General features: G+C 69.3%; 53 protein-coding genes (1 of these 53 running past the window's edge). 30 read left to right on the forward strand and 23 right to left on the reverse strand.

What is annotated here, in order from left to right; all coding sequences use genetic code 11:
• Together Vau01_RS37485 and Vau01_RS37490 are read left to right on the forward strand one after the other, a co-directional pair.
• Nucleotides 1-116: the end of a YciI family protein gene (locus tag Vau01_RS37485; RefSeq protein WP_204003620.1), read on the forward strand. Its footprint begins 226 nt before the window's first position; the window shows 116 of its 342 coding nt (coding positions 227-342); the start codon falls outside the window, past its left edge; its stop codon occupies nucleotides 114-116.
• The gene (locus Vau01_RS37490) at nucleotides 116-1,180 is read left to right on the forward strand and encodes a DUF4037 domain-containing protein (RefSeq protein WP_204003622.1); all 1,065 of its coding nucleotides are present in this window, start codon (nucleotides 116-118) and stop codon (nucleotides 1,178-1,180) included. The genes Vau01_RS37485 and Vau01_RS37490 overlap by 1 nt, the downstream gene beginning before the upstream one ends.
• Here Vau01_RS37490 and Vau01_RS37495 read toward each other — a convergent pair whose 3' ends face one another.
• The 3 genes from Vau01_RS37495 to Vau01_RS37505 all read right to left on the reverse strand — a co-directional run bounded on the left by Vau01_RS37495 (nucleotide 1,181) and on the right by Vau01_RS37505 (nucleotide 5,015).
• Nucleotides 1,181-2,428: an RNA polymerase sigma factor gene (locus Vau01_RS37495; RefSeq protein ID WP_204003625.1), complete on the reverse strand. Its 1,248-nt coding sequence runs from the start codon at nucleotides 2,426-2,428 to the stop codon at nucleotides 1,181-1,183. It abuts the gene before it with no gap.
• Nucleotides 2,429-2,493: 65 nt separating this feature from the next.
• Nucleotides 2,494-4,677, reverse strand: a complete 2,184-nt coding sequence (locus Vau01_RS37500) for an MMPL family transporter (protein WP_204003629.1) — start codon at nucleotides 4,675-4,677, stop codon at nucleotides 2,494-2,496.
• A gap of 137 nt (nucleotides 4,678-4,814) precedes the next feature.
• Nucleotides 4,815-5,015, reverse strand: coding sequence for a hypothetical protein (locus tag Vau01_RS37505; RefSeq protein ID WP_204003632.1), 201 nt, complete (start codon nucleotides 5,013-5,015; stop codon nucleotides 4,815-4,817).
• A 63-nt stretch (nucleotides 5,016-5,078) separates the two neighbouring features.
• Here Vau01_RS37505 and Vau01_RS37510 point away from each other — a divergent pair, with 63 nt between their 5' ends.
• On the forward strand, nucleotides 5,079-6,422 hold the full coding sequence (locus Vau01_RS37510; protein WP_204003635.1) for a tetratricopeptide repeat protein: 1,344 nt from the start codon (nucleotides 5,079-5,081) through the stop codon (nucleotides 6,420-6,422).
• Here the strand turns inward: Vau01_RS37510 and Vau01_RS37515 are convergent.
• Nucleotides 6,419-6,604 (reverse strand): hypothetical protein, encoded by a 186-nt coding sequence (locus Vau01_RS37515; RefSeq protein ID WP_204003643.1) that lies wholly within the window; start codon nucleotides 6,602-6,604, stop codon nucleotides 6,419-6,421. The genes Vau01_RS37510 and Vau01_RS37515 overlap by 4 nt on opposite strands.
• Before the next feature lie 170 nt (nucleotides 6,605-6,774).
• Between Vau01_RS37515 and Vau01_RS37520 the strand changes: the two genes are divergently transcribed.
• Nucleotides 6,775-7,170, forward strand: coding sequence for a hypothetical protein (locus tag Vau01_RS37520; RefSeq protein WP_204003647.1), 396 nt, complete (start codon nucleotides 6,775-6,777; stop codon nucleotides 7,168-7,170).
• Nucleotides 7,171-7,198: 28 nt separating this feature from the next.
• On the opposite strand, the gene Vau01_RS37525 is transcribed toward Vau01_RS37520, so the two are convergent.
• The 3 genes from Vau01_RS37525 to Vau01_RS37535 form a co-directional block, all read right to left on the reverse strand.
• The gene (locus tag Vau01_RS37525; protein ID WP_204003649.1) at nucleotides 7,199-7,888 is read right to left on the reverse strand and encodes a class I SAM-dependent methyltransferase; all 690 of its coding nucleotides are present in this window, start codon (nucleotides 7,886-7,888) and stop codon (nucleotides 7,199-7,201) included.
• A gap of 65 nt (nucleotides 7,889-7,953) precedes the next feature.
• Nucleotides 7,954-8,595, reverse strand: coding sequence for a response regulator (locus Vau01_RS37530; protein ID WP_204003651.1), 642 nt, complete (start codon nucleotides 8,593-8,595; stop codon nucleotides 7,954-7,956).
• Nucleotides 8,586-9,854: a sensor histidine kinase gene (locus Vau01_RS37535; RefSeq protein WP_239152167.1), complete on the reverse strand. Its 1,269-nt coding sequence runs from the start codon at nucleotides 9,852-9,854 to the stop codon at nucleotides 8,586-8,588. Before Vau01_RS37535 ends, Vau01_RS37530 begins: the two co-directional genes overlap by 10 nt.
• 192 nt (nucleotides 9,855-10,046) lie before the next feature.
• Here Vau01_RS37535 and Vau01_RS37540 point away from each other — a divergent pair, with 192 nt between their 5' ends.
• On the forward strand, nucleotides 10,047-10,970 hold the full coding sequence (locus tag Vau01_RS37540; protein ID WP_204003660.1) for an ABC transporter ATP-binding protein: 924 nt from the start codon (nucleotides 10,047-10,049) through the stop codon (nucleotides 10,968-10,970).
• Entirely contained in the window at nucleotides 10,967-11,773 is an 807-nt protein-coding gene (locus tag Vau01_RS37545) for an ABC transporter permease subunit (RefSeq protein WP_204003668.1), read from the forward strand. The genes Vau01_RS37540 and Vau01_RS37545 overlap by 4 nt, the downstream gene beginning before the upstream one ends.
• A gap of 32 nt (nucleotides 11,774-11,805) precedes the next feature.
• Here the strand turns inward: Vau01_RS37545 and Vau01_RS37550 are convergent, their stop codons facing one another.
• Nucleotides 11,806-12,186: a nuclear transport factor 2 family protein gene (locus tag Vau01_RS37550; RefSeq protein ID WP_204003671.1), complete on the reverse strand. Its 381-nt coding sequence runs from the start codon at nucleotides 12,184-12,186 to the stop codon at nucleotides 11,806-11,808.
• Nucleotides 12,187-12,431: 245 nt separating this feature from the next.
• On the opposite strand from Vau01_RS37550, the gene Vau01_RS37555 reads away from it, so the two are divergent.
• Nucleotides 12,432-15,218 carry a methyl-accepting chemotaxis protein gene (locus tag Vau01_RS37555; protein ID WP_239152168.1) on the forward strand — a complete coding sequence of 929 codons (2,787 nt, stop codon included), beginning with the start codon at nucleotides 12,432-12,434 and terminating at the stop codon, nucleotides 15,216-15,218.
• Nucleotides 15,219-15,225: 7 nt separating this feature from the next.
• Nucleotides 15,226-16,779, forward strand: a complete 1,554-nt coding sequence (locus Vau01_RS37560; protein WP_204003673.1) for a chemotaxis protein CheW — start codon at nucleotides 15,226-15,228, stop codon at nucleotides 16,777-16,779.
• On the opposite strand, the gene Vau01_RS37565 is transcribed toward Vau01_RS37560, so the two are convergent.
• Nucleotides 16,776-17,852, reverse strand: coding sequence for a winged helix DNA-binding domain-containing protein (locus Vau01_RS37565; RefSeq protein WP_204003675.1), 1,077 nt, complete (start codon nucleotides 17,850-17,852; stop codon nucleotides 16,776-16,778). The two genes, Vau01_RS37560 and Vau01_RS37565, sit on opposite strands and share 4 nt — an antisense overlap.
• A 204-nt stretch (nucleotides 17,853-18,056) precedes the next feature.
• Here Vau01_RS37565 and Vau01_RS37570 point away from each other — a divergent pair, with 204 nt between their 5' ends.
• Nucleotides 18,057-19,430 carry a coiled-coil domain-containing protein gene (locus tag Vau01_RS37570; RefSeq protein WP_204003677.1) on the forward strand — a complete coding sequence of 458 codons (1,374 nt, stop codon included), beginning with the start codon at nucleotides 18,057-18,059 and terminating at the stop codon, nucleotides 19,428-19,430.
• Nucleotides 19,431-19,466: 36 nt separating this feature from the next.
• On the opposite strand, the gene Vau01_RS37575 is transcribed toward Vau01_RS37570, so the two are convergent.
• Nucleotides 19,467-20,012, reverse strand: a complete 546-nt coding sequence (locus tag Vau01_RS37575; RefSeq protein ID WP_204003679.1) for a TetR/AcrR family transcriptional regulator — start codon at nucleotides 20,010-20,012, stop codon at nucleotides 19,467-19,469.
• A gap of 87 nt (nucleotides 20,013-20,099) precedes the next feature.
• On the opposite strand from Vau01_RS37575, the gene Vau01_RS37580 reads away from it, so the two are divergent.
• The 5 genes from Vau01_RS37580 to Vau01_RS37600 all read left to right on the forward strand — a co-directional run bounded on the left by Vau01_RS37580 (nucleotide 20,100) and on the right by Vau01_RS37600 (nucleotide 23,840).
• Nucleotides 20,100-20,501, forward strand: coding sequence for a nuclear transport factor 2 family protein (locus Vau01_RS37580; protein WP_204003681.1), 402 nt, complete (start codon nucleotides 20,100-20,102; stop codon nucleotides 20,499-20,501).
• An 80-nt stretch (nucleotides 20,502-20,581) separates the two neighbouring features.
• The gene (locus tag Vau01_RS37585; protein ID WP_204003684.1) at nucleotides 20,582-21,007 is read left to right on the forward strand and encodes a hypothetical protein; all 426 of its coding nucleotides are present in this window, start codon (nucleotides 20,582-20,584) and stop codon (nucleotides 21,005-21,007) included.
• Nucleotides 21,001-21,228: a helix-turn-helix transcriptional regulator gene (locus tag Vau01_RS37590; RefSeq protein ID WP_204003688.1), complete on the forward strand. Its 228-nt coding sequence runs from the start codon at nucleotides 21,001-21,003 to the stop codon at nucleotides 21,226-21,228. Before Vau01_RS37585 ends, Vau01_RS37590 begins: the two co-directional genes overlap by 7 nt.
• Nucleotides 21,225-22,202, forward strand: a complete 978-nt coding sequence (locus Vau01_RS37595; protein ID WP_204003691.1) for an NAD(P)-dependent alcohol dehydrogenase — start codon at nucleotides 21,225-21,227, stop codon at nucleotides 22,200-22,202. Before Vau01_RS37590 ends, Vau01_RS37595 begins: the two co-directional genes overlap by 4 nt.
• Nucleotides 22,203-22,271: 69 nt before the next feature.
• Nucleotides 22,272-23,840, forward strand: coding sequence for a tetratricopeptide repeat-containing protein (locus Vau01_RS37600; RefSeq protein ID WP_204003694.1), 1,569 nt, complete (start codon nucleotides 22,272-22,274; stop codon nucleotides 23,838-23,840).
• Nucleotides 23,841-23,842: 2 nt separating this feature from the next.
• Here Vau01_RS37600 and Vau01_RS37605 read toward each other — a convergent pair whose 3' ends face one another.
• Genes Vau01_RS37605 through Vau01_RS37620 form a run of 4 tightly spaced genes read right to left on the reverse strand, consistent with a single transcriptional unit; the run spans nucleotide 23,843 to nucleotide 26,416 of the window.
• Nucleotides 23,843-24,409, reverse strand: a complete 567-nt coding sequence (locus Vau01_RS37605) for a DUF1707 SHOCT-like domain-containing protein (protein ID WP_204003697.1) — start codon at nucleotides 24,407-24,409, stop codon at nucleotides 23,843-23,845.
• Between the two features lie 34 nt (nucleotides 24,410-24,443).
• The gene (locus tag Vau01_RS37610) at nucleotides 24,444-24,992 is read right to left on the reverse strand and encodes a DUF6939 family protein (RefSeq protein WP_204003699.1); all 549 of its coding nucleotides are present in this window, start codon (nucleotides 24,990-24,992) and stop codon (nucleotides 24,444-24,446) included.
• A 37-nt stretch (nucleotides 24,993-25,029) separates the two neighbouring features.
• Entirely contained in the window at nucleotides 25,030-25,695 is a 666-nt protein-coding gene (locus Vau01_RS37615; protein ID WP_204003701.1) for an alpha/beta fold hydrolase, read from the reverse strand.
• A gap of 1 nt (nucleotide 25,696) precedes the next feature.
• A complete protein-coding gene (locus Vau01_RS37620) occupies nucleotides 25,697-26,416 on the reverse strand; it encodes a DinB family protein (RefSeq protein ID WP_239152169.1) in 720 nt (239 codons plus the stop codon).
• Between the two features lie 59 nt (nucleotides 26,417-26,475).
• On the opposite strand from Vau01_RS37620, the gene Vau01_RS37625 reads away from it, so the two are divergent.
• On the forward strand, nucleotides 26,476-27,399 hold the full coding sequence (locus tag Vau01_RS37625) for a helix-turn-helix transcriptional regulator (protein WP_373320360.1): 924 nt from the start codon (nucleotides 26,476-26,478) through the stop codon (nucleotides 27,397-27,399).
• On the opposite strand, the gene Vau01_RS37630 is transcribed toward Vau01_RS37625, so the two are convergent.
• The 4 genes from Vau01_RS37630 to Vau01_RS37645 form a co-directional block, all read right to left on the reverse strand.
• Entirely contained in the window at nucleotides 27,380-28,621 is a 1,242-nt protein-coding gene (locus Vau01_RS37630; RefSeq protein ID WP_204003705.1) for an RICIN domain-containing protein, read from the reverse strand. The two genes, Vau01_RS37625 and Vau01_RS37630, sit on opposite strands and share 20 nt — an antisense overlap.
• 51 nt (nucleotides 28,622-28,672) lie before the next feature.
• Nucleotides 28,673-29,392, reverse strand: coding sequence for a polysaccharide deacetylase family protein (locus Vau01_RS37635; protein WP_239152170.1), 720 nt, complete (start codon nucleotides 29,390-29,392; stop codon nucleotides 28,673-28,675).
• 156 nt (nucleotides 29,393-29,548) lie between these two features.
• A complete protein-coding gene (locus tag Vau01_RS37640; RefSeq protein WP_204003712.1) occupies nucleotides 29,549-30,742 on the reverse strand; it encodes an acyltransferase family protein in 1,194 nt (397 codons plus the stop codon).
• A gap of 53 nt (nucleotides 30,743-30,795) precedes the next feature.
• Nucleotides 30,796-33,342 carry a hybrid sensor histidine kinase/response regulator gene (locus Vau01_RS37645; protein WP_204003713.1) on the reverse strand — a complete coding sequence of 849 codons (2,547 nt, stop codon included), beginning with the start codon at nucleotides 33,340-33,342 and terminating at the stop codon, nucleotides 30,796-30,798.
• Nucleotides 33,343-33,506: 164 nt separating this feature from the next.
• Between Vau01_RS37645 and Vau01_RS37650 the strand changes: the two genes are divergently transcribed.
• The 6 genes from Vau01_RS37650 to Vau01_RS37675 all read left to right on the forward strand — a co-directional run bounded on the left by Vau01_RS37650 (nucleotide 33,507) and on the right by Vau01_RS37675 (nucleotide 36,654).
• Nucleotides 33,507-34,106, forward strand: coding sequence for a TetR/AcrR family transcriptional regulator (locus Vau01_RS37650; protein ID WP_204003714.1), 600 nt, complete (start codon nucleotides 33,507-33,509; stop codon nucleotides 34,104-34,106).
• Between the two features lie 5 nt (nucleotides 34,107-34,111).
• Entirely contained in the window at nucleotides 34,112-35,113 is a 1,002-nt protein-coding gene (gap, locus tag Vau01_RS37655; protein ID WP_204003720.1) for a type I glyceraldehyde-3-phosphate dehydrogenase, read from the forward strand.
• A gap of 170 nt (nucleotides 35,114-35,283) precedes the next feature.
• On the forward strand, nucleotides 35,284-35,577 hold the full coding sequence (locus Vau01_RS37660; protein ID WP_373320361.1) for a type II toxin-antitoxin system RelE/ParE family toxin: 294 nt from the start codon (nucleotides 35,284-35,286) through the stop codon (nucleotides 35,575-35,577).
• A complete protein-coding gene (locus Vau01_RS37665; protein ID WP_204003723.1) occupies nucleotides 35,574-35,888 on the forward strand; it encodes a helix-turn-helix domain-containing protein in 315 nt (104 codons plus the stop codon). Before Vau01_RS37660 ends, Vau01_RS37665 begins: the two co-directional genes overlap by 4 nt.
• Before the next feature lie 47 nt (nucleotides 35,889-35,935).
• Nucleotides 35,936-36,256, forward strand: coding sequence for a hypothetical protein (locus Vau01_RS37670; RefSeq protein WP_204003726.1), 321 nt, complete (start codon nucleotides 35,936-35,938; stop codon nucleotides 36,254-36,256).
• Nucleotides 36,229-36,654: a hypothetical protein gene (locus tag Vau01_RS37675; protein WP_204003729.1), complete on the forward strand. Its 426-nt coding sequence runs from the start codon at nucleotides 36,229-36,231 to the stop codon at nucleotides 36,652-36,654. The genes Vau01_RS37670 and Vau01_RS37675 overlap by 28 nt, the downstream gene beginning before the upstream one ends.
• Here Vau01_RS37675 and Vau01_RS37680 read toward each other — a convergent pair.
• Nucleotides 36,626-37,960: a hypothetical protein gene (locus tag Vau01_RS37680; protein ID WP_204003732.1), complete on the reverse strand. Its 1,335-nt coding sequence runs from the start codon at nucleotides 37,958-37,960 to the stop codon at nucleotides 36,626-36,628. The two genes, Vau01_RS37675 and Vau01_RS37680, sit on opposite strands and share 29 nt — an antisense overlap.
• 141 nt (nucleotides 37,961-38,101) lie before the next feature.
• Between Vau01_RS37680 and Vau01_RS37685 the strand changes: the two genes are divergently transcribed.
• Both Vau01_RS37685 and Vau01_RS37690 read left to right on the forward strand, forming a co-directional pair.
• Complete coding sequence (locus Vau01_RS37685) at nucleotides 38,102-39,238, forward strand: endo-1,4-beta-xylanase (RefSeq protein ID WP_204003735.1); 1,137 nt, start codon at nucleotides 38,102-38,104, stop codon at nucleotides 39,236-39,238.
• Nucleotide 39,239: 1 nt separating this feature from the next.
• Complete coding sequence (locus Vau01_RS37690; RefSeq protein WP_204003737.1) at nucleotides 39,240-40,271, forward strand: glycosyltransferase family 4 protein; 1,032 nt, start codon at nucleotides 39,240-39,242, stop codon at nucleotides 40,269-40,271.
• On the opposite strand, the gene Vau01_RS37695 is transcribed toward Vau01_RS37690, so the two are convergent.
• On the reverse strand, nucleotides 40,255-43,188 hold the full coding sequence (locus Vau01_RS37695; protein ID WP_204003739.1) for a glycosyltransferase: 2,934 nt from the start codon (nucleotides 43,186-43,188) through the stop codon (nucleotides 40,255-40,257). The two genes, Vau01_RS37690 and Vau01_RS37695, sit on opposite strands and share 17 nt — an antisense overlap.
• A 5-nt stretch (nucleotides 43,189-43,193) precedes the next feature.
• Nucleotides 43,194-44,726: a lipopolysaccharide biosynthesis protein gene (locus tag Vau01_RS37700; protein WP_204003747.1), complete on the reverse strand. Its 1,533-nt coding sequence runs from the start codon at nucleotides 44,724-44,726 to the stop codon at nucleotides 43,194-43,196.
• 1,262 nt (nucleotides 44,727-45,988) lie between these two features.
• On the opposite strand from Vau01_RS37700, the gene Vau01_RS37705 reads away from it, so the two are divergent.
• The 3 genes from Vau01_RS37705 to Vau01_RS37715 all read left to right on the forward strand — a co-directional run bounded on the left by Vau01_RS37705 (nucleotide 45,989) and on the right by Vau01_RS37715 (nucleotide 51,123).
• Nucleotides 45,989-48,337, forward strand: a complete 2,349-nt coding sequence (locus Vau01_RS37705; RefSeq protein ID WP_204003750.1) for a hypothetical protein — start codon at nucleotides 45,989-45,991, stop codon at nucleotides 48,335-48,337.
• Between the two features lie 699 nt (nucleotides 48,338-49,036).
• Entirely contained in the window at nucleotides 49,037-49,633 is a 597-nt protein-coding gene (locus Vau01_RS37710) for a toll/interleukin-1 receptor domain-containing protein (RefSeq protein WP_204003753.1), read from the forward strand.
• Nucleotides 49,630-51,123, forward strand: a complete 1,494-nt coding sequence (locus tag Vau01_RS37715; RefSeq protein WP_204003755.1) for a tetratricopeptide repeat protein — start codon at nucleotides 49,630-49,632, stop codon at nucleotides 51,121-51,123. The genes Vau01_RS37710 and Vau01_RS37715 overlap by 4 nt, the downstream gene beginning before the upstream one ends.
• Before the next feature lie 185 nt (nucleotides 51,124-51,308).
• On the opposite strand, the gene Vau01_RS37720 is transcribed toward Vau01_RS37715, so the two are convergent.
• On the reverse strand, nucleotides 51,309-51,524 hold the full coding sequence (locus Vau01_RS37720; RefSeq protein WP_204003757.1) for a hypothetical protein: 216 nt from the start codon (nucleotides 51,522-51,524) through the stop codon (nucleotides 51,309-51,311).
• 1,061 nt (nucleotides 51,525-52,585) lie between these two features.
• Nucleotides 52,586-53,539 (reverse strand): hypothetical protein, encoded by a 954-nt coding sequence (locus Vau01_RS37725; protein WP_204003759.1) that lies wholly within the window; start codon nucleotides 53,537-53,539, stop codon nucleotides 52,586-52,588.
• Between the two features lie 555 nt (nucleotides 53,540-54,094).
• Between Vau01_RS37725 and Vau01_RS63840 the strand changes: the two genes are divergently transcribed.
• The 4 genes from Vau01_RS63840 (at nucleotide 54,095) to Vau01_RS37745 (ending at nucleotide 56,215) form a co-directional block, all read left to right on the forward strand.
• Nucleotides 54,095-54,481, forward strand: a complete 387-nt coding sequence (locus tag Vau01_RS63840; protein WP_239152171.1) for a hypothetical protein — start codon at nucleotides 54,095-54,097, stop codon at nucleotides 54,479-54,481.
• Nucleotides 54,482-54,523: 42 nt separating this feature from the next.
• Nucleotides 54,524-55,069 (forward strand): site-specific integrase, encoded by a 546-nt coding sequence (locus tag Vau01_RS37735; protein ID WP_204003761.1) that lies wholly within the window; start codon nucleotides 54,524-54,526, stop codon nucleotides 55,067-55,069.
• A gap of 142 nt (nucleotides 55,070-55,211) precedes the next feature.
• A complete protein-coding gene (locus Vau01_RS37740; protein ID WP_204003763.1) occupies nucleotides 55,212-55,409 on the forward strand; it encodes a hypothetical protein in 198 nt (65 codons plus the stop codon).
• Nucleotides 55,406-56,215: an RNA polymerase sigma factor gene (locus Vau01_RS37745; protein WP_204003765.1), complete on the forward strand. Its 810-nt coding sequence runs from the start codon at nucleotides 55,406-55,408 to the stop codon at nucleotides 56,213-56,215. The genes Vau01_RS37740 and Vau01_RS37745 overlap by 4 nt, the downstream gene beginning before the upstream one ends.
• Nucleotides 56,216-56,400 lie beyond the last annotated feature (185 nt).

Here is a 56,400-nt window from a genome sequence, read left to right on the forward strand (position 1 = left end):
ACATCGCCGGCTACTGCGTGGTGGACTGCGCGTCCGTCGAGCGGGCAACCGAGATCGCGGCCCGGTGGCCCGATGCCCGGCTCGGCGGCATGGAGGTCTGGCCGATGCTGGGCTGATGAACGGGCTGGAGCTCGCCGGGGCGTTCTACCGGGAGGCCGTCGCACCGCTGATCGCTGACCTGCCGCACGCGGCCGCGCTGCTGGGTCCCGGTTCGGAGGTGCTCGGGTACGACGACGTCGTGTCCACCGACCACGACTTCGGGCCGCGCGTCCAGGTCTTCGTGCCGTCGCCGGGCGACGTCGCGCCGGTGTCCGCCCGGCTGGCCGACCTGCCGGCCGAGTTCGGCGGGTTTCCCGTGCGGTATGCGCGGAGCGGGAGCGTCGAGGTGATCCATCACGTCGAGGTGTGGACCGTCGAGGGGTTCTTCGGCGCGCAGCTCGGTGTCGACCCGGCCGGCGGGATGGCGCTCGCCGACTGGCTGCTCGCGCCGACGCAGGTGCTCGCCACCCTCACCGCCGGCGCGGTGTTCCACGACCCGGCCGGTGAGCTGGACCGGCGGCGGAGCGCCCTGCGGTGGTATCCCGACGACGTCTGGCGGTACGCGCTGGCGGCCGGATGGTTGCGGGTCGGCCAGGAGGAGCCGTTCGTCGGGCGCACCGGTGCCGCCGGCGACGACCTCGGGTCGCGGATCCTCGCCGCCCGCCTGGTGCGCGACCTGATGCGGCTGGCGTTTCTCGTCGAGCGGCGGTGGGCGCCGTACGGGAAGTGGTTCGGGCGGGCGTTCGGTGAGCTCGGGTCGGCTGCGTCCGTCCACAGTGGATTGATGGCGGTGCTCACCGCGTCACATTGGCGCGACCGCGAGGGTGAGCTGGTTGCGGCCGCGAGCGTTCTCGCGGCCGCGACCAATGATCTGGGACTCTGTGAGCCCGTGCCGCCGGCGCCGCGGCGATTCTACGAGCGGGACGTGCGCGTGCTCGGCGCGGAGCGGTTGACCGTCGCGCTGACCGCGGCGGTGACCGATCCGGCGGTGCTCGCCCTCCTCGGGCGGCTCGGACACCGGGCGGGGACGGCGATCGGGCGGCTGCCCGGCACGGTCGACCAGGTGGCCGACTCCACCGACGTACTGTCCGCTGTGGACAGAGCCCGGGTCACCCCGCTGCTGGGGCTGCTCCTGAGTTGATCATGTAGTCGGGTTCTTCGCGCGGGCCTCCAGCAGGGCGCGCTCGCGGTCGTTGCGGGTCATGCCGGCGGCGCGGGTGAACTCGGCGCTGGCCTCGGTGCTCCGTCCGAGCCGGGCCAGCAGGTCGCCGCGCACGCTGGGCAGCAGGTGGTAGTCCTTCAGTTGCGGGTTGTCGGCCAGCGTGTCGACGATGTCGAGCCCCGCCTGCGGCCCGAACGCCATCGCCACCGCGACGGCCCGGTTGAGCTCCACGATCGGGCTGGGATCGATCTCGATCAGCTCGCGGTAGTGCACCGCGATCCGCACCCAGTCGGTCTCCTCGGCCGTGCGCGCGCGGCCGTGGCAGGCGGCGATCGAGGCCTGCAGCAGGTACGGCCCGCGCTTCTCCCCGGCGGCCTCCGCGCCCTTCGCGAGTGCGGCCAGGCCGTGCCGGATCAGCAGTTGGTTCCAGCGCGAGCGGTCCTGGTCGAGCAGCCGGATCGGCTCGCCGTTGGCGCCGGTGCGGGCGTTCGCGCGGGACGCCTGGATCTCCATCAGCGCCACGAGACCGTGCACCTCCGGTTCGGTGGGCATCAGTCCGGCGAGGATACGGCCGAGCCGCGTCGCTTCGTCACATAGTTCCGGCCGCATCCAGTCGCCGCCCGCGGTGGCCGCGTAGCCCTCGTTGAAGATCAGGTAGATCGCTTCGAGGACGGCCGCCAGCCGGTCGGCGCGCTCCGCTTTCCCCGGCACCTCGAAGGGGACCCTGGCGTCGGCGAGCGTCCGCTTGGCCCGGGTGATGCGCTGGGCGATCGTGGTCTCGGACACCAGGAACGCGCGTCCGATCTCATCGGTGCGCAATCCACCGATCACCTTGAGCGTCAACGCGACGCGCGAGTCCATCGTGAGGCTCGGGTGGCACGAGACGAACATCAGCCGCAGGATGTCGTCCTCGATCGAGTCCGCTTCCTGGATCTCGACCGGTTCCTCCTCTTCACTGAGGTCCCGGCCGATCTCGGTGAGCTTGCGCTGGTAGGTCTGCTGGCGCCGGATGTGGTCGATGGCCCGCCGCTTCGCGATGGTCACCAGCCAGGCACCGGGGTTGTCGGGCACGCCCGTCTTCGGCCACTGCTCCAGCGCGGCCACGAGCGCGTCCTGGGCGAACTCCTCCGCCTGGCCGACGTCGCCGACGATGCGGGCCACCCCGCCGACGACACGGGCGCATTCGATGCGCCAGACGGCTTCGACGGTGCGCCTCGGGTCAGTCATGACGTCTTTATATACGCCGGGAGGCCGGGACCCTCGGGTCGCCGGCCTCCCTTGCGGATGTGTCTTTACTGGTGGCCCGCCGGGTCGGGTTCCTTCTCGAGCGGGACCGGGCTTCCCTCGACCGCGGCCGGCACGGGCGCCGTCTCGCGGGCCCGGTCGCCGTGGCCGGGCCACCAGGCGGCGTGCCCGATGAGTGCGGTGAACGAGGGGACGAAGAAGTAGGACATGACGAACGCGGAGAGCACGATGCCGATGGCGACCGCGAAGCCCATCTGCTGCAGGAACGAGATCGGTGCCAGCATCAGGACGCCGAAGGTGCCGGCGAGGATGAGGCCTGCCGCGGCGACGGTGGGTCCGCCGTGTTCGACGCCGAGTGCGGCCGCTTCGCGTGGTTCGTGGCCTTCCCGGGCTTCTTCGCGTAGTCGGGCGATCATGAGGATGTTGTAGTCGGTGCCGATGGCGACGACGAACAGGTACAGGATGATCGGCAACTGGAACGTGACGCCCGGTTCGCCCTGGATTCCCTGGAACACGTAGACCGTGGCGCCGAGCGTGGCCGCGAAGTTGAGCAGCACCGCGATCACCAGGTAGATCGGTGCCACGAGGCTGCGCAGCAGCAGGGCCAGGATGATGGCGATCAGCACGGCGGCCACCGGCAGGATCACCGACAGGTCGCGGTTGTTGGCCGAGTTGATGTCGGCGAACACGGCGGTGATGCCGCCGACGAGCGCCTTGGTGCCGTCGGGCGCGTTGTCGTGTGCCCAGTCGCGCAGGTCGTCGCGGACCAGTTCGATCGCCTCGTTCGACGAGGCGTTGTACTTGAGCAGCAGGTCGACCCGGGCGACGCTCGGATCGGTGCTGGGCGGGGCCGGCTCCACCTGGGCCACGCCGGGCGCGCTCTTCGCCGCGTCCGAGAACTGCTTGACCTTGTCTTCGCTGATCGGTGAGCCGTCGGTGGTCTGCAGGTACACCTCGGTCGGCTGGCCGGCGCCGGCCGCGAACGACTTGCTCAGGTCTGCCTGCGCCTGAGCGGACTCGGTGTCCTGCGGGAAGCCGGAGCTGAAGTCGTAGTTGGCCTTGTAGATCAGTACCCCGCTGGCCAGCGCCACCAGGATCAGGCCGGACACCGCCGCGGTGAGGGCCGGCCGGTTGCCGACGAGCACGCCGAGTTTGCGGGAGAGGCTGGCCTTGGGCTGCTTCTGCCAGGCCTTGGAGGGCCAGAAGACGAACCGGCCGAGTTTGGAGACGATGGCGGGGATCAGCGTCAGTGAGGTGATGAGCATGACGCCGACGGCGATGGCGAGGCCGGGGCCGAGGGAGCCGAAGAAGCCGAGGGAGGCGAGGAGGAGGACGAGGAAGGCGACGACGACGGCGCCGGCGGCGGAGGCGATGACTTCGCCGACGCGTTCGACGGTGGTGACCATGGCGGTCTTTTTGTCGTCGCCGGCGCGTAGGCGTTCGCGGTAGCGGAAGAGGATGAACAGGATGTAGTCGGTGCCGATGCCGAACAGGACGATGAGGAGGATGGTTTGGAGGTCTTGTCCGACGTTCCAGTCGAGGGCTTTGCCGACGATGCCGATGACGCCGGTGGTGACCGATAGGACGATGCTGATGACGACGATGGGTAGCAGGGCCGCGATGGGGCTGCGGAAGATGACCAGGATCAGCCCGATGATGAGCACGATGGTGGCGACGCCGACGAGAGCGAACGCGCTGTTGAACGTGTCCTCGTTGTCGACGAACGACGCGACGTCACCGCCGACCTGGGCCTTGAGGCCGGTGCCGTTGAGCTCCTGACCGAGCGCGGTGCGCAGCTGGCGAATGGCTTCCAGCAGTTCCGGATCGTCGGGCGTGTCCGCCTTCATTCCGACGTTGATCAGCTGGATCGACTTGTCCGGCGCCATGAGCTGCGGGCCGGTCACATAGGTCTGGGTCCGCGGGATCCCCTTGGTCTCGAGCTTGCCGGCGACCTCCACGACCTTGGCCGTGTCGGCCTCGGTCAGCGGCGAACCGTCTGACCTCTTCACCACCACGAGCGCGCTCGACGTCGCTTGTTGCGGGAACGCCTTCTGCGCCAGCGTGATCGCCTTCACCGACTCGTACTTGCTCGGCAGGAAGTCGCTCTGCTCCGCCGAGGTGATATCACTTAATGACGGTGAGAGGCCGATGATCGCGGCGGAGGCGACGAGCCAACCGGCGATCACCCACCAGGCTCTACGCACGACGAATCTGCCCAGCCAGCCGAACATTGCTCCCCCTTGGTGCCGGTCTAGTCCAGGGGAGAGCGTATCGGTGCCCGTTGCGGCGTTGCGTCATACCTCGGACGCAGTGACCTCTACGCCGTTGGTCGTATTCGACAGGTGCGAATGCCCCTAGGGGATCACTCCTACCCGAACGTGCAGCAGGTGAGCGGGCCGCCGGGGCCGGGCTCCCACCTGCGCGGGGGTGTGATCGGCTCGAGCGACTCGACCGGCTCGGTGATCTCGCCGGCCAGCGTGTGTCCGCTGGCTACTCCGATGTGTGGCGCCGCGGGCAGCGTGACCGATGCCAGCGTGAGTACCAGAACAGCGAGCCTTCGCAACCTCATGTGCGCTCCAGCCATCGACGGAGGTGCCCAGCTATACTCCGGCAGTAGACCAGGGAGACAGGGTTGAGTCAACAGAGTCAACAAGCCGTGTTCGGCCGCCGCCTGCGGCAGCTCCGTACGGCCAAGGGCCTCACGCAGCGGGAACTCGCCGGTGACTCGCTGTCGGTCAGCTACGTCTCCCTGCTGGAGGCCGGTCGCCGCACGCCCACCGACGGCACGGTGCGCGTCCTCGCCTCGACGCTGGGATGCACCGAGGCCGAGTTGATGGGCGGCCAACCGCTGCCGGCCGAGCGGCCCGCGGTGCTCACCGTGCGGCTGGGCCAGCTGGCGCTGGCCGGCGACAACGCCACCGAGGCACACGGTCACTTCACCACCGCGCTGAGCACGCCCGACCTCGACCCGTTGCTGCGCACGGAGGCCACCATCGGCGCGGCGCAGTCGCTGGAGCGGCAGGGCCGGCTGCGCGAGGCGGCGCTCATCTACGAGAAGCTCGTCCAGGAGGCCGTGCACGATCCGTCGTATCACGCGTCCATCAAGGTGGTCATCGGCTGGTGCCGGTGCCTGTACGAGCTCGGCGAGCTCACGCGCGTCACCGAAATCGGCGCCGCCACGATGCAGGAACTCGACCGGCTTTCGGCCTGGCAGTCCGATTCCGCGGTGGAGCTCCTCGCGACGATCGCGGCCGCGCACTTCGAACTCGGCGACCTTCAGCAGGCCGAGCGCCTGTTGCGGGAAGGGCTGGAGCGGGCCGAGCGGATGAGTTCGCCACGGGCGCGGGCGGCGGTGCTGTGGAACGCCAGTCACCTGGCCAGCGAGCGCGGTCAGCACCGCGAGGCGCTCGAACTGGCCGAGGAGGCGCTGGCCTACTTCCGGCACGGCAGCGACCGGCGCAGCGCCGCCCGGTTGCTCAGCCAGTACGGGTACCTGCTGCTGCGGCAGGAGCCGCCGCGCGTCGACGAGGCACGGTCGACGCTGGAGGAGGCGCTGGCGATCCTGCGCGAGCACGGCGCCCGCTACGAACTGGGTTACGTGCTCACGGAGTTGTCCCGCGCGTACCTGCTCAAGGGCGAGGTCGCCGGCGCCGTCGACGCGGCCGAGCAGTCTCTCGACGAACTGGGCCCGGAGGCGGCGCTGGAACGTGCCCGCGCCGCGACGGCGCTGGCGGCGGCGCTTGCGGCCGACGGTGCCCGCGAGCGAGCCGCCGAGCTGTTCACCACGGCGGCCGAGACGCTGGGCCAGATGAAGACGTCGCGGCAGGCCGCCCGGGCGTGGGTGGAGCTGGGCGAGATGCTCGTCCAGGCGGGCGATCCGACCGCGGCGGTCGACGCGTTCCGCAAGGCAACGGCGGCGATGAATCTGGGTGCCGCGCCGTCCAAGCCCGCCGGCGGCGAGTTGCCGGTCGTCTAGGGCCGGCCGGGCCCGCGGCCCAGGCTCTCCACAGTGGACGGACGGCGCCGAGGCCCGGAACCGGCGGCGGTCAGGTAGTAGATCTTGGCGGCTGCCAGTGCGAGGTCCTCGAGCAGGCCGGGTACGGGCTCTTTGTCGACCTTGGCTGGCGGCGGGCCGCTCCGGCCGTACTGCGTTGTCATGATCGGAATTCTCACCCTGTTTACTCGCGTCAGTCAATAGGTTGACTGGCTGCTTTGCCCCGTGTCACATCTCCCGTTGCCGACGAGTGGCGGGCCGCTGGTCGGAGGTGCCCGACGGCCGGTCGGGTGATCCGTGGCCGACCGGTCAGTGGACGGACGGCTCGACATCGATGGACCTGCCGGTCAATCGCACGGCCGGATTGACGGTTGGCGGCGTTGTCAGGCTCCACTACGGTTCGGGTATGTCGTCGCCAGAGTCCCCGGGCGACCTGGCGCGCATCAATGAAGGCAACGAGGATTCGACAGCCGAGATTCCGGTCCTCGTCGTGGATGACGCGATGCCGGTCGCCGAGATCGTCACCGGGCGCGCCCGGGTCGGGTGGCCGAACAACCCCGCCCCGCGCCTGTCCCACGAGGCGACGGTGCCGATCGCGATCCCGGCCAACCTTCTCGGCGACGCGCCGGCCGAGCGCCCCAGTCTGCTGGTGATGGTCGCCGTGCACGGCACGTTCCTGGCGGCCGCGATCGCGCTGATGGCTGTGCTGATGGTGATCGCGGCGAAGTAGCGGTCCCGCTGCCTCTCCCGACCCCCTGTCACTCCTCCGGCCGCAGGTGCCCCTTGCGCGCCACCCAGCCGAGCATCACCGGCGACGGTGCCCCACCCTCGGTAAAGCGTTCGAACACCAACCCGGCGTCGATCACCATCGACAGCAGCGCGGGCAACGGCCAATGGGTTGCTCCGACCTTGTCGCGAATCCCCTGGTCGGTGTAGGACGCCTTGGTCCAGTGCCCGTCGAGGTAACCGGGGCGGATCACGACCGCGTCGAGATCGCCGCGATCGGCGAACCCGCCGCAGAAGCACGGGTGCGTTCCAATGTGGACGAACAACCCGCCCGGGCGCAGCACCCGCGCCACCTCCCGCACGATCGACGGGTACGCCGGCATGTCGGTGTGCACCCAGACCGCGCTCACGGCCGGCACGCTTCCGCTGGCGAACGGTAGCCGCTCGACGTCGGCACGCATCACCGGCATCCGGCCAGCGGCGTGCCGCAGCATGCCCGCGGAGATGTCCACCCCGACGGGCGACCAGCCCAGCTCCCGCACCGTGGCCGCATGTACTCCGGTGCCGCAGCCGATTTCCAGGCAGAGCTCGCCCGCTTCTCGCGGCCGATCCAGCAGCTCCCGCAATGCCCGGGTCGTACCCAGCGGATCGGCATCGCCCTGCCGCCGCAGAAAGTCGGTCTCGTACCAGTCGGCGATCTCGTCGTATGCCGCGGTTGCCATGCAGTTCATGAAGCCAGCTGACCCGGCACCGGGCCAACCCGGTTCGCTGACAGCGCAGGGCCGTTTCAGGTGCGCAGGTATTTGAGTACGGCCAGAACCCGTCGGTGATCTGTATCGGTGGGTGGCAGATCGAGCTTCATGAAGATGTTGGTGACGTATTTCTCGACCGCGCTGTGGCTGACCCTCAAAATCTCGGTGATCCCGTTGTTCGACCGCCCTTCCGCCATCAGCCGGAGCACGTCCTGTTCGCGCGGGGTCAGGCGCTCGAGCGGGTCGTCGCCCTGCCGTACCAGCAACTGCTCGACGACCTCGGGATCGAGTGCGGTGCCACCGTCGGCGACCCGATGCAGCGCGTCGAGAAAGTCGCTGACCTGTGCCACGCGATCCTTCAGCAGGTAACCGACCTTGGAGGTGCCGAGCGACATCAGGTCGCGGGCGTACCGCTCCTCGACGTACTGCGACAGGACGCACACCGCCATGTCCGGGTACTGCCGCCGGAGCACCAGAGCCGCCCGGATGCCCTCGTCGGTGTGGGTCGGTGGCATCCGGACGTCGAGCACCACGACGTCGGGCTTCTGCTCGGCGACGGCCGCGAGCAGCGTTTCGGCGTCGGACACCGCCGCGACGACCTCGAACCCGCCGTCGTTCAGGAGCTTCGTGAGGCCGGCGCGCAACAGCACCGAGTCTTCGGCAAGCACTACTCGCATGGGAGGTTCACCGTAACGGTCGTCGGGCCGTCCGGTGGGCTCACCATGCTGAATGTTCCGTCAACCGCCGCGGCCCGCTGCGCGAGCCCCAGCAGTCCGCCTCCCTCTTCGACGGACGCGCCGCCGCGCCCGTTGTCGGTCACGGTGATGACGAGCCGACCGGCGACCTGTTCGACGACCACCGCCGCCCGCGTGGCCTGTGCGTGCTTGACGACGTTGGCCAGCGCCTCCGACACCGTGAAGTACGCGACAGCCTCGATGCTGGGTGAGCATCGTGTCGCGACGTCGATCCGCAGCGTCACCGGCAGCGGAGTGCGCGCGACGACGCCCGACAACGCCGCGTCGAGTCCCCGGTCGTTGAGCACCGCGGGGTGCAGGCCGCGGACGAAGTTGCGCAGCTCGGCGAGAGCCTGCGTGGCCTCGTCGTGCGCGGCGCCGAGCACCTCACGGATCTCGGGCGGCGCGTCGGCGAACGCGTTCCTGGCCATGCCGAGGTTCATCGCCAGTGACACCAGTCGCTGCTGGACCCCGTCGTGCAGGTCACGCTCGATTCGCCGGCGTTCGGTGTCGGCCGCGGTCACGAGCTCGGCGCGGCTCCGGGACAGTCTCTCGACCCGCTGCCGTAGTTCCTCTGACGGCCCGGGACCGAGCAGACGCCGCGCCGCGAAAGCGTCGACGGCCGCGGTACCGCGCGCGATCCAGGGCGCCGCGAGCAACAACCCACCCGAGATGCCGAACCAGAGGACGCGCGTGGCGCCCGACAGTTCGCTGGCCCAGAGCGCGGCCAGTACCGGAGCTCCCCAACTGGCCACGACCAGCAGGCCGCCCGGCCCCGCGAGCGCCGACGCGAGGACGTGGTAGATGAGCTGCCGCCACGTCGACCCCGCCGCCCACGGATGCGTGAACCGTCGCCAACCGGGCCGTTCCATATCGGCCGGCGCCGCGATCTCGACCCCGAGCACGGAACGGAACCGCTCCCGCTGCAACCCGCTGGCGAACCGGACGCACAGCAGCAACGCGAACGGACCGGTGACCGTGGCGCCGACATAGACCCCGATGAGCGACGGGTGGCCGCTCGGCCCGGTGACGAGGCTGGCGACGGCCGAGCCCCACAGCACCGCCAGAAGCGCCAGTGCGCCGCCGATCGCGGTGCCGAGGAACATGCCGGTAACGGTGTGGAAGGTGGCCTGCCAGGACACGTGTGCCACCAGCGGCCGGAGCACCGAACGTGCCCGGCGCCTTGCCCGTTCGATCGTCATCGCTCCACCCACGGACGTTTCCGCACAGGTCATGACACCACGCTAGGAAGCCGATCCGGTCCGGACCATCGGGTGTGCCTGCTGTCGAGGGTGGGGAAAACCCCAAGAACGTCCCGCGGATCGCCCCACTTACAACGCGGCCGTCCGCTGGCAGCGTGAAGGCCAGCGAACGACCGAGGGGACGCAGAGACGATGATCGAGGCACGCGAGCTGACGAAGAGATACGGCGACAAGCTCGCCGTCGACGGACTGACCTTCACGGTGCGCCCGGGCGTGGTCACCGGCTTTCTCGGGCCCAACGGCGCCGGCAAGTCCACCACGATGCGGATGATTCTGGGGCTCGACGCGCCCACCGGCGGAACGGTCACCGTCAACGGTCGGCCGTACCGGGAACACACCGCTCCGCTGCACGAGGTCGGTGTCCTCCTGGAGGCGCGATCGGTGCATCCGGGCCGCAGCGCCTACAACCACCTGCTGGCGCTCGCCCGCAGCAACGGCATCAGCCGGGCGCGGGTCGACGATGTGGTGGAGGCGGTCGGCCTGGCCGGCGCGGCGCGGCGGCGGGCGGGCAGGTTCTCGCTCGGCATGGGCCAGCGGCTGGGTATCGCGACGGCGCTGCTCGGCGATCCGCGCACGGTGATCCTCGACGAGCCGCTGAACGGGCTCGACACCGAGGGAATCCGGTGGGTGCGGTCGCTGCTGCGGGGGCTGGCCGACGAGGGCCGTACGGTGTTCGTCTCCTCGCACCTGATGAACGAGATGGCGCTCACGGCGCAGCACCTCATCGTGATCGGCAAGGGACGGCTGATCGCCGACATGGGGATGGCCGACTTCATCGCCACCCGGGGCCGCAGCGTGGTGCGGGTACGCACCACCAACCCCGTTGACCTCACCGGGCGGCTACGGGCGTCCGACGTCGAGGTGTCCCATGACGGCGGCGAGACGCTCACCGTCAGCGGCCTCACCACCGACCAGGTGGGCCGTGCCGCCGCCGCGGCCGGCATCACGCTGCTCGAACTCACCGCACAGCAGGCCTCGCTGGAAGAGGCCTTCATCGACCTCACCCGCGACGCGGTCGAGTACCGCGCGCCGACTGCGGCTGGAGCCACCTCATGAGCACGATCTCCCTGCCCGCCTACACCGGCGAACAGCGCGTCACCCAGTTCCGGGTGGTGCGCTCCGAGTGGACCAAGTTACGGTCACTCCCGTCCACGATCTGGTCGCTGCTCACGGCGGTGACGCTCATCGTCGGGTTCGGCGTGGTGTACGCGATGGTGCGGGTCACCCGTCCACCCGCCGATCCCGCGGCGTTCGACGCGGCCGGGGTGAGCCTGGCCGGTGTGCAGTTGGCGCAACTGGCGGTGGGCGTACTGGGCGTCCTGCTGGTCACCGGCGAGTTCGCCACCGGGTCCATCCGGGTGACGCTCGCCGCGGTGCCGAACCGTCTGCCGGTGCTCTGGGGCAAGGCGGTGGTGTTCGGGCTGACCACGCTGGTGCTGTGCGTACCGGCCGTGGTGACGGCGTTCGTCGTCGGCCAGTCGATCCTCTCGGCCGAGAACCTCGACACCGATCTGGGGGAGCCGGGCGTGGCTCGCGCGGTTCTCGGCAGTGCGCTGTTCCTTGTCTTGGTGGGCCTGTTCGGGCTGGGGCTGGGCGCGCTGCTGCGTAACACGGCCGGTGGCATCGCGGCCCTGTTCGGGCTGTTCTTCGCCCCGCAGATGCTGGTGGACCTCCTGCCCGAGTCGGTGTCCGACCACCTCTACAAGTACCTGCCCGCACCTGCGGGTCAGGCCATCATGTTCGTCCAACCCGATCCGACGTCATCGCTGAGCCCGTGGGCCGGTCTCGGCGTGTTCGCGCTCTACACCGTGATCGCGCTGGGCCTCGCGGCCTGGCAACTGCGCCGGCGCGACGCGTGAGTTCTCGACCGCACGCCGCCCGCCCGGAGCACTCAACCGACACCGCTGACGTGGCCGGCGATCAGGCGCCAGCCGTGGGAATCGTCGTAGATCCAGGTGCGTGTGTACCGCACCCGCGCGGTGAACCCGGCGCCCGACAACACACCCGACACCGTCCCGAGGAAGCAGGTGACACCCGTGTTCCCGGCAACCAGCACCGTGAGGTCCTCCTCCTCGACGCCGGACATCTTCTGCTCGCCGCTCCCGTGCAGTCGCAGGTCGTCGGCCTTGCTGTACAGCCGGCCATCGGGGCCGGTGAAGACGAGGCGGTCGTCGATCAGCCGGTCGAGTTCGGCGACGTCCGACGCCAGTTGCGCGGCCTGCAGGGCCCGTTCGGCGGTGTGTAGCTCGGAGGTACGGCTGTCGTGCGGCATGGCAATACCTTATCCGATATATCTGGGCCGGCTACGGCGTCCGGTCGAAGTGGTTGCCGGGGCCGGCGAGCCGCACGGACGCAGCGGCGATGGCCAGGAGAGCAGCAACCGTTTCTCTCAGGTGTCCGGTTGCCCCGCCGATCGGGCCACCTGAGGTGTCCGGGCTGCGGGTCCATGGAGGCGTTGTGACCGAATCGTCCCACTTGATCGACTCGGATGCTGCCGAGACGATTCGTCAGGCGTGCATGAACCTGCTGGTTCGGGAGCGGTTGATGGCCGTGCTCAACGCCAAGAACGGCGTCATCACGAAGGTGAACGAGCGGTTCCTCGAGACCACGGACAAGCCGATGAACGAGATCATCGGCAAGCGGTTGGAGCAGTTGTGGCGGCTGCCGTCGCAGGTTGTCGACGGCATGCTCGACGAGGCTCGGGCCGGTCGGTTCGTCGAGCAGGTGAACTCGATCGTCGACAGCGGAGGGCGTCAGCGCTGGCTCCGGTTCAACTGCGGGCCGGTGCCCACTCCGGCCAAGGAGCCGGTGGAGTTCCTCCTCACGGCGTACGACATCACCGAAGACCGGCGGCAACTCGCCGAGTTGCGGGGCAGGGCCGCGGCTGTCGATCGTGGCCAGGCCGTCATCGAGTTCTCGCTGGACGGAACGATCCTCACCGCGAACGAGAACTTCCTGAAGCTCACCGGGTACTCGCTCAGTGAGCTCGCCGACCAGCATCACCGCATGTTCGTCGAGGAGACGTACGCCGAGTCGCCGGAGTACGCCCAGTTCTGGGCGCGCCTGGCCGAGGGCCAGTACGAGAGCGGCGAGTACAAGCGCCTCGGCCGTGGCGGCAAGGAGGTCTGGCTGCGGGCGACGTACAACCCGATCATCGACCTCGAGGGCCGGCCCTACAAGATCGTCAAGTACGCGATGGACGTCACCGCCGCGAAGCAGCGGACGGCGGAGTACGAGGGGAAGGCCGCCGCGATCAGTCGGTCGCAGGCGGTGATCGAGTTCGACCTTGACGGCACGATTCTGAGCGCCAACGAGAACTTCCTGAAGACCGTCGACTACTCGCTCGACCAGGTGCTCGGCCAGCAACACCGCATGTTCATCGACGACGAGGAGGCCCGCGGCAACGCCTACCGCGCGTTCTGGAAGCGGCTCGCGGGTGGCGAGTTCATCGCGGGCGAGTTCAAGCGGCTCGCCAAGGGCGGCAGGGAAATCTGGCTGCAGGCCAGTTACAACCCCATCTTCGATCTCAACGGACGACCGATGAAGGTGGTCAAGTACGCCACCGAGATCACCGCGCAGAAGATGAAGACGGTCGAAGACGAGGGCAAGGTCAAAGCGATCGACCGGTCGCAGGCGGTGATCGAGTTCGACCTTGATGGCACCATCGCCGACGCGAACCGCAACTTCCTCGAGACCATGGGCTACACCAGCGTCGAGGACGTCCGCGGCAAGCACCACCGCATGTTCGTCGAGCAGACCTACGCGGGCAGCGAGGAGTACAAGGCGTTCTGGGATCGGCTCGGCCGCGGCGAGTTCGAGTCGGGCGAGTACAAGCGGCTCGGCCGTGGCGGCAAGGAGGTCTGGCTGCAGGCGAGCTACAACCCGATCTTCGATCTCGAAGGTCGGCCGTTGAAGGTGGTCAAGTACGCCACCGACGTCACCGTGCAGCGGCGGCGGAATGCCGAGTACGAGGGCAAGGTCAACGCGATCAACCGGTCGCAGGCGGTCGTCGAGTTCGACCTCAACGGCGTGGTGATCGACGCCAACCGGCTCTTTCTCGATCTCATGGGTTACTCGCTCGACGAGGTCCGCGGCAAGCACCACCGCATGTTCGTCGACGAGGAGACGTCGAACAGCGACGGCTACAAGGCGTTCTGGGACCGGCTACGGCGTGGCGAGTTCGACAGCCGCGAGTACAAGCGGGTCGGCAAGGACGGACGGGAGGTCTGGATCCAGGCCAGCTACAACCCGATCCTCGACCTCGACGGGCATCCCATCAAGATCGTCAAGTACGCGATGGACGTCACCGCCGACAAGCAGCGCAACGCCGAGTTCGAGGGCAAGGTGAACGCGATCGACCGGGCGCAGGCGGTGATCGAGTTCGACCTCGACGGCAACATCCGCGCGGCCAACGACAACTTCCTGCGGACCATGGGCTACTCGCTCCGCGAGATCCTCGGCCAGCACCACAGCATGTTCTGCTCGCCCGACTACATCACCTCGGCGGAGTACCGGGACTTCTGGCTGCGGCTGGCCAGCGGCGAGTACATCTCCGGCCAGTTCCACCGGCTGGGCAAGTACGGTCGCGACGTCTACCTGAAAGCCACCTACAACCCGATCTTCGACCTGCGCGGACGCCCGATCAAGGTGGTCAAGTACGCGTACGACATCACCGAGCAGGTGGCGTTGCAGCGGCGTCTCAACAGCAAGTCCGGCGAGATGAACGATTCGATCGGACGCCTGGCCGCGTCGATCGACGACATCGTCGGCAACGCGCAGCAGGCCAGCACCCTGGCCGGCCAGACGCAGGCGAACGCGGAGCGGGGGTTCGAGGAGCTGCGCAAGTCCATCGAGGCCATCGACCTCATCGAGCGGTCGTCCGACCAGATCGCGTCGATCGTCCAGGTGATCGGTGAGATCGCCAGCCAGACCAACCTGCTGGCGTTCAACGCCTCGATCGAGGCGGCCCGGGCGGGCGAGCACGGGGTCGGCTTCTCGGTGGTGGCCGGTGAGGTCCGCAAGCTCGCCGAGCGGTCGTCCGACGCGGCGCGGGAGATCGGCAAGCTCATCACCGAGTCGAGTTCCCGGGTGAACCAGGGTTCCACGGTGTCCCGGCGCGCACAGGAGGCGTTCGGCGACATCCTGAAGAGCGTCGAGCAGACCGGCGAGTCGATCGGCCGGATCGCGGCCCGCACCCACGACCAGCAGACCGAATCGCTGTCGGTGAAGACGCTCATCCTGGAGCTCACCGACGGAGATGGGGCCGCCGACAATCGCGATGCAGTCACGACCCTGAAGCGGTGACGGGGAGATGGCGAGCACGGTGACGGAGGCGGAGCCCGACACCAGGGTGGCCGTCGGCCTGTACGGCGTCTTCACGGTCAACGAGGTGCAGGTCGCGCTTCCGCTGTCGGAGCTGCGTGAGGTGATTCCCTGCCCGTCGACCTTCGAGCCGCTGCTCGCCAGCGCGCCCGGTCTCGTCGGCGCCGTCAACCTGCGTCACCAGGTCATCCCCGTGATCGACCTGCGCCTGGTGCTCGGGATGGACACCGGTTCACCGACGGACGTCGTCGTCATCGTCGCCCATGAGGGGTACGTGTTCGGCCTGCTATCCACCGGCGTCCACGGGGTCGTGCGGGTGGAGCCGGACGAACTGTTCGAGTACGCGATCGGTGGCGTGCGCGGGCCACGAGGCGAGAACTCCACAGGGAACGGCGTGCGGCTGTTCTCGCTGGGCTTCGAACGGTCCGACACGGTCGTCTGCGTGCTCGACAGCGCGGCCGTGCAGGACCTTCCCGGGATGCCGGTGGTCAAGGACACCGGCAACGGGCACACCGGGCCGGGCCGGTCCGGCGCTATCGAGGCACCGGACCGCACCGTGATGCTGCTGCGGTGCGAGCCGTTCGGACTGTGCATCGACGTCACCTACGTGCACTCGGTCATCCCCGAACTGCTGGTGAAGTCGTCGCCCCTCGACGGAGCCTCCGTGCGCGGGGTGGTGCGGCTGGGCGACAACGAGGTGCCCGTCATCGATCCGTTGGCGTTCCTCGGCCTCGGCTCGCTGCCGGACGGCGGCGCGGAGCGCGGCGTGGCGCTGCACTTCGAACGCGGGTTGGTCGTCCTGTCGGTGACCGACGTCGTCCGCATCGTGCCGGCACCCACCGACCAGGTGCTGCCGCTGCCCGACTCCGGGTTGCCGGCGTCGGGATGCATCGAGGGAATCCTGTCGTCCCCAGGCAGCGATCCGTATCTGCTGCTCGACGGCGACGCGATCCGGGCCAGCGAGGAACTCGACACGCTCGCCGCACTGGGCCTCCCGGTAGGCGGCAGCGAGAAACCCGTGGGCAGCAGCGAAAGGCCGGCGGGCGGCGGCGAGAAGCCGCAACGAGGGGAACCGGACAACGGGAGCCCGGAAGGGGCGGGCACCGTCCGGAAGGTGGTGCGCAAATACCTGACCTACAACGCCGGCACCGACGTCGCCACACCGCTCGACGACATCACCGAGATCCTGCCGTACCCGGCCGACCTCATCCCGATGACCGCCGGTGGCGCGGTGCAGGGCGTGTTCATCCACCGCGGAACCGCGATCCCGCTGGTGTGCCTGCCGACGCTCGTCGGCCGTGGCCAGCTGGCCGACCGGGAGGGGTCCCGGGTGTTGCTGGTCGAGTCGAAGACCGGGTACGTCGGGTTCGCCGTGCCGGCCCTGCGGGCGATCGAGGAGTCGGTGTGGGAGCAGCCGCCGCAGGGCGAACTGCAGCTGCACGCCGTGCTCGGCACCAGCCCGCTGGTCGAGGTCGGTGACGGTGAGCAGAACCGCATGCTGCCGAACCTCGACCTGAGAGCCGTCGCGACGGCCGCCTACTAGCTGACCTCGAAGACGACCCGGCCGTCGGGCCCAAGGTCGAGAAAGGACAACAACCGGTCGGCCTCCGAGCGGACCGCGTCGGCCTCGTCGGATGCCAGCGGGACGAACGGGGTGACGCGCACTTCGGCGCCCTGAATCTGCCAGATCCCGGCGACGAACCCGTCGACCAGAAACGTCGCATGCACCATCGAGTAGCCCGGGAACACGCGCGGCCGGTGCTCATCGGAAATGATGCGGCTGCGGTCGTCGTGGCTGAGGACGAGGTTGTCGAACTCGGGCAGGAACCGCACCGGCGCCGGCTCGTCACCGCTCGCGATCGGCAGGCCGGGGACGTCGAACAGTTCGCGCCCACGCTCGTCCCGATAGACCGTGAGCTCCGGGCGCAGCGCCTCGACCTCGGCCCGGAGCCGCCGCAGGCCCGACCAGATCTGCAGGTCGGCGACCGACGCCGGCCCGCACGACGCAAGGTACCGCCACACCAGCGTCCGTACGGACGGCTCCTCGTGCAGCGAGCCGATCCAGTCCTCCGCGAGCACGCAGGCCACGTGCCCGCGCCGGCGCCACACGCCCGTGGGTGGCGGGTGCAGCAGCGGCAGTTCACGCTGCGCGGCCCAGGCCAACGGCATCTTCGCCCGGTCGGGGTACCGCTCGGCGAGGTGCCGGGCCAGCGCCGGCCGCGTCAGCACCTGGCCAGACAGGATCTCCCGCGCGGCGGCGGCCAGGTCGGCGAGGTCGATACCGGCCAGGTCACGGGCGAACGGCGACAGGCCGGCCTTCCCGATGCGCTGGGCGATCAGCGGACGCAGCCAGCGGTAGTCGTCGCCGGTCGTCATGTGTTGGGTGATGCGCAGCAGGCTGCCACGGACGACGTCGCGTCCGGCAAGCGCCGCGGTGAGGTCTTCGTGACGGAACATGGCCATCCGGGTCCACAGCCCGACGTACGGCGCGTCGGTCTCCTGCGCCTGGACGGCCACGAGCCGCGCGACAAGTTCCGGCACGGTGCCCGGGAACGGAGTCAGCAGCGACTGGCGCTGGAGGTACGTGCGGTTCAGCTGCCGCGTCGAGATGTCCACGGGAATGACGTTATCGACCGAAGCGGTCAGAACCTGTCCTCATTCCAGCCGACGTGGCGCCGAACTGGGTCCGTCCCGGGGGTGACGATCGGCGGGGTTCTGGCGGTAGCGTCTCTTCCGCCTATTGGTAGGAGGTTGGCGTCCATGTCCTCTGGCGGTAACGGGGTTCGCGAAGACGCTTCGCGACAGAGGTTCGACCTGGTTATGCGTGGTTACGACAAGCGCCAGGTCGACCAGTTCGCGTCCCGGGCCGACAGCGAGATCGCGATGCTGATGGCCGAGCGCGAGCGGGCCCGCGAGCAGTTCCACGCGATGGCGCAGCAGATCCAGCAGCTCCAGGGCGACCTGACCGAGGCGCGGAAGCGGCCGGCGCAGATCGACAAGGCCACGTTCAAGGACCTCGGCCCCATGGTCGAGCAGATCCTCCAGAACGCCGAGAAGCAGGCCGCCCAGATCACCTCGACGGCGTCGGAGCGCGTGGCGAACCACCGCGCCCAGGCCGACAAGGCGCTCGCCGACGCCCACGAACGGGCGAACCGGATCATCCGGGAGTACGAGGAAGAGGTCGCCAACCGGCGGGCCGAACTGCAGCAGACCGCCGAGCTGCGCCGGGCGGCCGCCCAGGCCGAGATCGACGACATGACGGAGCTGGCCCAGCGGTTGCGCACGGAGGCCGAGGCGATCCACCAGCGCGCCGAGGAGGAGGCCAGCCGGCTCGGCGAGCAGAGCAACCGCGAACTCGAGCACGCGCGGGCCCGGGCGAAGGCGATGGTCGAGGCCGCGCAGGCGCAGGCCGAGCGCGACACCCAGGCCGCACACGCCCGCGCCGAGGAGGAGATCAACCAGTACCGGGGTGAGGTCGAGCGGGAGATCGAAGACCGGCGCAACGCCGCCAGCCAGAAGATCGTCGCCATGCACACCGAGGCGCAGCACTACTCCGACGACGTGCGCCAGCGGGCCGACGAGCAGGCGACCATCCGGGCCCAGGAACTGGCCGCGGTGGAGCAGGAGATCGAGGCCCGTCGCCGTACCCGGGTGGCCATGCAGGCCGAGCTCGACTCGGCGCAGCAGCGCCTCGCCGAGTCGCGTCAGGAGCGGGACACCATCGACGGCGAGGTCGGCCGGCTCCGCGAGCACCTGGCCGCCGTCCGCCAGGACCTGGCGTCGGAGATGAAGCGGTTGGACGAGACGCGCCACGCGGCCGACAGCGCCGACCGGCACGCCAAGGACGTCCGCGCCCGGGTGCAGCGGGAGGCGAAGCGGGTCGCCGAAGCGGCGGCCGCGGCCGTGCTCGCGGCAGCGGCGGCCGGGTCGGAGACGGGCGAGTATCCGCAGGTCATGCCCCGGGAGAACGGGCACGATCCGCGGGAGAGGGGCCTGTCGCTGGAGAAGGCCGACGACGGCCCGGCGCGGGAGAACGCGCGGGAAACGCGGGAGAACGGGACGCCCGCGCGGGAGACGCGGGAGACGCGGGAGAGCGGCGTGCCGGCGCAACGGGAGCCGTTCCAGAACGGACCCACGCCGTTGCCGCAACGCCAGCCCGGGATACTGGAGCGCCAGCCGGCCGTCGCCGACTGAGAGCGGGCCCGATGGGGTGCCGGCCGGCGTCGGCGATTACGCGCCGGGCGGCTGGAAGCCGGTTCGCAGCAGGGACAACAGGCGGCGTGCGTGGTCGGGGTCGGAGCTGGCGATCGCCGCTGCGCTCGTCAGCGCGAGAAGGTCCGCTATCGCGAGATCCCCGCGGACCGCGCCCACCGACGCCGCGCGGCTGAGAAGCCGCGTGGCCACCTCCGTGATCGAGCGGTGCCACTCCGCGAAGAGGCGGGTCCGTCGCTGGTCGGCGCCCTCGGTCACCGCCAGCGCGAGCGGGCGTTTCGCCGCGATGTGGACGACGAACGCGTCCAGCCACTCGAACAGCGCCGCCCCCGCGTCCGGGGCGGTGGCCAGGTCGTCGCCGTGCCGGCACAGCGCGGCGACCTCGTCGCTGTAGACGGCGACGATCAGGTCGCCGCGCGTCGGGAAGTGCCGGTAGAGCGTCGCGTTGCCGACGCCCGCGCGGCGGGCGACGTCGTCGAGCGGGATGTCGGGTCCGCGCTCGGTGAACAGGTCACGGGCGGCCGCGAGCAGTAGTTCGAGGTTCCGTGCCGCGTCGGCCCGCATGGTGCTCCTTGATAAGTGGGGATTTCCCCGGTTAGCCTAGCGCCAACGCTAAACGGGGAGTTCCCCACATAACCGAGAGGGACAGGGATGACCATCTCCATCGAGGACCGGCTCGCGATCACCGAGGTCATCGCCCGGCACGGTCACCTGGTCGACGGCGGTCACCTGCACCGCAGCGACGAGGTGTTCGACGCCGACGCCGTCTTCGACCTGGCCGACTTCGGCGCCGGAACGGTGCACGGGCTCGCGGCCCTGTACGACCTGGCGCGGCAGCTCGGCGACAACAACCCGGTGGGTCACCACGTGACCAACACCGTCCTGGAGGAGGGCGACGGTGGCCAGGTGAAGGCGCTGTCCAAGGGGATCGGCGTCAACGCCGACGGCACGGCCAGCAGCGTGGTCTACGAGGACCTGCTGGCGCGGCGCGACGCCGGTTGGCGGATCGTCCGGCGCCGCGTCCAGGCGCGTCGCAAGCAAGGTGCCGTGTAAAACTTTCTAGACACGAAGTCAAAAATTCGCTACCTTCGTGATGTCAAAGATTTTGTACATCACGAAGGGATGCGCCGGGCATGGCCATCGAAGAGAAACGGGCGTGGATCCGGATGCTGGTCGGCGTCGCGGCCTACGTCGTGTACGCCGTCATCGTTCTGACCAGGGCGGACGGTCGCGCGCTCACCGACGTTCCGTACGCCGCCACGTTGATCTGGTCGATCGTGGCGGCGATCGTCGCATCGATTGTTGTCGAGATCGTGGTGAACACGGTGAACCGCGGGTCGATGGTCACCGACGAGCGCGACCGGGCGATCGGCGGCCTCGGCGACCGGGTCGGCCAGGCATTCGTCGTGATCGGTGCCGTCGCGGCGATGCTGATGGCGATGGCCGAGTGGGACCACTTCTGGATCGCCAACGTGATCTACCTCTGCTTCGCGCTCTCGATGGCGCTCGGCTCGATCGCCAAACTGCTCGCCTACCGCGGAACGTTTCCGCAATGGTGAAGCCGACCCGCGTCACGAACAACATCCGGGCGCTGCGCTTCGCACACGGCGAGATGACGCAGGCAGACCTCGCCGACCGCATCGGCGTCACCCGGCAGACCCTCATCGCCATCGAACAGAGCCGGTACTCACCGTCGCTCGAGATGGCCTTCCGCATCGCACGCGTCTTCAAGACCACCATCGACGACGTTTTCCAGTACCCGGAGGAGGAAGAACAATGAAAGCCATCACCCAGGACCGGTACGGCTCGGCCGACGTGCTCCACCTACGCGAGGTGCCCAAGCCCCGGATCGGGGCCGACGACGTGCTCGTCGAGGTGCGGGCCGCCGGGGTGGACCCCGGAGTATGGATCTTCATGACCGGCCGGCCGTACGCGGTACGGGCCGCGAGCGGGTTCCGCCGGCCGCGGGTCCCGGTGCGCGGCCGCGACGTGGCCGGCGTGGTCGCGGAGGTCGGCGTGAACGTGACCCGCTTCAAGCCCGGCGACGAGGTGTTCGGCACCTGCCGCACCGGTTCGTACGCCGAGTTCGCAGCGGCGCCGGAGAACCGGCTGGCCCACAAGCCGCCCGGCCTGACGTTCGAGCAGGCCGCCGCGGTCCCGATCTCCGGCGGCACCGCGCTGCAGGCGGTGCGCGACTTCGGGAAGGTCGGTGCGGGCCAGCAGGTGCTGATCACCGGCGCCACCGGCGGCATCGGCTCGTTCGCGGTGCCGCTCGCCAAGTCGTACGGCGCGACCGTCACCGCCGTGTGCGGCCCGACAAAGGGCGACCTGGCCCGCCAACTCGGTGCCGACGAGGTGATCGACTACACCAAGACAGAGGTCGACGTCCACGGTCCCCGGTACGACGTCATCATCGACATCCAGGGTTGCCGATCGCTTCCGCTGCTGAGCCGGGCCGCGGCCCCGAACGCCCGGATCGCCCTGGTGGGCGGCGGCCACGACAGCGGCGGCCTGCTGGGCGGCTTCACCCGCCAGCTGCTGCAGGCGCCGTTCGCCTCAATGCGCGGAGGTCGCAAGTTCATCAACGCCGGCTCCCGCGAGCGCGTCGAGATCTTCGACGAACTCGGCCGGCTCGTCACCGACGGCGTGATCACGCCGCTGATCACCCGTACCTACCCGCTTGAGCAGGCACCCGACGCGATCCGGTACCTCGCCGAGGGCCACGCGGCCGGCAAGGTCGTCGTCGCCATCTGATGAGTGCATGACGCGACAGGCTTCGATGAATAGAATCCCGGTGACCCCCCTAGATCAGAGGATTCGCCGATGCCGCCGCGTCGTGACCCCCGGCTGGTCCCCTATCTGGCAATTGTCACCACTGTCGTGGTGTTCCTGGTCGCGAAGTGGTTGAACTGGCCGCTCTGGGCGGTGGCCATCGGCGGCATATCGCTCGCGGGGGGCGCCGTCTTCCTCCTCGCCGGCCGCGAGCACGCCGGCCGCAAGGTCACCGTGGGGCGGGTACCGGTACTGGCCCCGGCGTTCCAACCGCGCACCGGCGTGCAGGCACACATAGTGGACGCGCGTGCAGCCGGCGCCGACATCGTCCTGCACGGGGCTGGCGGCACCGGAACCACTCAACTGGCGGCGTCACTGGCCCGCGCGGGGCTGCGGCAGGACGTCGACCTCGTGGTGTGGGTCGACGCCGGCGGTCCAACCTCTGTGGTGACGGCGTTCGCGCTGGCCGCACACCAGGTCGCCGCCCCGGGCACCGGGGGTGACGCGGCCGCCGATGCCCGGGCCTTCGTAGCCTGGCTGGCGGACACCGATCGACGGTGGCTGGTGGTGCTCGACGGCGTCACCGATCCCGTGGCGATCGACGGGTGGTGGCCCGCCGACCACTCCGCCACCGGGTGGTTCCTGGTGACCACCGCCACCGATCTGGTACGGCATCCGGTGTTCGGCCGGGGAACCGCCGTCGGGGTCGGCGTCTTCAGCCCGGCCGAGTCGCACGAGTACTTCACCGACCGGAAGCTCGCCGACGACGACGCGGCGGAACTCGCCGCCGAACTGGGTCACGAACCGCTGGCCATGGCCCGGGCCGCCGCGTACATGCAGGCCGAACGGCTGGGCTGCACCGACTACCTGAACCAGTGGATCGACCGGCGCAAGACCGTGGCCGATCCGGTGACGGCGGCCGTTCTGCTGGCTGTGGACGCGGCCCAGCGGAAGGCGCAGAAGCAGGCGCTGCCGGCGCTGCGGTTGGCCGCGGTGCTCGATCCGGCCGGGCAGCCGGCGGCGGTGTGGAAGAGCGCGGCCGTCACCGAATATCTGGCCGGAGCCGCCGATGCGGGCATGCGGGCCGTGGCCCTGCTGCACCGCTACGGCCTGGTCGACCACGACCGGCGACTCGGTGCCTGGGCGGTGCGGGTTCATCCGGAGACTGCTCACGCCGTCCGAAAAAACACCCCCGCGGACCTGCGGGATGCCGCGGCCCGGACCGCCGCGGACGCCGTTCTCGACGCATGGCCCGCCGACGATGCCCATCCGCACCGTGCCGACCACGTGCGGGTGTTGCGGGCCAACGCGATCATCCTGGCCCGGCTCGACGGTGATCCGCTGTGGCAACCGGAGGCGCACGACCTGCTGTGGCGTGCGGGCGCGGACATCGACGTCGCCGAGGGCCTGGTGCGCGACCGCACGGCGCGCCACGGCGACGGCGACGCGCAGACGCTGACGGCGCGGCGGATCCTCGCCACGAGCTACCGGCGTGCCGGGCGGCCGGGCGACGCGGCGCGTGAACTGGAGCGGGTGGCGAGCGGCTACGAGGCCCTGGGGGATCCGATCGCCGCGGAGGTCCGCGACCTGCTGGCAAAGGTGCGTGAAGAGCTTTTGTAGCGCTACCAGCGCCAGCGCCAGAAGCGGCGCTCGTAGCGGACCACGAGACTGCCGGCCGCCGCGCTCCCGGTGACCACGACGTGCAGGCCGGGGTCGGGAACCGATGGCACCTTCGACTTCGCCGAGCCCGCGCTCGTGACGACCGCGTCGATGTTGGCGCTGGCACCCGGCGGAAGCACGATCGTGGTGGAGCCGGCCTGGGTGGCAAGATCGATGCTGATGACGCGGTGACCGATGACGGCATGGCGCAGGTCGAGCTTGACCGAGCCGGCCTTGCTCCGCACGAGGAGCCGGCGCGGCACCGGCCACCGGCCCGACCGCTTGATCGAACTGGCGTGGCTGCGCAGTTCCACCACGTCGTCGACGACCGGAGCCTCGGCCAGATCGGCGACGAACGGCTCCACCTCGCCGAAGGTGCGCGCGCTCAACACGCCGTCGACCCGGTCTTCGAACTCCACCAGGGTCAACCGGCCATCGGCGACGGCGGCGTTCAGCCGCGCGATGACACTCTCCCGATCTGAATCGGACATCCGCAGGTCCCGCCGCGACGGAACAACGTCGCCACTCACCCCGCCGACTTTACCGTTGCGCCCCGATCAATTCCTACGGCCAGTCGTCGCGGACGAATCTCGCCACCAGCGCCGCGTGGGACAGCGGGGTCGCCAGGTCGGCGACGTCGCCGTTGGTGGTGTAGTCGAGCAGCACCACACCCGTGGCCCCGGCCAACTCGCGCAGCTCGGCCACCAGGTGGGCGACGCGGTTCTCCAACACCCACCGGTAGGCGGGCAGGTAGATCCGGCGCCGGGCGGCCTCGTAGCCGAGCAGGTCGGTACCCCGCAGGCCGGCCCGGTGGCCCCGGACGGCGCCGAAGCGACGTACCGTCCGCTTCAGGCCGGCCATCGTGGTGACGGTGAGCTTGGTGGAATCGACGTCAATGTGTTCGAAGACCTTCAATGCCTGCCAGATGCCTTCGACCGACGCACCCACCACCCCGGGACTGAGTGGAACCGGGATATCCCCGTGCGGGTAGAACGGACTGAACCTGACCCACGGCTCCGCCCCCTTCGACGTGACGTCGAGAACCACCCGGCCGGGAAAGGCGGCCCCGATCGACTCCGGCTTCCGGCGCCTGCTCGCTACCTCGATCAGCATCCCCCGCAGTATGTCCGTGGGGTACGACAGAACCGGATCAGGCGGCGTCCGCGAGCAGTTGCGCGAGGAGGTCGGGCCTGGTGAGCATCGGCCAGTGGCCGGAGTCGATGTCGACGTACTCGAGGTGCTTGGCCCTGGCCAGTTCCGGGACGTCACCGGCGGCGATCCAGGCCTGGGCCTGCTCCGGCGTGAACTCCGGGCACACCAGCACGACCGGCACGTCGTACCGGCGATCGTCGGTCAGGCGCACCGTTCCGCGGGCAACCCCCTCGGGGACGGGGATCGCGGCGCCGGCGAACGACCGCTTCGCCTCCTCGTCGAGGTCCGCCGAGTCCGCCCCCTCGAACGGCTCCCAGCCCGGGAAGCGCATGACGCCGTCCGCCACCTCGAAGAAGTCGGCGTAGGGCGAGCCGTCGGCGCTGGGGAAGCCACCGATGAGGCCAACCTTGCCGACCTTCGCCGGACGGGCGTCCGCCGCCAGCCACGCGAGCGTCGAGGCGGCCGAATGCCCCACCACGAAAGGCGTTCCGTCGGCGGCATCGACGGCGGCCAGCACCGCCGTCACCTGGTCATCGAGCGTGGCCGACCGCTCGGCGGGCAGCGAGACGGGCACGGCCCGGTGGCCCCGCGCCTCGATGCCCGGCACCACGTCGCGCCAGACGGACGCGTCGAGCCACAGGCCGCCGATGAGCAGAATGTCCATGTCAGTTCTCCTTCTCCAGTACGGTCAGGTCCCGCTCGGCGTAGTGCCGGTGTTCCCATTCCTCGTTCAGAACGACGCGGAGGCATTCCGCGACGGGGAAGTCGGTCAGTTGCGGCCAACCGGGGTCGGTGCGGGTGACGGTGGACGCGAGCTGGTCCGCGGTGAGCGAATCCAGGACGCCACGCACGGACGCTGATCGCACGTCCCGCACGGCGAGCACCTCGTCCAACGAGGGCCGCGCATCGCGGTCCCATGAATGTCCGATCCCGTCGGGCGCCTCGTCCCACGGCAGGTCGAGATCGTGCCACGGGGCCGGATCGCCGCGGATCATCCGGTCGACCCAGGTGGCCCGGGCGTAGTTGAGGTGCCGCAGCGTCTGTATGAACGACCACTCGTCGCCTACGCCGCGGTGGAGGAGTTCGGGCGGGAACGTGCGGGCCCGGGCGATCGTTCCGGCCCACAGCCGCTCCAGGATCGTCCACGCCGCGCGGAACCCGTCGACGGTGTCCGGACGCATCGCGGCCCGCTCCGGCATCCGCCGGTTCAGCTCGGCCTCGACCAGCGGAGCGATGTCGACGCCGTTCACCGCGACGTTCCGCAGCTCGCCGTCGATCTCCACGTCGACCAGTTCGACCCCGCTCATCCGCACCCCGCGGATCTCGGCGGCGCGGACCCGGACGTCGGCGACACGGACCCGGTAGAAACTCGCGCCTCGCTGCATGGGCATCACGCTAGGACCGGATCCGGACGATCTGCTTCCGGAACCGTAAACTCATCGGGGTGTCACCCACCGCGCGGGCGCTGCGCGCCATGGAGTTCCTCCAGAACCGTCCCGGCGCGACCGCCGACGACCTCGCCGCCGCACTGGGCGTCACCGAGCGGGCGGCACGCCGTTACATCGGCATCCTCCGCGAGGCCGGCATCCCGGTCGAGTCGGTCCGCGGACCCTACGGCGGGTACCGGCTCGGCCGCGGCACCCGGTTGCCGCCCGTCGTCTTCACGGAGCCCGAGGCGCTCGGTCTGGTGATGGCGGTGCTCGACGGGCAGCCCGAGCTCGTGGGCGCCGCGCTCGACAAGGTGATCCGGGCACTGCCCGAGAGCGTCGGCCGGCAGGCGAAGGCGCTGCGCGACCACGCGTCACCGGCGCCCGTCCGGGTGTCGACGCGGCCCGATCCGTCGACCACCAGCGCGCTGGTCGCCGCGATCGCGGCCAAGCGGCGGGTGCGGGCGACGTACCGGAGCGAGACCGGCCGGGAATGGGACGCCGACGTCGACCCGTGGGCGGTCGTCATCCGCCACGGACGCTGGTACCTGCTCTGCCATTCGCACCGCGCCAACGCCATCCGCACCTACCGGATCGACCGCATGCACGACGTCCAGCAGACCACCGACACGTTCGAGCTTCCCGACGACCTCGACCCGGTGTCCACAGTGGAGGAAAACCTGGGCACCGGGTGGGAGTTCCCGACGCGCGTGGTGTTCCACGGACCGCTGGAGAAGGTGGCGCCGTGGATCCGTCCGCCGATGGGTCGGCTCGAACCGTTGGACGACGGGTGCGTGCTCACCGGCAGCACCAGCAACCCGGCGATGTACGCGGAGGAGTGGCTGACGACCGTCCCCTTCGCTTTTCGCGTGGAGGGCGGCCCGGAACTGCGCGCGGCCGTGGCGTCGGTCGCGTCCCGGTTCACCGCCGCTCTAGAGTGAACACCTCCGACTTGCTGCCCCGGCACGTGTCCTGCATGAGCTGCACGCCGCGGTCCTGCGAGCCTTCGAGCACGCCGATGCAGTACCGGCTGCCCGCCACCGACCGCAGCCGGTATCCGGCCGACGGCGTGGTGACCGGCTCGAACGTGAACCGCTGGTCGGCGGGCCCGTTGGCGCAGGTTGCGGCGGCGAGCAGCAGCCCTTCGGTGGTTCCGGCGTAGTCGACGTCGGCGCAACCGGTGCCGCCGGAGTCGGTGATCACGATGCGGTAGACGTTGGTGGCGACCGGTTCGATGGTGAACTGCGGCAACGTCGAACCGCACGGATGCTGGCCGAGCACCGTGCGTCCGGTGTTCTTGTAAAGCTCCGGCCCTTCGCCCACGCACATTCCGGTGTGCGCGAGGCGGATCAGGTAACGGCCGGATATGGCCGTCGGCGCCGTCGTGGTCGGTGTTGTCCGCGGCGGCGTCCGGACGACGCCGCCGGGCACGGGCAGACCCGGGTCGGACGCGCTGAGCGACGGCGACGCCGATGCGCTCACACCCGACGTCGGTTCCGCCGATGGTGGCGGCCCCACGGGTGCGGCCTGGGGCGGCGACGCATCGTGCGTCTTCCGCTCCGGAATCGCCCAGACCGCGACCACGGTGGCCACCAACGCGACCAACGCCATGCCGGCGACCGCCGCGGTCAGCGGGAACCGCCGCCGCTGTCGCGGTTGCGGACCCGCCAGGATCGTCTCGCCCGGCGCCGCCGGGCCGACGGGCGGCAGCGGCAACGGTGGCGGGGCGTCGAACTCACCGGGTACGTCGTCGCCGAGGTACCTCCGCGCGGCGAGGACATGGTGGTGGTCGGCGCCGAGCGCATCCGGACCGTGCTGGCTGAGCAACCGGAAGTTGCGGCCGGCCTCGTAGGCGTTGCCCAGTTCGTGCGCGAGCACCGCCAGTTCGTACGCGGCCACGAGCAGTTGCGGATGGGTCGGGCCGTGGGTGCGGTGCCCGACCTCCAGCACCGACTCGAGCACCCGGCGGGCCTCCGGGAGCGCACCGAGTTCGCGGAGCACCACGGCCAGCCGGGCCTGCGCCGCCAGCACGTCGAGGTGGTCCGGCCCGAGCTCGGCGCGCGCGGCGTCGACCGCTGCGACGAGCAGGTCGCGGGCCTCCGTCAGGTTGCCGTCGGCGGCCTGGGTCTCGGCCGCGCGCACGGCGGTGGTTAGCTCAGGCACGTCGATATGCTGCCGGGTCTGTCGGCAATACGCCAGTCCTCATCGCTCGCATTAGGCAACGCCGAGCACCTCCGACAATGTCGCCGGCACCAGACCCTTCTCCGCCAGACCGGCCAGGATCAGCGGCAGCGCCTCGTCGGTGTACTGGGCGTTCGCCTCGGTGACGTGCATGATGACGACCGATCCCGGCTTCACCGTCGACAGCACCGCCCGCACGATGGGTTGGTACGCGGTGGCGAACGGGTCGCCGCTCACCACGTCGCCGTCGACCACGGTGAGGCCGAGCGGCGCCAGCGCGCCCAGCGCCGCCTGATCGTGGCACAGGCCGGGAAAGCGGAAGTACCGGGTCTGCCGGCCGTGATGGGACTCGACGATGCGGAACGTCTTCGCCACGTCCTCGGTCATCAGGTTGCTCGGCACCTGGCCCAGCGAATAGCACTTCGGCGTGAAGCCCTGGTGACCGTAGGAGTGGTTGGCCAGTTCGAAGTTGGGGTTCGCGGCCAGCCGGTCGGTCAGCTCCGGGTACTGCTCGACCCACATGCCGGTGAGGAAGAACGTCGCCGGGATCTTCTGCCGTTCCAGCATGTCGATGATGGGAAGGTTGGCGTAGGAGCGCACCGCGCCCGAGGCGAGCTGGGCCTTCATCGCGGTGGTCATGTCGGCGTCGAACGTCAGCGCGACCTTGTTTCCGGTGCGCGGCCCGTTGTCGACGACGCGCGGCAGCGTTCCCGGCCGCGAATGACCCGGCGGTGGCCCGGAGGAACTCGGCACGCCCGACGGTTCGCCGGAAGGACCGGAAGACCGGGCTATCGGTTTTCCGTGACCCAACGGCTGCGGTTGGTCACTCGTGCCGTTGCATCCCGTCAGAAAAAGGGCCGCAGCGCACAGCAACCCGAGAATCCCCCGCGTTCCCACGGCCGGATGATGTCACGCCCGGATCCCGAAAAGGAAGCGGGTCGGGCGGGTGCGCCGGACAACTAGGTCGTAGACGGCGAACATGATGACGAACGACACCACCACAATCACCAGATACTTCACCACCATCGGCGCCGACCAGCCCACCACGAAGTACGCCACGGCCACGACGATCGGCTGGTGAAGAATGTAGAGCGGCAGTGCGGCCGTCCCCAGATAGGCGAAGACGCGGCGCCGACGCCCCGGTTCGGGGCCCGCCACCGAAGGCTCCGGGCGTTCCCTGTCCAGGAGCCCGAGGATCGCGACCAGCCAGCACCACCCGGCCAGGCCGAACGCGATCCGGCCCAGCACCGACGGCGCGTCCATGTCGAGGAACGCGTCGCCCTCCGTCGCGTTGAACCCGATGCCGGCCGCGCCGAACAGCACCACGCCGATCACCGCGGCGGGAACGGCGTCGCGCCGCACCGCGGTACGGAACCGGTCGTCGCCGGCCAGCACCATCCCGTAGAGGAACAGCAGCAGGTAGGCCCAGCGGCTCCAGCCCGCGAACGACTCCTCCATCCCCAGTAGCGCGCCGATCACGGCCAGTGGTATCGCCGGGAGCAGGATGACGCCGCGCCGCGCCACCGCCCCGGCCATCGCGTCGCGCGCCCGCCCTGCCCACGGGAGCGGCACCCACGTCGCCACCGCCGTCACCATCAACGTGAACGCCAGCAACAGGACGACGAACCACAGGTGTCCGGTCTCGAACTGCTCGCCCCGCACCAGGAACGGGAAGTCGCCGAGACTGAAGTGCACGTCGTAGAACTCGCCGAGGAACTGCAGGTACGAGTCGTCGTAGCCGGGGTCGGCGGCCCGCAACCGCAACCACTGCGGCGACGGCAGAATCGTCAGGATCGCGAAGAGCAACGGAACACCCAACCGCAACAGACGCTCCGCGGCCAGCCCGCGCGGACCCCGCCGCCGCAACGAGTACCACGTGCCGACGCCCGAGATCAGGAACAGCGCGGGCATCGCCCACACGACGCACAGCCCGGCGATGATCGTGGTGACGTCGGTGGTCTCCGGGTTCTTCACATAGAAGTCGTCGCGGGCGTCGAACACCAGCGATGCGTGGAAGAAGACGAGACCGAGCACCACCACCAGGCGAATGACGTCGAGCTCGGGCCGCCGGACCGTTCTCACCTGAGCGTGCGGTTCCCCCATGCCGTCATCCTGGCAGTTCCGAAACGCCTGGAGGATCGCCCGGATGTCCGACGCTACCGCCGCGCGGTCGCCGCGGTCGGATGCAGAGAGCGGGGGATCGCCGCGAGGAGATCCCGCGCGCTGACCGGCTTGTGCAGCAGGATCACGTCGTCGGGCAGCGCGCTGCGGGCGGCGAGGATCGACTCGGCGTAGCCGGACATGTAGATGACCGGCAGCCCGGGCCGCTCCCGGTGGATCTCGGCCGCCAGCGCCGGCCCGTGCAGGTCCGGCATCACCACGTCGGTGAGCAGCAGTTCGATCGCGGGATGCGTCGCGACGAACGAGCGGGCCTCGTCGACGGTGGCCGCCGACAGAACGGTGTAGCCGTGCCGGTCGAGGATCCGCTCGGTCAGCGCGCGCAGGCTGTCGTTGTCCTCGACGAGCAGGATCGTCTCTCCGGCGCCACCCGGGTCGTCGCCCGGAGTCGGCTCGCCGCGGTCGGTGGTTTCTTCGGTGACCGGGAGCAGCGCGGCGAACGTGGTGCCGTGCCCGGGTTCCGAGTAGATCTGGGCGTGCCCGCCGAACTGGGTGATGATGCCGTAGATGGTCGCCAGGCCGAGCCCGGTCCCGTGGCCCTTGGGTTTGGTGGTGAAGAACGGCTCGAACGCCCGCTCCAGCGTCGCCTTGCTCATGCCTTCACCGGTGTCGCTGACCCGCAGCCGCGCGTAGCGGCCGGTGTGCAGGCCCGGGTGGTGGGCGGCGTAGTGGGCGTCGACGGTGATCATGTCGGTGTCGATGGTGAGCGTGCCGCCGGTGGGCATGGCGTCGCGCGCGTTCACGGCGAGGTTCACCAGCACCTGTTCGAGCCGGCCCGCGTCGGCCTTGATGGGGCGGGAGTCGTCGGTGAGCTCGGTGATCAGCGTGATGTCCTCGCCGAGGGTGCGGCGCAGCAGCTTCTCCACCCCGGCCACCACGGTGTTGAGGTCGAGCACCCGCAGTTCGGTCACCGCGTCGGCGCGCGCGAACGCGAGGAGTTGACGGGTCAGCCCGGCGGCCCGGTCGCCGGCCGCCACGATCTCCAGCAGGTCGTGGTGCAGTTCCCGCAGCGCCGGGTTCGTGACGGCCATCGGTTCGACGTCGGCGGCGGACATGCTCGCGTATCCGTTGATGATTCCGAGCAGGTTGTTGAAGTCGTGTGCCACGCCGCCGGCGAGCTGTCCCAGGCTTTCCAGCCGTTCCGACTGGCGCAGCCGGCGGTCGAGGTGTTCCCGTTCGGTGACGTCGTCGATGACCGCGCACCGGACCTTGCGACCGTTGAACGAGGTGATGTGGGAGGTGACGTCGACCTCGGTGACCGTGCCGTCGCGCTTGAGGTTGCGTTGCCGGTGCGCGCGGTCGACCGGCCCGGCGGCCCGGATCGCCTGTTCGACCGCGGCGGCGTCGTCCTTCGGGCAGAGGCCGGTGACGCTCATGGCGAGCAGTTCCTCGCGGGCGTGGCCGTAGTAGCGCACGGCCGCGTCGTTGACCGCGACGATCGTCAGATCGTGCGTGTCGAACAGGTACATCGGGAACGGGCTGGCGTCGAACATCTGGCGGTAGTTGCGCTCGTGCTCCCGGGCGGTGTCCTCGGCGCGGCGCCGCTCGACGAGCTCGTGGTCCACGGCGATCAGCAGGTTGCTGAACTCGGTGCTGAGGTCGCTGATCTCGCGCGGGCCGGCGACGGACATGGTCCCGTCGAAGCCGGTTGATGTCGAGGCCCGGCGCACCGCCGCGCGCAGCCTGCCGATCGGGCGGGTGATGCTGCGGTACACCAACCAGGTGGCCAGCAGGCCGGCGAGCAGGCCGGCCGCGGCGATGGGAGCCTGGCGCCGGGCCAGCCGGTGCGCGAGGGCCAACGCCTGGGCCCGGTCGGCCCCGGCGAACACGACCCAGTCGGTGCCTTCGATGCCGGCCCGTGCGTACACGCGCCGGCGTCCCTCCACATCGGTTCCGCTTCCGAACCGGCTGTCGCGCAGGGGTTTGCCGGCCCACCGGCCCGGGTCGGGCCACCGCGTCACGATCACGCCGTTGCCGGCCGTCACCAGCAGTTCGAGGCCGCGCGCCCCACCGAACAACTCGCCCGCGGTGGCCGCGAGCGAACCGAGATCGACGAACGCGGCCGCGACGCCCAGGCCGGGTACCGGCACGGTGATCAGGAGAGCGGACCGGCCGGTGCGGCCGTCCACCGTGGGCCCGGTGATCGTGGACGCGCGGGCAGCGTCGCCCAGCCACGACGCCCCGACGTACGGGCTGGCGGCCCCCGCCGGGAGCGGCTGCGAGGAACACACCATCGTGCCGTCGAGACGCAGCACATCGAGGTGCCCGTCGTCGGCACCGCCCAGATTGAACGCGAGCCGGCAGGCCGACGGGTCCACGAAGAGCTGACCTATTCCCGGGTTCGACGCGAGACCGTCCACAGTGGACCGAACCACGGCGAGACTGTGACCGATCTGCTCGGCCGCCTTGCCGGCACCGAACCCGGCGTCCTGCCGTGCCGACGCGATCGCGTCCCGGTCCGCCTGCGCCCAACCCGACCAGCCGGCGATTCCCGCGGTCACCGTGAACAACACCAGCAACCACACCAGATAAACCCGTAGTGGCCATCGGCCCCGGTGGGCCACGGATTCCGCACCGGTGCCACGAGCTCCCGGGTTCACAAACTGACGTTACCGCCGAAGCTGGTGGCGGTTGTGCGCTTGGTGAAACCGGCTTGCATTGTACCTACTGGTATGTACAGAATGCCGGCATGGACTCGCGACAACTGCTCGTCGAGACGATGAGCGAGCTCATGTGGGAGCGCGGCTACGCCGATACGAGCCCGCGTGACGTGCGCGAACGGTCCGGTGTGGGCCAGGGCAGCATGTACCACCACTTCCCGACCAAGCGCGACCTGGCGCTGGCCGCCCTGGAGCGCAACGTCGCCGACCTGCTGCCGGCCACCTCGGAGCTCGACGGTCCCGGCAGCCCGATGGCCCGGATCGAGGCGTACCTGATGCGTCCCCGGGCCGCCCTCAGGGGCTGCAAGGTCGGCCGGATGACCCAGGACCCGCAGGTCCGCGAGGACCCGGTGCTGCTCGCCCCGGTGGCGCGCGCGTTCACACAGGTGCACCTCGGCTGGGCGAAGGCGCTCCGCGAGGCGGTCACCGCCGGCGAACTGCGGGCCGACCTTGATCCCGAGCGCCTCGCCCACACCCTGATGGCCGTCCTGCAGGGCGGCTACGTGCTCGCGATCGCGCAGCAGGACCCGGGCCCGTTCGACGACGCCCGCGCCGGCGCCCTCGACCTGCTCCGGGCGGCGGCACCAGCCAACAACGTTCGCGTGAGCGAACGAAACAGGAGGAACTGAACGTCATGACGGTGCGCATCGGCATCAACGGTTTCGGACGGATCGGCCGCAGCTTCCTGCGCGCCGCCCTCGCGAACGACGCCGACGTCGAGGTGGTCGCGGTCAACGACCTCACCGACGCCCGCACGCTGGCCACGCTGCTCGAGTGGGACTCCGTCTCCGGTCACCTGGACGGCGTCACCTTCGACGGCGACGCGATCGGCGTCCAGGGCAGGCGCATGAGCGTCTTCGCCCACTCCGACCCGGCCACCATTCCCTGGGGCGACGCCGGCGCCGACGTCGTCATCGAGTCCACCGGCCACTTCACCGACGGCGCCGCGGCCGCGGCCCACCTCAAGGGCGGCGCGCGGAAGGTCATCATCTCGGCGCCGTCGAAGGGCGACGTCCCCACGTTCGTCCTCGGGGTGAACGACGACCAACTCGACCCGGACAGCCGCGACGTCTTCTCCAACGGCTCGTGCACCACGAACTCGCTGGCGCCGCTGGCAAAGGTGCTGAACGATTCGTTCGGCCTCGAATCCGGCCTGATGACGACGATCCACGCCTACACGGGCGACCAACGACTGCACGACGCGCCCCACTCCGATCTGCGCCGGGCCCGCGCCGCCGCCGTCTCGACCATCCCGACCTCGTCGGGTGCGGCAAAGGCGATCGGCAAGGTCATCCCCGAACTCGACGGACGCCTCACCGGCGCCGCGCTCCGCGTGCCCGTCCCGGTAGGCTCGATCACCGACCTGACGGTGGTCCTGCGGCAGACCGCCACCGTCGACGACGTCAACGCCGCGTTCCGCGAGGCCGCCGCCTCCGAGCGGCTGCGCCGCTACCTGCAATACTCCGAGGCACCCCTGGTATCGGCCGACATCGTCGGCAACCCCTACTCGTCGATCTTCGACGCACCACTGACCCAGGCCGTCGGCAACCAGGTCAAAGTCCTCGCCTGGTACGACAACGAGTGGGGCTTCTCGAACCGACTGGTCGAATTCTCCGAACGGATCGCGCCTGCGTAGGTCTCCGGCGTGGCCGGGGGTTCGAACGTTGTCGAGCACTTCGCTGGTTTAGTTCGAGCTATAGTTGTCGGGTGACCGATCCCGCGCGGCGTTGGGCGATCAGGACCACGTCGGATGTCCGGCAGTGACTCCGGTCGCTGCGTCGCGACGACCCGGATACCTATCGCTCGGTGAACGTTGCGATCGACATGCTCGCCGAACGCGGTCCTGGTCTGGGCCGCCCGCTCGTCGACACACTTCAGGGCTCGGAGATCAGCAACCTGAAGGAGCTGCGGCCAAGGTCTGGCCGCGATGTGGCGATTCGGATCCTGTTCGTTTTCGACCCGTGGTCGCAGGGAGTGTTGCTGGTCGCCGGGAACAAGGCGGGTGACTGGTCCGGGTGGTACGAGGTGGCGATCCCGGTGGCTGAGGCTGCTTACGAGGGCTGGCTGGCGTTCGAACGCAAGAGGAGGGAGGACTCATGACCGAGTTCCACGACTGGGACGACATCCGTGCCGAACTCGACGACGGAGACACCGATGCGCTCAACGCGGAGCGGGCGCGGACCGAAGCCTGGGTGAGCGCCTTCCATCTGTCCGAGGAGCGCAGGCGTCTCGGACTGACCCAGCGCCAGGTAGCCGAGCTGATGGGTGTCACGCCGGGTCGGGTGAGTCAGATCGAGAACGGTGACCTGGACGTGAACGAGGTCGCCACCCTCAGCCGGTACGCGCAGGCGTTGGGTGCCCGGCTGCGCATCATCTTCGACTACGGCAATGATCTCCGGCAGATTGCCTGACTACGCGTGGTGCCGGCACTTGCGGCGTTGAAAGCGAAGGAGCGTCCTTGACGGAGGCGACGAACTGGCGGGACGTCAAGGCGAAGGCCAGTGCCGCCGATCCCACCTGGGACAGTGCTGAGCGTGTGGCGCGGCGTCGGCAGATGCGTGAGCAGATGCTCGCCTCGGTCAGCGGCGCCCAGTTGGCCGAGATTCGCCAGCAACGTGGCCACGGGCAAAAGGCTCCGTCCCAACTTAAGGGCTCAGCCGAGGCCGGTGCGGTCGAGGCAGTCGATCAAACTCGGCTTGCGGGCGTGTTCCTCGCGGAGCTGCTTCATGCGCTGCGGAATTGCCGGGCTGGTTGTTCAACCTGTACCAGCCGTACCTGATCGATCCGGTCGCGATGGCGCTGACCGCGTGGTGCATCACCGCGGTGGCTTACAACTGGACGAAGGTGCTGCCGTTGCTGCTCACCGCGGCCGGGCTGGCGCGTGAGACGACCACGATGCTGATCGTGCCGCTGTATCTGGTGTTGCGCCGGCGCTGGGTCGACGTGGGCACGGGCGTGCAGGTATCGCTGTTGATTGGCCTGGCGCTGCTGGCGATGTGGGCGGTACGGCAGCCGCAGCGGAGCCGCCAGCGAAAGTCGAGCCGCCGGCCGAAGTCGATCAGCCGGCCGACGTCAATCCGACGGCCGTTCCGGCGCAGCAGGCAACACATGACGTGCCCTGCGGGACACCAACGGGTCAGACGCGCTCTTAGGGAGTTTGCGAGCGCACGTCGTTGATGGTCTTGAGTACCGGGTCGCGCAACTGCTTCGGGGTGTTGCCCTGGGCGATGACCACCCACTGTGGCGGACCACCGGCCGTGGTGCCGAAGTAGTGCAGCATCGTGAACTGCTCGCGCCCGTCGCCGTAGTCGACCTCGACGAACTTGGTCGTGGCGTCTGTGGCGGCCAGCACGCCGTCGGGCTTCCACGGCGTCATCGTCTCGAACTGCGCCTGCTCGGTGGCGTCGCAACTGTTGGCGCAGCGACGGACCACGAATGCCATCACGGAGTGGTTCGGTTGGGCGCCCCACGTGCAGTTGTGTGCCTTGTAGCCCGGCTCGCCGACAAAGAACTCGCACGTCGCGTCGGCCGGCGTACGGAACGCGAACGGCCACGTCTCGAAGTCCTGGACCTTCGTCGCCTCACCGGGCTGCCAGGTGGTGCCGAGCACCGCCACCGGTGCCGCCGACGCCTGAAACGTCGGCCGCGGGGTCGGCGTAGGGCTGGGCGACGGCGAAGGGCTGGCCGAGGTCGTCGTCGGCCCCCCTCCCGTGTCCTTGGCGCGGCCGGGCAGGACGAACGCCGCGGCCGCCGCGCCGGCGGCGAGGACGAGCACCACACCGGCAATCAGCCCGACCCGTAGCCGACGGGCGCGGGACCGGCGCCGCCGCTCGGCCAACTCCTGCGGGCTGGGCAGCGGTGGAATATCGGGCGAACGCGTCCACGACTGGGCGGGATCCGGGGGTTGGGCAGCGGGCTGCTGGGCCGGCCAGTGCACCGGGCCGGGCACCTGCCCCCACGGCGAGATCGGCTGCTGCGGGGCGGACGGTGGCGCGACCGGGCCGGGAACACCGCTGACGGGGGCGGGCGCAGCTTGGATCCAGGGCGCCGACGGCGCGGGCGGGTTCGTCGGCTGCATCGGCGGCGGGGCGGGCTGGTCGGCCGGAGGGGTGTAGACAGCCGGTGACAACGGCGCGACCGGTGATCCGGGTGGCGCGACCGGCGGGCCGGACGGACGCAGCCCGAGGAGCCGCGCAACGAACGCCTGGCCATGCGGATCCGCGGCCAGCGCGGCCCAGGGCTTCACGCCGATGACGTCTTCGGCCAGCAGCGTCACGTCGGTGACGTCAGGTCGTTGCGCCCACCGCACAGCGTCGACGAACGACGCCCGTGCCGCCTGGTTGTTGATCGCACCAGGGGCGAGCAACACCATGATCGCCGGCTGGCCGGTGGACGACCCGCCGTCCCAGACCTCGAACATCTCGGTCTGATTGACCTGCCGGACCAAGTGGAACGTCTGCCCGACCTGCTCCGATGATTGCATCCCCGCCTCCAACGCACCCCTGCCGATATTCTCTCTCATCGACACGACTCGCCAACATCGGCCCAATGTGCCTGAGGTGCCGAAACGGCCGGACGAGCCTACCGCCACCGCAGGGTATGGTCGCTGTCAATGCGAGTGCCGATGCGATTGCGCGCCATCCGGCCTCCGGTCTGGGCGCTCTCCGGCGCGACGGTCGTCGTCGCGCTCGTCAGTGCGACCGTCGTCGTCACGCTGCTCAGCGGGGCGGCCACGACCACGGCCGGAGCCACGGAGGCAACGCACAGCAATCTCACCGAGCGGGAGAGCGGTGTGGGTAGCGGTCTGCGGCATCGCGGACGCGCGAGCGGCGTGAAGATCGGCACGGCGGCGCAACCGGCCGCCATGGCGGAAAACGGGGCATACCAGGCGGTCCTGTCCCAGGAGTTCGACAGCGTGACGTCCGAGAGCCAGATGAAGTGGGACATCGTCGAGCCGGCCCGGGGAGCGTACGACTGGACGAGCTCCGAGGCCCTGGTCCGGTTCGCCGAGGCCAACGGCCAGATCGTGCGTGGGCACACGCTTGTCTGGCACGACGCGTTGCCGGGCTGGGTGGCCAACGGCACGTTCAGCCCGGAGCAGCTTCGTGACCTGTTGCGCGAACACATCCAAACCGTCGTCGGCCGGTACAAGGGTCGCGTCGCCGCCTGGGACGTCATCAACGAACCCATCGCCGACACCGGCGGCAAGCTGCGCCCGTCACTGTGGATGACCGCGCTCGGCCCCGGCTACATCGCCGATGCCCTGCGCTGGGCCCACGAGGCCGACCCCGGCGCCAAGCTGTACATCAACGACTACGGCGTGGAGGCCGTCAACGCGAAAAGCGACGCGTTGTACAACGTCGTGCGAGGACTGCGCCGGGACGGCGTCCCCGTCGACGGTGTCGGCTTCCAGTCACACCTCGCCCTCAGCACCAACCTGACCACGCTCGACGCCAACCTCCGTCGCTTCGCGGACCTCGGTCTCGACATCGCGATCACCGAGATGGACGTGCGGCTGCCGCTTCCGGCCACGCCGGCCCAGCACGTCGCCCAGGCCGGCCTCTATACGCGGGTCCTCCAGGCCTGTCTCGCCGTCGCGCGCTGTGTCTCGTACACCGTGTGGGGTTTCACCGACCGGTATTCGTGGGTCCCGTACGCCTATCCCGGTTGGGGTGACGCATGTCTCTTCGACGCCACCTACCAGCCGAAGCCCGCGTACCAGCAGCTTCGCCAGTTGCTCGTCGACAGCCCGAGACGTTGACGTGACCGACGAGGCGGGGACGGCGACTGCGGGCGAACGGTCGGCGGGGTTGCCGGGCACGGGTCTGCGGGTTCTCCACGTCACCAACATGTGGCCGGTCGACGGCAGCTTCCGCGGAATCTTCGTGCGCGAACAGGTCGACGCGTTGCGGGCGGCCGGGGTGGACGTCGAGGTCGAGGTCGTCGCGCAGGCCCGCGGGCGGCGCGACTATCTGTTGGCGGCGCCGAGAATCCGTCGGCTGGTCCGGGACGGCGGCTATGACCTCGTCCACGTCCATCACGGCATGACCGCGCTCGCGACCCGGTTCGCCGGACCGGTGCCGCGCGTCCTGAACCTCTACGGCCACGACATCAACTGGCACTGGCAGCGCTGGATCACCCGGCTCGGCTGGGGCGGCGTCGCCGACAAGGTGTACGTGTCGCGGCGGATGGCGGTCGCCGCGGGCGATCCCGACGGCGAGGTCATCCCCAACGGCGTCGACTTCGACCTGTTCACGCCGATCGACCGGGCGGGCGCGCGCGCCGGTCTGCGCATCGCGCCGGACGAGAAGGTGATCCTGTTCGGCGGCGTGCCGGAGAACTGGGTCAAGGGCCACGACGTCTTCACCGACGTCCTCAACGCGCTGACCGCACGCGGGATGCCGGTGCGCGAGCTGGTGCTCGCCGCGCCCGGACAGAGCCGGGCCGACGTCGCACCGAAGTTCGCCGCCGCCGACCTGCTGCTGTTCACCTCGCGCCGGGGCTATGAGGGATCGCCGACGGTGGTCAAAGAGGCGTCGGTGATCGGGCTGCCGGTGGTGACCACCGACGTCGGCGACGTCGCGGACGTCCTGGCCGGAGTGACGCCGTCGGCCGTGGCTCCGTGGGGCACCACCCGTGACGAACTCGTCGACGGCCTGACCCAGCGGGCCTTCGAGGTCCTGACCGACGGCCGGCGGTCCAACGGTCGTGAGGTCAACGCGTGGCTCGACTGGGCCGTCATCGCCCGCCAGGTGATCGCGCACTACCGGCGGGTGCTCACGTCGTCTCGGTAGTGACGGCGGCCGACGTGGTCTCCTCGCGCTGGCGCGTTCCCTCGTGCTGGTGCGTTCCCTCGCGATCGTGCGTTCCTTCGCGCTGGCGCGGAATGGCGCCGACGTGCGTGCGGGCGGCCGCCTGCGGGCCGGGCACCGGCTGACGCGACCGGCGGCGCGCCAGCCGGTCGATCAGCGCGAGATAGGTGACCTTCTGCTGCCGCCACTGCAACGGCACGAGCGCGACACTTGCCCGCTCGGCCTGCTTTCTGGCCCGCTCCGGGTCGCTCGCCAGCCCACGCATGGCGGCGACGAGGTTCGCGACGTCGGCGGGATCGACGAAGGTGATGGCGTCGTCCGGGAAGTGCCGGACGATGACCCGGTTGCGGAAGCTGATCACCGGCACCCCGAGGGCCATGTACTCCATCAGCTTTGTCGGCAGGACCTCGCGGGTCCACGGGTCGAGCTGGCTGGGCAGCACGCCGAAGTGGACCCGTTCCAGGGCCGGCGGAATCGAGGTGATCGGCAGCAGTCCGTCGGGCAGGGACACGATCCCGTCCAGGCCGCCCTCGGCCACCTGGACCCGCAGCGCGGCGAGGGCGTCGCCGCTGCCGAGGATCTGCAGCCGCACCCGGGGCATCTCGCGATGGAGCTGTGCCACCGCCTCGACGAGGTTGGCCAGGCCGTGCCGGGGGGCGAGAAGACCGTGGTAACTGAAGACGATGTCGCCGTCGGTGGCGGGCGGCCGGTGCTCGCGCGGCGGGAAGAGCCGCTCGTCGGGGCTGTTGAGCACGATCGTCAGCGGCCGTTTGGTCATCGCCCGGATGGTTTCCGCATAGGGCTCGTGGACGGTGAGAACCTCGTCGGCGAACGCGAACGCGGCCCTGGTGCTCAGTTGGATGCCGCGCATGACGAGACCCCGCGGCGAGAACTTCGACGCGAACAACTGGGCGGTCAGGTCGTGCACGTCGAGGAGGACGGGCGTGCGGGCGAGCTTCTGCGCCGCGGCCGTGAAGATCATGGCCTCGGGCATCGTGTGGGTCTGCACGAGGTCGAATGCCCGCGGCCGGCGGATCAGCCACGCGGTCGCGCGCACGAAAAACGCGCCGTAGAGCCGGAGATAGGCCAGCGCCGAATCGCCGCGGTACTTCGAGACCCGCAGATGGATGACGCGAACGCCGTCGATCATCTCCTCGCGCGGTGCACCGGCCCGGTTGAGGGCGAGCACGGTCACGTCGTCGCCGCGTGCGGCGAGCGCCTCGGCCTCCCGGCGCACGCGGGGGTTCGCCTCGTACTCCGAAACGATCACCATGCCGATCCGCAGCGGACGGTCCGCCTCGTCCACCCGCTGGCGGGGGAGGTCCGGGGCGGCGTGCCGGGCGAGGCCGACCGTCCAGGCGATGCCGAGGACGGTGAACAGCAGCGCGGGGAACAGCGGGTCTTCCAGCGAGATGGACAGGAACGCGACGAGGAACGCGACGGCCATCGTGGCGATGGCCCACGGCAGCGCCGGCGATGGCAACGTGCGTTCCCCGCTCGCGTCCGACTTCCGTCGCGCCCGGCGGGACGCCGTCAGCAACGGCCGGATGAGCAGGAACAGCCAGCCGACGTAGGCGAGCGCACCGATCGCGCCGGTCTCCACCCACAGGTGCAGCCAGAACGAGTCGACCGTCTCCGTGTAGAAGCCGTGCATGTCGAAGCCGTTCGGCCCGAACCGGGGATCCTCGTTCCAGCGCGGGTTGTTCTGGTAGGCCACGTAGCCACCGAACTGGCCGGTGCCGTAACCCAGCAGTGGTCGGTGCCGCCAGAGGTCGAACGCCTGTTGCGCGTAGAGGACGCGGATCTCACGCTCGGCCGGCGGCGGCGCCGCCGGCTGCGTAACCGGAGACGGCTGTTCCGCCGGTGCCGGCTGGGTCGACGCGGGCTGGGTCGGCGCGGGCTGGGAGGCCTGGTCCTGCGACGGCGTGGCCGCCGCCGTCGGACCGGGCGCCGGGGACTGTGTCGGCTGCGGGGTGGGGCGGGATCCGGACGGCGCCTTGACCGCGTTGACCACACCGTCGAACCGGCGGGACCACTCCGCGCGGTTGCTCGGCGTGATCACCAGCGGCACCGCGGCGAACAGGACGACGAGAGCGGCGCAGGCGAACACGATCCTCTTGCGGGTCCCGTTGACCAGCGGGATGACGACCAGTCCGGCGAGCGCCGCGAGGATCGACTCGCGGGACTGGGTGGCGGCGAGCCCGAGCAGCACCACGCCGAACGCCGACCACCACCGGGCCGGTCGGCGTGGCCGGGCCGCCAGCACCGCGGCGATGCCCAGCGCGGCCAGCGCGAGCAGGTGGCCGAGGTCGTTGGGGTGTTTGAACAGCCCCTGCGCCCGGTTGATGTCGGCCCACGTCATGTCGTTCCAGCCGAGCCACAGGTACGCCTGCCGACCGACCGCGAGTTGCAGGATCCCGGCCAGGGCGTGCACGGCGACGAGTGGGGCGAGCACGAGCACGAACCGGCGCACCTGCACCGGATCCGGTGCCAGGGCCCGCCACGCATAGAAAATGATCGCGCCGCGCAGGTACACGAAAATGGCCTGGGCGATCAGCGACGGCGACGATCCGGAAACCAGACCGGCCACCACCAACACGACGAACAGCACGGCCAGCGCCACGTCGGCGTCGGTGCGGAAGCTGCGCCAGCGGCGGGCCATCGTGATCTTCGCCGCGGCGGCCACGGCGAGCGCGAGGAACAGCCCGTTCTTCAACAGCCGCGGCCAGGTTGTCGGCGCGACGTCACCGAAACTCGACATGCGCGCCTGCAGCAACACGCCGTTGAGCCAGCCTTCGGCCAGCACGAGAACCAACAGGCACAGAAGCAAAACCCATAGCAGACGATCGAAGCGGCGCGTCCAGTTGGCGATGCCCGAGGCCCCCGTCGCCCTCAGCACGTCGTTCACCCCGGGTCACCGCCGGGGGTTCGGCGCGCGGCGGTCAACAGGGCCTTGCCATCCTTGGCGAACACGGCCGTCGCGAGCAGGCAGCACAGCAACGCGGCGACCGCGGCGCCGAGTGGCCCGGCGTCGAAACGGTCGAACACCGTCGCCAACGCGAACGCGCCGCCGAGCGCCAGTACGCCGCGGACGACCATGCCATGCCACTGCAACGTCCAGCGACGCGCGGCCGCCACCATCGGACCGGCCGAGGTGACGATCGTCGCGACGAGGTATGCCCCGGCCACGCCGGCGCCGCCGAACCACCAGCCCAATGGTGCGACCAGCGACAGACCCACCGCGCAGCCGACCACCGAAGCGATCACCGGGATTCTGGCCTCCCGCATCGTGCCACTGGCCAACGCGTTGATCGGGCCGATCGCGGCGACCGCGGCGTAGGTCGCGACGAGCAGCAGCCGGAGCTCCGGCGCGCCGGCCTCGTACCCGCGGCCTCCGTATGCCGCCAGAATCGGGCCGGCCAGCGGAAGCGCCGCGGCGAAGACGGGTGCGAGCAGCACCATGGTGGCGCGCATCGAAACGTCGGCGCTGCGACCGACCGCGTCCTCGGCACCGCCGCCACGGGCGTGTGACATCGCGGGGAACAGCGCCATCCCGAGCACCCGCGGTAGGAGGTAGAGCGGGGAGACGAGCGTCACGGCGGCGACCAGAAACCCGACGCTGCGGGCGTCGGCGAACGTGGCGGCCAGCAGGGGGACGCCCTGCAGCAGGCCGGCCGCGGAACCCGCGCCCAACGCGGCGAGGCCGATGAACACCAGGATCTCCCGGCGCCGATCCGGCGCCACGGGCCGCGCCCCGCCGCCACGCAGGACCGCCGAGCGCAGGCCGAACCGCGAGCCGACGACCACCACCGCATAGCCGACGGTGAGCGGCGCGAGGTACTGCGTCGAGCCGGAGAGGACGACGACAACCGTCGCGACGATCGCCAGGCCCGATCCGGCGAGTTCCAGCCAGCCGTAGCGCGCGAGCCGGTCGAAGCCGTAGAGCGCGGCCTTGTCGACGCTGTACGCCGAGAACATCGCGGCCAACAGTCCAACGTGGACACTGCCGACGACCGTCAACGCGAACATCCACCAGGCCACGACCGCGGCGATCGCGCCCAGCACGATCGCGGCGACGTCGGACAACCGGCGGATGGACGTGTAGACCGCCGACGCCTCCGCCCCGTCGCCCCGCCCCCGACTCTGCGCGACATACTTCGTCATCGCACTGGCCAACCCGGCCGGCACGAACAGGGCCACGACGTAGGTGATGCCGATCAAGGAGCCCACGAGCCCGTACGTGGCGGCGCTGACCGAGTGGCTGATCAGGGAGCCGTGCACAAGGCGGCTGACTCCGAGCACGACCAGGGCACCCATCGACAACGCGCCGGCCCGAAGCATCACGCCCGCACCCAGCGCGGCGGTCGGCGCAGCGCCGGATCGGGCCGCCCCGACACCCCGGCTAGCCCGTCCGGCGGCAACACGCTGGTCGGACATGCCGGGATCCTACAAGGCGGTCGTGTCCCCCCGCGTCCCCGCAAAACCGCATGAACCACGCCACTCAGCGCACGCCGGGCATTCCTCCGCATCGTGTGGCGGAGGCCACACGGCCTACGCGGCGCCGTTGCGCTTCTGTGATGTGCCCCCGGCAGGAATCGAACCTGCGACACACGGTTTAGGAAACCTGTGCATAACGGCCTGCGGTCGGCGCCTGGAACGCGCAACGCGCCTACCTGCGGATACCAACGAGTGCCAAACGCTGCCAACGGGTGCCAAGGGGTCCCAACGGCTGCCAGCGGCCGGCCCCATTGACCGGTGGAGCACAAATGGAGCACGCGCGATCACGCCCGTGGCCCCAGTACCAACGGGTGCCATGCAATGCCAACCGCTACCAATCACTGCCAACCACTCACCGAGCACTTTCCGAACACAGCAAGATCACCTCTGACGCTCGTCAGCCAGGAGTAGCACCGGTCTCATATGCGGCGCAGCCATCGACTCATAGGATTCTTCTCGATGGTCCGAGCGGCGTGCGCCTGCCGACGCCGCGTCGGCGTTGCCGGCCGCGGGCTACAAGAAGGTCTGGACCGTCGGCCGGAGCACAGGAACGGCCGGATAGCGGCGGGTACAGATGTCGATCTCGTGGGTGGTCCTGGCACGGCTCACGAGTCGACGCACCCGACCGGCGGGTCAGCGTCGCCGGCGTAGCGGCTCCGACACGGCGGGGGATGGCTCGGCGGTTTCCCCGGCCCGTGAGACTGGCAGGCTCCGTTAATCGAGTAGTCCGGGTTCACCTCATCAACGACGTCGGGATAACGCTGTGTCACCGACAGAGACCTTCGCTGCGTTTCCGGATCTGGTAGCCGATGAGCGCGTATGTGATCTTTGTTGTCGCGCATGGCACGCGTATCCAGCAATGTAGATCGCGGCCTTTATCGGCCGAAAGGTGAGAATCGAGGTCGAATACGAGTCACTCTACGGTGACGAGAAAGTTTGAAGCCGTCTTCGAAGGGTCGCTGGGATCCGACTTGGCGCAGGAATCTGACGATCGGCCAACGGAAGCGACCGCGACGACGAAGTCTCCGCAGCATGGTTGAACTGCCGCCGGCGTTCGGGGTGCTGCGCAGGCGCCAACGGCTCGTGGGGAGTCGTCCGTGCGACCGATTTCGTTTCGGTGGGCGGGTTCAACAATGGGGTTCGTGGGCGCCGCCCGCGGTAGACGGCCGTCGTCGTTGTTGATCGGGGAGGGGTGCCGCCTTGTGACGCTGCTCCGGCGTGAGATCGAGCGTTATCGGGACCGGGTGCAGCGTGAGCAGGTGCAGCAGGGGCGGCACCGGGAGCTCGTCGACGCGGTTGAGCGTATGTCGGCAGTGACGGGCGTGGGCCTGGATCGCATCGCGGAGTCGAGCGCTGATGTGGCGGGGCGGACCGCGTCGATCGCCGCGGACGTCGGCGTGCTCGCGGCGGTGGTGGATGCCTCGTTGCCGGCCATTGTCAGTGGGTTGGCGGCGTCGGCCGAGCGGCTGGGCAACATCGAGACGGCCCTGAACAATCCGAGTGCTACGGCGGCAGCCGAGATGTACCGGCGGGGCTCGTATGCGTTGGCGTCCGGCTGGCTTGAGGAGGCGGCAGCGGACCTGACGCGATCGGTGGAAACCTTTCCGTACATGGCTGAGGCGTGGTTCAACCTCGGCACCTGCCGGTACCGCCAGGGCGACGCGGATAAGACGCTGGCCGCGGAGGCGTTCATGCGATGCGTCCGCTACAGCATGCCCCGCACGCCGGTCCTGGCGGCCGGTGGTGTCCTCGTCGCTGCGGCGATCTACCGGGAGCTGGGTGCCATCGAACGGTCGCAGGAGGTTCTCGCCGAACTGGCTGGCCGCATCGATGCCTGCGCCGAGATCCACCTGGCTCTCGCCGTGCACCATAGTCAGCAGGCGGGCCTCCGGCGGGCCCTTGAGTTGGCGCCGCACCTGGCGGAGGACGCTCGGGCCGGCAAGCTGACGTTCGCGGACACCGTTGCCGCTGACCTGTGCCGGGACGGTCGAGGGCTCGTCGCCCGAATGCGTGTGCTGACCGCGGCATGTGATTCGCTGGCGGGCGAGGCCGTCTCGGCCGGCCTCAACAACGTGGCTGTCCCGCAGGCTCCGATCCGTGTCGGTGCTACGCACGTCGAGCTGGTAGCTGCGAACGGTGCCACGGACAGTGCCACGACGCGGGTGGCGTTCGGTGTTGACGCCCTGCTGCTGGCGAACGCCGCCCGTGCCCCGCTCATCGAGGTGGGGCGGCGGCTGGTGGCGGCGGTGCACTCGGCCCTGCTTGATGCCGACCGGGCCGCGGGCGTCGCGTCGAGGGAGGCGCAGCTCAGGCAACGGGAGGCCGGTGTCGCGAAGCGGCGGGCCGACTCGGTTGAGGCGGCACTCCCCGCACGGTCCCAGGCCGCACTGGACCAGGTCGAGCCGGCAGTCGACAAGGCCGAGCGGGAGGCCGCCCGGATGGCGGCCGCCGTGGCCGCCGAGGCCGCAGCTGTCCTCGACGCGGCCGAGGAGGCCGTCCTGCGCAGCGACAGGAACGTGGCGCTTCGCGAGATGGAGCTGCAGGCACATCACCGGCGCGTGGAGGAGTTCGCCCACCAGCATCGCAGGGCTGAGCGGACGGCGGCCCGACTGGCCCGGACACAGGCGATCGCGCGGCGCGACCTTGACGGTCAGCTGACCACGGCGCAGGTCCGTGAAGCCGATCACGCTGCCAGGTCACGGACCGCGCTCAGCCGGGTGATCGCCGAGTACGCGCAGGCACCTCCGTCTGTCCTCCCGGCGGCCTACGACCCCCACGCTGAACGGCGACGCCACCGGACCTCGTTGGCACGCCAGTGGATGTGGGACACTCCGGTTCCCGACACCGCCGAACGGGCGCGTGCCGAGCTGGCGCGGTTCGGCGAGGAGTTCAGGGTGAATCCGGTGGACCCGCTACGCGACTGGGACCTGAAGGCGGCGCCCCACTTTGAGCAAGCCATCCACGACGTGCGCGCGGCCGAGGAGGCCGCACGACACCGGGCTGACCTGGCGACGCGGCTCGCCGACCTCGACCTGGAAAACGCGCGGGAGTCTGCCGATGATGACCGGAACCGGGCCATCGGTGAGCAGCATCACCGCACCACAATGGCGGACCTGCTGCACCGAGCGCAGCGGGCTACCGCCGAGTTCGCCGAACGTCTTGAGCAGGCACGCGATCAGGTCGACCAGGCCCACCGAGAACTCGACGACGCCCGCCTGAACCTCGCCCGCACAACCGACAACGTCGACACCGCCGCGCGAACTGCCGTTGCCACAGCCAGGTCCGACGCCGAGAGCCTCGCCGCCCAGCAGATCGACGAACTGCGGAACGAACGCGCGGCAGCGCGGGCAGCGGCGGACCAGAGCCAGCACACGGCGGCCGAGGAACAGCGCCGGGCAATCACCGCGGCAGCAGCAGCCGACCACGCACGTCAACAGGTGGCCCCGGCACTGGCGGCGGTCGAAACCGCCATCGCGGACCTCACCCCACCGCACCGGATCATCCCGTTCAGTCATCCGGGCCAGCTCGAACCCCTCCCGCTGGACGACTGAACCGGATCGACCGCCGATCCACCCGCAAGGCACCGTCCGCACGGCCGGGTCAATGTCGAGATCCTCGATGCGCCCGCGGGCGACGACATCGCAGACTTCGATCATGGGGTGGAGGCCAGCATGCACGTGCCGTCCGGACGGCTGGTCGTCATGGGCTGCACCGACCACCAGCCCGACGCGGCCCGATTCACCGTTGCGTCCGGACCAGTACGGCTACGGGCGAGTCGGTCGAACCTGGACACCGCCAGCCGGCTCGACATCGACTCCGACCAAAGTCCGGCGACCATGGAACGTGTACGGATTCAGATCTGGTCGGCAGCACCCGCTCCTCGTGCGGTACTGAAGCGGTCGCGTGCGGACCGCCGTTGACTCGCCGCCACCGGGACCTCCTCAACACGCACTCATCTGCCGCCGTGCGCCCGCTACCTATCGTGACGGCCGAGATCGGCGCATGGCTTCCGCTTGTGCGGAGGAGTTGGCGGGTCGTGCGCCGAGTAGAGGGGAAGCGGTGGAGCGCGATCTCAACGTGCGTCGAGAACGAAGAAGAGGAAGCACAGCCACGTTTAGGTGATCGGTTTGGTCCAGCGGGCGTACGGCTGCAATGCTGTGCAGCACTGTCCGTTGAGGCACGCGGGGGAGGCATGGACCCGATGTACGCACCGAGACTCGCGTCGTGCGCCCGGCGTAACGGATAGCCGCGTGCCGGAACCGGACTACGACGTCTTCCTCAGCCACGACCACGGCGACGCCGTGGTCGTCGAGGAGCTCGGCCGCCGCCTCGTCACGCAGTTCGGCTTCAAGGTCTGGCTCGACCGGTGGGTGCTGATCCCGGGCAAGACCTGGCAGCAGGAGATCGCCAAGGGGCAAGACGCGGCGGCCACCTGCGCCGTGTTTGTCGGCGCGAGCACCGCGCAGGGTTGGTTCGACCAGGAGGTTCAGCGGGCACTGAACCGGCAGGCTGCCCATTCGGACTACCGCGTCATCCCGGTTCTCCTGCCAGGCGCCGTTGCCGGGGACCCGGTGGACTCGATCCCAGCCTTCGCCGAGCTGCGGACCTGGGTGGACTTCCGAGCCGGACTAGACGATCCGTATGCCCTACATCTGATCAAAAGTGGCATCCAGGGAATCGCGCCCGGCCCGTGGCCGCCGCTGGCCGACCCGCTGCCGGGGGGCGGCGACGTCACACTCGACGAGATTGAACGCGACCTACAGGCACTCGATCGCATCAAGCCACTCCTGCACGAGGCGATCATCCTCGAGACCCAACGGCGCATCGTGTCTCGGAGGTTCAGATGAGCACGGGACAAGTCTTCATCAGTTACACCCGCCAGGACGCCGCCGCCGCCGACTTCGTGGCCTCGCTGCTGTCGAGCGCGGGCCTGACGCCGTGGCTCGATCGACGAGACCTCACCGTCGGCGAACGATGGGTATCGGCCGTTTCCGAAGCTATCGACGACGCCGACGTCGCGCTGATTCTCGTTGGGAGTGAACCTTCACGGACGTTCATGGCAGAGGCCGAGACAATCCTGTCCCGGCCTGCCGGGCGGCCCCGACCCGTACCGGTTCTGCTGCCACACGCCGAGGCGCTGCCGTCGTTTCTATCCGGCCGGACCGCAGTCGACCTGCGCGGATTGCGGCTGCAGTCGGCGGAGGCGGTCGCGGACCTGCTGCAAGCCGTGGTCGAACGCAACCCGGAAGCCCGGCCCACCCCGGATGAAGACCTCCGGACGGCGCTCGCCCGGGCAAGCCGGGTGCTTGGCGAAGACCACCCGGACACCATCACCGCCGCCTCGAACTTCGCTGCCTCCTTGCAGGAGAGCGGGGACTACGAGAACGCCCGGGCAGTCTTCGCAGACGTTCTCGAACGCAGTCGCCGCATTTTCGGCGAGGCTCACCCGAACACGGTCACCGCCGCCGCGAATCTGGCTTCCGCGCTTCAGGCACTCGGCCGATACGACGAAGCCCAGTGGCAACTGAGGCAGGTCGTCGACCTCGCGGCGCGCACCCTCGGCCCCGACCACCCAAACCTCGGTGTGCTGCACAGCAACCTCGCCAATCTCCTCTTCGACACCGGCCATTATGAGGAAGCGGAGAACCACTACCGGATCGCTGTGCTGATCGGTGAGAACGCCCTGGGACCCGACGATCCGGCGGTCGCCGTCAGACGAAGCAATTTGGGAAATGTGCTGCGCAGCACGGGCCGGCTGCAGGAGGCTCGGGACCAGTTCGAGATCGCACTCCGAGTGAGCGAAAATGCTTTGGGTCCAGATCATCCGGATGTCGCGTGGGGGCACGGCAATCTAGGCAACGTGCTCCGCGACACCGGCGACTTGGCAGGGGCGCGCGAGCAGTACGAGCGAGCCATCCAGATAGGCGAGCGAGTCCTTGGCCCGGACCACCCAGACCTAGCGATCTGGCGCAACGAGATGGGAAACGTCCTGCACGACCTCGCCGATCTCGCCGGGGCGCGCGCCCAATACGAGATCGCCTTGCGGATCACCGACGAGGCTCTAGGCCCAGACCATCCCGAGACCGGTGCCGTCCGCAACAACCTGAGCAGCGTGCTGTGGGAGATGGGGGACCTAACGGCAGCGCGGGCTCAGCTGGAAAGGGCGATCGACTCCGCCGGCCGCGACCCGGTCACGAACCACCCCGACCTGGCGATATGGCACAACAACCTGGGTAACGTGCTCGCCGCCTCCGGCGACAAGGCCACGGCAAACGAGCATTTCGCCCGAGCAAGAGAACTCGGCGGCGACAATGAGCCCAGCCAAACGGACGACTGATCAAACAACAAGTAGATCCGCGCGCATCCTTTCTCGTCGTGCTGCGGCATGACGCCGCGCAGCCTGTGGTCGTCGACCAGCGGCGCGCTCATCTGCCGCGACCGGCTCGCCTCATGGCGACCTGGGCGGGTCGCAGAGTGTCTTCGGAGGGGAAGTCGGCCGGCTCACACCCAGACTTGTTTCCACTAGCGGTCGCCCCAGCCGTCCTGGTTCGCAAGGTAGCCGCGGAAGATCTCCGCGACTTCCTCAAGCGACTCGACGTCACAGCGGAAATGGAGGTCCGGGCCGCCCTCACGGCGCTCGACCCGGAAAACACCGGCCGGGATGTCCGATCGACCCCCGGCGGCCGCCTGCAGGTAGTTCCTATCGCTCGTCCGAGCGGTCGCCTCGTGTGCGCCCACCAATCAAATGTGGTCCGCCGATGGTAGGTGTCGGTCCAGGCAAATGTCCGACGGTTGCACATCAAACCGACAATATCTCCGGGCATCGAGTAGGTTTGGCAAGGTGGAGCAAGCGATGCCACTATGCCGATCACGTGCGGATGTTAACGCAGTCGCCTGCGCAAGCGGAATCCGATCCAGACGAACGGTATGCTCACGTCGAGCCTGCTTAGTTATTGTGGAGTCCCCAACGGGGACGTTGACAACCTGATCCGCAGTCGCTGCGCCCGTACGAAGGTACGTAGCCGGATAGCATTTTCCTCGCGTTTCAACCGTCACCAGAACGGCGCTCGCCGTGCTGTTTCGGTCGCTGTCTGAGAGTTGGACCTGAATGTCCAGACTCCGGCACACATTCGAGCGGTCCTCTGGCCCAAGAATCATCGTTCGATCCTGACTCGTTGGCAATGCCCGCACTGGAACCCTGGGTGAATGGCAGTCGTCCGCATCTTCCGGGATCGAGTACGATACGACTACGGCGAATGCCGTAAGAAGGACCACTGCGACCAGGATGACAGGCAACGTTCGCCGAATGCGCGGGAATAGCCGGAGTGCGTTCTGGGGCGGACCCGCGGAACCGGCTCCCGCAATTGGACCAGATGACGGTCCTCCATGGTCGAGTCGGAACGTGGAGGCGCTGTCCCTCCATGGGTCTGCCTGCGGAGGTTGATAGTCGCTACCGGGGTGAGCCACAACGGTCAGTGTGCCTCACGAGACAATCAGTTGCCTTCGCTTGATCGGACAGTTCCGTTATAACACTTTTAGACTAGTTTCGGCCGGGGACCAAGAGCCTTGAGCCACATGGCCCGACGGGTGACGGACACCGCCGACCTGGAACGATGCGCACTAGCGCCGTTGAGACAGATCAGTCCAGATGTTTTCGACGGCCGGCGGCTGCGTCACGACGGACACGTGTGAGGTCACGAAATCCGTGCGCACATCTGCCGCCTACCGAGCGCGGCTCAGTGTCGACGATCACCCTTGTCCGGTAACGATTCGGCGATCCATGGCAGCAGCCGGCGCGGTCAAGCTCCAGGCAGCGGTACGCCGGCCTGAGCCATCACTAGTGCCATGTACGCCGACAAGACCGCGCTCAACGAGTTCTGCGCTGCTCCGTCGAGAATCGACCCGGCGCGGGTCATCAAGGCCCGGAGGCGGGACAGGTCTGGCGCCTCGGCTGTCAGCTCTTCCCCGGCTTGCTCGGCGACAAGCTCGAGCTGCCCGGCGTCGCGGTCGGCGAGCCCTAGCGCTGGTATGGCTTCAACCAACGCGTGGACCAGTGTCACGAGATCGGCGGTACTAATTCCGGCTGTGGTAGCTGTCTGAGTTGCGGTTTCGTTCGCCCACGCCAAGTTGCCCGACACGTTGCCACCGATGTTGACCGTATGGTTCGTCCCCCCGCGACTATCGTTGCGTCGCACGTACGCGCTCACCGATCCCTGAAAGTGCTCAACGCAGTCGATGCCATCGTCCAGGAGCTTTGGTAGATGGAGTGTTCCGCCAGCATAGCGAAGGGCCTTGATCAAGCCCTTCGCCACCAGGTACCTCAACGCCTCGTCGAGGTCGTTCGCAGAAAATGGCTGACCTTCGTAGTAACACTCTGGCGTGGTGAGCATGGCCTGCAAGTGATTGGCCTTTCGCTGGGGCTGGCCATAAAGCCATCGGACGATCGCATCCCGCGCCGCAGCCGCCCGAAGAGCTGGGGCGGCGCGGCGTCGGCGCCGCTCTTCGACCTCGGTGCGCCCAGCGTCGTCGAGCATTGCCGCCAGGCCGTCAAAACCCATCCCATTGGCCGTTATCACAAGTCCCCGGCGTTCCAGGTCCGCCAGCATACGGAAGTAGAGCTCATGGAGCCGGTCGTCAGACCGTTCATCTTCTGGCAAGAAATCCACGATGGTCGCGAATTCACCCGCGTTGGGCGGCCGATGATCATATAAGTTGTCGAGGAGTGCAATCCGTCGCAACTCGGTTTCAGTCATGGATCCTCTCCTTGGCGTACGAAGGGGATACTAGCGCGAGCAATCCATCCCCTAATGATAGCCATAATCACGACACGTTCCCGTCCCAGTGATGCAGACCTGCCAGCGGTCTCACCGATCTAACGTTGCTGGCAGAGACCCTGTCGGCTACTGATCGGCCACATTTACTCGTACCGGAAGCGGCGCGTCGTGGTTTGCGACTCGTTCATCGAGAGTCGATGGCGGTGCTGGGATGCCAGGCTGGTACGCATCACTGAACCGGCGGAACTACGCCTGCGTCGCGGCAGACGGCGCGCGGTACGAGGGGCACGCGTCGATCACCACGCTCCGCACGCCGCTCCGGTCGGCTCGGTCCACGCCGATCTGATTTGTACCGTTAAGTGCGTTCAGATCTGCCCGAGTTTGATGGTGAGGTGTTGAGGGGCCTGTACGCCCGCCAGCGCCCATGCCCAGCCGGGAAGGGCGAGAGCCTCGGCGAAGAAGTCGTCGAGAGGCATGCCGAAAAGACCATAGGACCCCGGACCCGAGGGCTTCGGTCTCGACAGTGGGAGTCCAGTGGAGTGTGCAGCGCAGTTGCCACATCACGTCCTCATCCTCGGCCTCGATGAACTGCCGGGTGAGATCGGCCCAGAACTCAAGCACGCCATCGAAGTCGAATGTTCCGTACTGGGCGAGGATCCCGTCGCCGTCATCCTCGGGCGATGCGGCGTCATCGACCGGGATGGCGGCGAATCGCCGGAAGACCTCGACCGTGGTCAGCACGTCGGCAGCGGCGGCCTTGCCGGGGCGCACTCCGGCATGGTGAAGCATCGAGGTCAGCAGTGGGTTCGTCTCGCTGATCAACACGAGTTCATCATCCCGCGTCGCTGCCTCACCGCTGCTGTGAACCCAGCAGTCCACACGAAGATCACATGCACGCTTCTGCCGCTGTCGGCGTGGTAGCGCTTGGTGGCGCTGACGGCCGCCGGTGACGCACGGTCGGATATGGCTGCCTATCCCGTTTCCGACGCCGGCGTCGTGTCGTCTGATCAACTCGTGCTGCGGGCGGCAGTCGCCGCCTACCTCGGCCGCTACCGCGGCCAGACCCGCCTCCACACCAACTCCGACCTCCGGATCTTCTTGCGCTGGTGCGAGGAGCAAAGCTTGGAGCCGTTGGCTGCGGTCCGAACGGACGTCGAGCGGTACGTGCGCTGGCTGCAGGACATCCGCCGGTTCCAGCCCTCGACCGTGTCGCGGCGGCTGTCGATCGTGGTGGGCTTCTACCGCGTCTGCGTCATTGACGGCCTCCTGTCGCACTCACCCGCCGACTACGTCCGCCGTCCACCCGTCCCGGCCGAGTCACCGACCCCTCGGGCTTGGTCATCTGCAGTTCGAGGCGCTGATCACCACCGCCCGGCTGTCGACCAACCCGAACGGCTTCGACCTGGTCGCACACGCCCGCTGTTCTGGACCCACGTCGCCCCGGACGGCGAGGTCCGGCTCGACATGACCAGCCGACTCGCGCTCGGCGTGGCCACACGCACCGTGTAACCCCCAGGGGAACCGTTCAAAGAATCTTGAAATTGGCAGTAAAGGGATCCGTCGTCTGACAGCACGTACCGGGTGTACGGCTGACCCCACCCGGGGGAGCAACGGCCCCACCAGAAGGCAGGTCGCCTCGATGATGGACCCCGTGACCCTCGTCCTGCTGGGCGCCGGCGCCCAGGCCGCGGCGCAGCTGGTCGTCGCGCTGGGACGGTGGCTGACGCTGCGGGCCCGCGCCGAACTCACCCGGGCGGCTGCCGGGCTGCCCCCGGGCGTTCAGATCTCCGGCCGCGACTCGGGCGGTACCTGGAAGGTGCGACGCGACGCAGCTCGGGGACGTCGATGAGCGCCCCGGCCGACCCGGCGCACGAGCGGCCGACCTACGAGCAGGCGTACGCCGAGCACCGTGAACCGCTGACCCGCTTCGTCAGTCGGCTGGCCGGTCGGTACGGGCTGCCGGATCCACGCCGTGACGCCGAGGACATCGTCCAGACCACCTTCGAGGAGGCGCTGCCGCAGTGGTCGTCGGTGGACAACCCGGCCGGCTGGCTCTACACGGTGGCCCGCCGTAATACGGTGAAGGCCGCCAACAAAGCAGTTCGCCGCGGTGAACTCATCGGTGGAGACGAACTCAACCGCACTGACCGGGGCTGGACATCGGTGACACGGCGGCCGACCGCGGAAGACACCATCCTCACCCGCCAGGTGATGGACGCCATCGCCGACCTGCCCGATCGGCAACGGACCGTCACCTATCTGCGGCACGTACAGGGCTGGAGCGTTCGAGAGGTGGCGGATCTGCTCGACTGCGCTCCGGGGACCATCTGGGCGCACACGAATCACGGCGTCACCGAGATTCGTCGTCTTTTAAGTCTCGACAGCGACTTCAGGTATTGGCGTATCGATCCCGTCCGCCCCAGCGCTCCTGGCTGGCCCCGCGGATGGTTCCTCCCTGTGCTGGCAGGAGTCACGATGCTGGCAGTCGTCGCGTGCCTGGTCAGATGGGTCGTCATCGGCTATTCGACCGATATGGATTGGTTGGTACCATGGTGGCAGGTCGGTATCAGTGCCGCGGCACTGGTGTGCCTCATCGTGATGATCCGGGCCAGTGTCCGGTGGTGGCGGCGTCGAAGGCGTAGCCGGCGGCCCTGATAGTCGTGACAGCCGGTTCCGGTCGTCACCCGCATTGGGCGACCGGAGCCTCAACAGCGGGCTCGGCACGTGACCGTACGCGATCGATAGAGGACATGATAATGAAAGTTATCCTGTCGCCTCCGGGTCCGCTTCGGCGTAGCGTCGGAGACCGTGACCCACACCCCCTGGGTACCGCTCAGCCG

This window comes from Virgisporangium aurantiacum (assembly GCF_016863635.1).
Taxonomy (GTDB): Bacteria; Actinomycetota; Actinomycetes; order Mycobacteriales; family Micromonosporaceae; genus Virgisporangium; species Virgisporangium aurantiacum.

Bases quoted from the DNA above. Each gene is read 5' to 3' on its own strand.
- Vau01_RS37490 (WP_204003622.1), top strand. From the start codon at position 116: ATGAACGGGCTGGAGCTCGCCGGGGCGTTCTACCGGGAGGCCGTCGCA.
- Vau01_RS37495 (WP_204003625.1), bottom strand. From the start codon at position 2,428: ATGACTGACCCGAGGCGCACCGTCGAAGCCGTCTGGCGCATCGAATGC.
- Vau01_RS37500 (WP_204003629.1), bottom strand. From the start codon at position 4,677: ATGTTCGGCTGGCTGGGCAGATTCGTCGTGCGTAGAGCCTGGTGGGTG.
- Vau01_RS37505 (WP_204003632.1), bottom strand. From the start codon at position 5,015: ATGAGGTTGCGAAGGCTCGCTGTTCTGGTACTCACGCTGGCATCGGTC.
- Vau01_RS37515 (WP_204003643.1), bottom strand. From the start codon at position 6,604: ATGACAACGCAGTACGGCCGGAGCGGCCCGCCGCCAGCCAAGGTCGAC.
- Vau01_RS37520 (WP_204003647.1), top strand. From the start codon at position 6,775: ATGGACCTGCCGGTCAATCGCACGGCCGGATTGACGGTTGGCGGCGTT.
- Vau01_RS37525 (WP_204003649.1), bottom strand. From the start codon at position 7,888: ATGGCAACCGCGGCATACGACGAGATCGCCGACTGGTACGAGACCGAC.
- Vau01_RS37530 (WP_204003651.1), bottom strand. From the start codon at position 8,595: ATGCGAGTAGTGCTTGCCGAAGACTCGGTGCTGTTGCGCGCCGGCCTC.
- Vau01_RS37535 (WP_239152167.1), bottom strand. From the start codon at position 9,854: ATGACGATCGAACGGGCAAGGCGCCGGGCACGTTCGGTGCTCCGGCCG.
- Vau01_RS37540 (WP_204003660.1), top strand. From the start codon at position 10,047: ATGATCGAGGCACGCGAGCTGACGAAGAGATACGGCGACAAGCTCGCC.
- Vau01_RS37545 (WP_204003668.1), top strand. From the start codon at position 10,967: ATGAGCACGATCTCCCTGCCCGCCTACACCGGCGAACAGCGCGTCACC.
- Vau01_RS37550 (WP_204003671.1), bottom strand. From the start codon at position 12,186: ATGCCGCACGACAGCCGTACCTCCGAGCTACACACCGCCGAACGGGCC.
- Vau01_RS37555 (WP_239152168.1), top strand. From the start codon at position 12,432: ATGAACCTGCTGGTTCGGGAGCGGTTGATGGCCGTGCTCAACGCCAAG.
- Vau01_RS37560 (WP_204003673.1), top strand. From the start codon at position 15,226: ATGGCGAGCACGGTGACGGAGGCGGAGCCCGACACCAGGGTGGCCGTC.
- Vau01_RS37570 (WP_204003677.1), top strand. From the start codon at position 18,057: ATGCGTGGTTACGACAAGCGCCAGGTCGACCAGTTCGCGTCCCGGGCC.
- Vau01_RS37575 (WP_204003679.1), bottom strand. From the start codon at position 20,012: ATGCGGGCCGACGCGGCACGGAACCTCGAACTACTGCTCGCGGCCGCC.
- Vau01_RS37580 (WP_204003681.1), top strand. From the start codon at position 20,100: ATGACCATCTCCATCGAGGACCGGCTCGCGATCACCGAGGTCATCGCC.
- Vau01_RS37585 (WP_204003684.1), top strand. From the start codon at position 20,582: ATGGCCATCGAAGAGAAACGGGCGTGGATCCGGATGCTGGTCGGCGTC.
- Vau01_RS37590 (WP_204003688.1), top strand. From the start codon at position 21,001: ATGGTGAAGCCGACCCGCGTCACGAACAACATCCGGGCGCTGCGCTTC.
- Vau01_RS37595 (WP_204003691.1), top strand. From the start codon at position 21,225: ATGAAAGCCATCACCCAGGACCGGTACGGCTCGGCCGACGTGCTCCAC.
- Vau01_RS37600 (WP_204003694.1), top strand. From the start codon at position 22,272: ATGCCGCCGCGTCGTGACCCCCGGCTGGTCCCCTATCTGGCAATTGTC.
- Vau01_RS37610 (WP_204003699.1), bottom strand. From the start codon at position 24,992: ATGCTGATCGAGGTAGCGAGCAGGCGCCGGAAGCCGGAGTCGATCGGG.
- Vau01_RS37615 (WP_204003701.1), bottom strand. From the start codon at position 25,695: ATGGACATTCTGCTCATCGGCGGCCTGTGGCTCGACGCGTCCGTCTGG.
- Vau01_RS37620 (WP_239152169.1), bottom strand. From the start codon at position 26,416: ATGCAGCGAGGCGCGAGTTTCTACCGGGTCCGTGTCGCCGACGTCCGG.
- Vau01_RS37640 (WP_204003712.1), bottom strand. From the start codon at position 30,742: ATGGGGGAACCGCACGCTCAGGTGAGAACGGTCCGGCGGCCCGAGCTC.
- Vau01_RS37650 (WP_204003714.1), top strand. From the start codon at position 33,507: ATGGACTCGCGACAACTGCTCGTCGAGACGATGAGCGAGCTCATGTGG.
- gap (WP_204003720.1), top strand. From the start codon at position 34,112: ATGACGGTGCGCATCGGCATCAACGGTTTCGGACGGATCGGCCGCAGC.
- Vau01_RS37665 (WP_204003723.1), top strand. From the start codon at position 35,574: ATGACCGAGTTCCACGACTGGGACGACATCCGTGCCGAACTCGACGAC.
- Vau01_RS37680 (WP_204003732.1), bottom strand. From the start codon at position 37,960: ATGCAATCATCGGAGCAGGTCGGGCAGACGTTCCACTTGGTCCGGCAG.
- Vau01_RS37685 (WP_204003735.1), top strand. From the start codon at position 38,102: ATGCGATTGCGCGCCATCCGGCCTCCGGTCTGGGCGCTCTCCGGCGCG.
- Vau01_RS37700 (WP_204003747.1), bottom strand. From the start codon at position 44,726: ATGTCCGACCAGCGTGTTGCCGCCGGACGGGCTAGCCGGGGTGTCGGG.
- Vau01_RS37715 (WP_204003755.1), top strand. From the start codon at position 49,630: ATGAGCACGGGACAAGTCTTCATCAGTTACACCCGCCAGGACGCCGCC.
- Vau01_RS37725 (WP_204003759.1), bottom strand. From the start codon at position 53,539: ATGACTGAAACCGAGTTGCGACGGATTGCACTCCTCGACAACTTATAT.
- Vau01_RS37735 (WP_204003761.1), top strand. From the start codon at position 54,524: ATGGCTGCCTATCCCGTTTCCGACGCCGGCGTCGTGTCGTCTGATCAA.
- Vau01_RS37745 (WP_204003765.1), top strand. From the start codon at position 55,406: ATGAGCGCCCCGGCCGACCCGGCGCACGAGCGGCCGACCTACGAGCAG.